The organism is Phaeocystidibacter luteus, from assembly GCF_008933115.1.
In the GTDB taxonomy this organism is placed as follows: Bacteria; Bacteroidota; Bacteroidia; order Flavobacteriales; family Schleiferiaceae; genus Phaeocystidibacter; species Phaeocystidibacter luteus.
The window spans coordinates 573622-631292 of the sequence record NZ_WBVO01000001.1 but is presented as its reverse complement, the minus strand read 5'-3'; the positions used below and the strand labels follow the sequence as shown (position 1 = coordinate 631292).

42 protein-coding genes (2 of these 42 only partly in view) are annotated in these 57671 nt (G+C 46.6%); 19 read left to right on the top strand and 23 right to left on the bottom strand.

Translation table 11 applies throughout. The annotated features are described in order from the left end of the window. Positions 1 to 524, bottom strand: partial view of an RluA family pseudouridine synthase gene (locus F8C67_RS02835; RefSeq protein WP_151666275.1) — the 5' portion only. It extends 154 nt beyond the left edge of the window; the window shows 524 of its 678 coding nt (coding positions 1-524); it begins with the start codon at positions 522 to 524; its stop codon lies off the left edge, out of view. Next, positions 524 to 1342 (bottom strand): 3-methyl-2-oxobutanoate hydroxymethyltransferase, encoded by an 819-nt coding sequence (panB, locus tag F8C67_RS02830; RefSeq protein WP_151666274.1) that lies wholly within the window; start codon positions 1340 to 1342, stop codon positions 524 to 526. Before panB ends, F8C67_RS02835 begins: the two co-directional genes overlap by 1 nt. A gap of 138 nt (positions 1343 to 1480) precedes the next feature. On the opposite strand from panB, the gene F8C67_RS02825 reads away from it, so the two are divergent. From F8C67_RS02825 to F8C67_RS02790, 8 genes are all read left to right on the top strand, one after another. Next, a complete protein-coding gene (locus F8C67_RS02825) occupies positions 1481 to 2509 on the top strand; it encodes a DUF4249 family protein (protein ID WP_151666273.1) in 1029 nt (342 codons plus the stop codon). 148 nt (positions 2510 to 2657) lie between these two features. Next, positions 2658 to 4562, top strand: coding sequence for a molecular chaperone DnaK (gene dnaK, locus F8C67_RS02820; protein WP_151666272.1), 1905 nt, complete (start codon positions 2658 to 2660; stop codon positions 4560 to 4562). A gap of 132 nt (positions 4563 to 4694) precedes the next feature. Then, positions 4695 to 5405, top strand: coding sequence for a GLPGLI family protein (locus F8C67_RS02815; RefSeq protein ID WP_170266334.1), 711 nt, complete (start codon positions 4695 to 4697; stop codon positions 5403 to 5405). Between the two features lie 23 nt (positions 5406 to 5428). Further along, entirely contained in the window at positions 5429 to 8212 is a 2784-nt protein-coding gene (locus F8C67_RS02810; RefSeq protein ID WP_170266333.1) for an outer membrane beta-barrel protein, read from the top strand. An 82-nt stretch (positions 8213 to 8294) separates the two neighbouring features. Further along, positions 8295 to 9392 (top strand): LysM peptidoglycan-binding domain-containing protein, encoded by a 1098-nt coding sequence (locus F8C67_RS02805; RefSeq protein WP_151666269.1) that lies wholly within the window; start codon positions 8295 to 8297, stop codon positions 9390 to 9392. Continuing rightward, complete coding sequence (locus F8C67_RS02800; protein ID WP_151666268.1) at positions 9389 to 10882, top strand: GDSL-type esterase/lipase family protein; 1494 nt, start codon at positions 9389 to 9391, stop codon at positions 10880 to 10882. Before F8C67_RS02805 ends, F8C67_RS02800 begins: the two co-directional genes overlap by 4 nt. After that, on the top strand, positions 10872 to 12095 hold the full coding sequence (locus F8C67_RS02795) for a GDSL-type esterase/lipase family protein (protein WP_151666267.1): 1224 nt from the start codon (positions 10872 to 10874) through the stop codon (positions 12093 to 12095). The genes F8C67_RS02800 and F8C67_RS02795 overlap by 11 nt, the downstream gene beginning before the upstream one ends. Further along, on the top strand, positions 12095 to 13756 hold the full coding sequence (locus tag F8C67_RS02790; protein WP_151666266.1) for an MBOAT family O-acyltransferase: 1662 nt from the start codon (positions 12095 to 12097) through the stop codon (positions 13754 to 13756). Before F8C67_RS02795 ends, F8C67_RS02790 begins: the two co-directional genes overlap by 1 nt. Here the strand turns inward: F8C67_RS02790 and F8C67_RS02785 are convergent. After that, on the bottom strand, positions 13727 to 15268 hold the full coding sequence (locus F8C67_RS02785) for an MltF family protein (protein WP_170266332.1): 1542 nt from the start codon (positions 15266 to 15268) through the stop codon (positions 13727 to 13729). The two genes, F8C67_RS02790 and F8C67_RS02785, sit on opposite strands and share 30 nt — an antisense overlap. A gap of 117 nt (positions 15269 to 15385) precedes the next feature. Between F8C67_RS02785 and F8C67_RS02780 the strand changes: the two genes are divergently transcribed. From F8C67_RS02780 to F8C67_RS02760, 5 genes are all read left to right on the top strand, one after another. Continuing rightward, positions 15386 to 16294 (top strand): universal stress protein, encoded by a 909-nt coding sequence (locus F8C67_RS02780; RefSeq protein WP_151666264.1) that lies wholly within the window; start codon positions 15386 to 15388, stop codon positions 16292 to 16294. Continuing rightward, positions 16291 to 18498 carry a SulP family inorganic anion transporter gene (locus F8C67_RS02775; RefSeq protein ID WP_151666263.1) on the top strand — a complete coding sequence of 736 codons (2208 nt, stop codon included), beginning with the start codon at positions 16291 to 16293 and terminating at the stop codon, positions 18496 to 18498. The genes F8C67_RS02780 and F8C67_RS02775 overlap by 4 nt, the downstream gene beginning before the upstream one ends. A 2-nt stretch (positions 18499 to 18500) precedes the next feature. After that, complete coding sequence (gene miaE / locus F8C67_RS02770) at positions 18501 to 19082, top strand: tRNA-(ms[2]io[6]A)-hydroxylase (protein ID WP_151666487.1); 582 nt, start codon at positions 18501 to 18503, stop codon at positions 19080 to 19082. Between the two features lie 27 nt (positions 19083 to 19109). Further along, entirely contained in the window at positions 19110 to 20192 is a 1083-nt protein-coding gene (gcvT, locus tag F8C67_RS02765) for a glycine cleavage system aminomethyltransferase GcvT (protein ID WP_151666262.1), read from the top strand. 61 nt (positions 20193 to 20253) lie between these two features. After that, positions 20254 to 20913 (top strand): hypothetical protein, encoded by a 660-nt coding sequence (locus F8C67_RS02760; RefSeq protein WP_151666261.1) that lies wholly within the window; start codon positions 20254 to 20256, stop codon positions 20911 to 20913. Between the two features lie 880 nt (positions 20914 to 21793). Here F8C67_RS02760 and F8C67_RS02755 read toward each other — a convergent pair. The 3 genes from F8C67_RS02755 to F8C67_RS02745 all read right to left on the bottom strand — a co-directional run bounded on the left by F8C67_RS02755 (position 21794) and on the right by F8C67_RS02745 (position 26245). Then, positions 21794 to 22813 (bottom strand): DUF481 domain-containing protein, encoded by a 1020-nt coding sequence (locus tag F8C67_RS02755; protein WP_151666260.1) that lies wholly within the window; start codon positions 22811 to 22813, stop codon positions 21794 to 21796. 411 nt (positions 22814 to 23224) lie between these two features. Beyond that, a complete protein-coding gene (locus F8C67_RS02750) occupies positions 23225 to 24676 on the bottom strand; it encodes a glyceraldehyde-3-phosphate dehydrogenase (protein WP_407675831.1) in 1452 nt (483 codons plus the stop codon). Positions 24677 to 24814: 138 nt separating this feature from the next. Continuing rightward, positions 24815 to 26245 (bottom strand): trypsin-like peptidase domain-containing protein, encoded by a 1431-nt coding sequence (locus F8C67_RS02745; protein WP_151666258.1) that lies wholly within the window; start codon positions 26243 to 26245, stop codon positions 24815 to 24817. Positions 26246 to 26376: 131 nt separating this feature from the next. On the opposite strand from F8C67_RS02745, the gene dapF reads away from it, so the two are divergent. From dapF to F8C67_RS02720, 5 genes are read left to right on the top strand one after another with little or no spacing between them, the layout of a single operon-like run. Beyond that, the gene (gene dapF / locus F8C67_RS02740; protein ID WP_151666257.1) at positions 26377 to 27153 is read left to right on the top strand and encodes a diaminopimelate epimerase; all 777 of its coding nucleotides are present in this window, start codon (positions 26377 to 26379) and stop codon (positions 27151 to 27153) included. Beyond that, the gene (locus tag F8C67_RS02735) at positions 27141 to 27674 is read left to right on the top strand and encodes a GNAT family N-acetyltransferase (RefSeq protein ID WP_151666256.1); all 534 of its coding nucleotides are present in this window, start codon (positions 27141 to 27143) and stop codon (positions 27672 to 27674) included. Before dapF ends, F8C67_RS02735 begins: the two co-directional genes overlap by 13 nt. Next, positions 27671 to 29638 carry a tetratricopeptide repeat protein gene (locus F8C67_RS02730; protein ID WP_151666255.1) on the top strand — a complete coding sequence of 656 codons (1968 nt, stop codon included), beginning with the start codon at positions 27671 to 27673 and terminating at the stop codon, positions 29636 to 29638. Before F8C67_RS02735 ends, F8C67_RS02730 begins: the two co-directional genes overlap by 4 nt. Before the next feature lie 27 nt (positions 29639 to 29665). Continuing rightward, positions 29666 to 30688, top strand: a complete 1023-nt coding sequence (gene mltG / locus F8C67_RS02725; protein ID WP_151666254.1) for an endolytic transglycosylase MltG — start codon at positions 29666 to 29668, stop codon at positions 30686 to 30688. Further along, complete coding sequence (locus F8C67_RS02720; protein WP_151666253.1) at positions 30685 to 31599, top strand: DUF2279 domain-containing protein; 915 nt, start codon at positions 30685 to 30687, stop codon at positions 31597 to 31599. The genes mltG and F8C67_RS02720 overlap by 4 nt, the downstream gene beginning before the upstream one ends. A gap of 14 nt (positions 31600 to 31613) precedes the next feature. On the opposite strand, the gene F8C67_RS02715 is transcribed toward F8C67_RS02720, so the two are convergent. From F8C67_RS02715 to F8C67_RS02650, 14 genes are all read right to left on the bottom strand, one after another. Further along, positions 31614 to 32423, bottom strand: a complete 810-nt coding sequence (locus F8C67_RS02715) for a T9SS type A sorting domain-containing protein (protein WP_151666252.1) — start codon at positions 32421 to 32423, stop codon at positions 31614 to 31616. Positions 32424 to 32537: 114 nt separating this feature from the next. Then, positions 32538 to 35132 carry an ATP-dependent chaperone ClpB gene (gene clpB, locus F8C67_RS02710; protein WP_151666251.1) on the bottom strand — a complete coding sequence of 865 codons (2595 nt, stop codon included), beginning with the start codon at positions 35130 to 35132 and terminating at the stop codon, positions 32538 to 32540. Between the two features lie 167 nt (positions 35133 to 35299). Further along, positions 35300 to 40057, bottom strand: a complete 4758-nt coding sequence (locus F8C67_RS02705) for a T9SS type A sorting domain-containing protein (RefSeq protein ID WP_151666250.1) — start codon at positions 40055 to 40057, stop codon at positions 35300 to 35302. A 94-nt stretch (positions 40058 to 40151) separates the two neighbouring features. Continuing rightward, positions 40152 to 40766 (bottom strand): fumarylacetoacetate hydrolase family protein, encoded by a 615-nt coding sequence (locus tag F8C67_RS02700; RefSeq protein WP_151666249.1) that lies wholly within the window; start codon positions 40764 to 40766, stop codon positions 40152 to 40154. A 42-nt stretch (positions 40767 to 40808) separates the two neighbouring features. Continuing rightward, the gene (locus F8C67_RS02695; protein ID WP_151666248.1) at positions 40809 to 41576 is read right to left on the bottom strand and encodes a 3'-5' exonuclease; all 768 of its coding nucleotides are present in this window, start codon (positions 41574 to 41576) and stop codon (positions 40809 to 40811) included. A 15-nt stretch (positions 41577 to 41591) separates the two neighbouring features. Next, positions 41592 to 42998 carry an efflux transporter outer membrane subunit gene (locus tag F8C67_RS02690; protein ID WP_170266331.1) on the bottom strand — a complete coding sequence of 469 codons (1407 nt, stop codon included), beginning with the start codon at positions 42996 to 42998 and terminating at the stop codon, positions 41592 to 41594. A gap of 5 nt (positions 42999 to 43003) precedes the next feature. After that, positions 43004 to 46162: an efflux RND transporter permease subunit gene (locus F8C67_RS02685; protein ID WP_151666246.1), complete on the bottom strand. Its 3159-nt coding sequence runs from the start codon at positions 46160 to 46162 to the stop codon at positions 43004 to 43006. After that, positions 46159 to 47310: an efflux RND transporter periplasmic adaptor subunit gene (locus F8C67_RS02680; protein ID WP_151666245.1), complete on the bottom strand. Its 1152-nt coding sequence runs from the start codon at positions 47308 to 47310 to the stop codon at positions 46159 to 46161. Before F8C67_RS02680 ends, F8C67_RS02685 begins: the two co-directional genes overlap by 4 nt. 60 nt (positions 47311 to 47370) lie before the next feature. Beyond that, positions 47371 to 48717, bottom strand: a complete 1347-nt coding sequence (locus tag F8C67_RS02675; protein WP_151666244.1) for a dihydrolipoamide acetyltransferase family protein — start codon at positions 48715 to 48717, stop codon at positions 47371 to 47373. A gap of 90 nt (positions 48718 to 48807) precedes the next feature. After that, positions 48808 to 50697: a glycosyltransferase family 2 protein gene (locus F8C67_RS02670; RefSeq protein ID WP_170266330.1), complete on the bottom strand. Its 1890-nt coding sequence runs from the start codon at positions 50695 to 50697 to the stop codon at positions 48808 to 48810. Continuing rightward, positions 50694 to 52067, bottom strand: coding sequence for a hypothetical protein (locus tag F8C67_RS02665; RefSeq protein ID WP_151666242.1), 1374 nt, complete (start codon positions 52065 to 52067; stop codon positions 50694 to 50696). Before F8C67_RS02665 ends, F8C67_RS02670 begins: the two co-directional genes overlap by 4 nt. Further along, positions 52064 to 52684, bottom strand: coding sequence for a recombination mediator RecR (recR, locus tag F8C67_RS02660; protein ID WP_151666241.1), 621 nt, complete (start codon positions 52682 to 52684; stop codon positions 52064 to 52066). The genes F8C67_RS02665 and recR overlap by 4 nt, the downstream gene beginning before the upstream one ends. 70 nt (positions 52685 to 52754) lie before the next feature. After that, positions 52755 to 52958 carry a hypothetical protein gene (locus F8C67_RS02655; protein ID WP_151666240.1) on the bottom strand — a complete coding sequence of 68 codons (204 nt, stop codon included), beginning with the start codon at positions 52956 to 52958 and terminating at the stop codon, positions 52755 to 52757. A 26-nt stretch (positions 52959 to 52984) separates the two neighbouring features. Continuing rightward, positions 52985 to 53590, bottom strand: a complete 606-nt coding sequence (locus F8C67_RS02650) for a hypothetical protein (protein WP_151666239.1) — start codon at positions 53588 to 53590, stop codon at positions 52985 to 52987. Positions 53591 to 54023: 433 nt separating this feature from the next. Here F8C67_RS02650 and F8C67_RS02645 point away from each other — a divergent pair, with 433 nt between their 5' ends. Continuing rightward, positions 54024 to 55538, top strand: coding sequence for a sodium:solute symporter (locus F8C67_RS02645; RefSeq protein ID WP_151666238.1), 1515 nt, complete (start codon positions 54024 to 54026; stop codon positions 55536 to 55538). 767 nt (positions 55539 to 56305) lie between these two features. Here the strand turns inward: F8C67_RS02645 and F8C67_RS02640 are convergent. The 3 genes from F8C67_RS02640 to F8C67_RS02630 form a co-directional block, all read right to left on the bottom strand. Continuing rightward, positions 56306 to 56692 (bottom strand): hypothetical protein, encoded by a 387-nt coding sequence (locus F8C67_RS02640; RefSeq protein WP_151666237.1) that lies wholly within the window; start codon positions 56690 to 56692, stop codon positions 56306 to 56308. A 1-nt stretch (position 56693) separates the two neighbouring features. After that, entirely contained in the window at positions 56694 to 57329 is a 636-nt protein-coding gene (locus F8C67_RS02635; protein WP_151666236.1) for a MarC family protein, read from the bottom strand. 98 nt (positions 57330 to 57427) lie between these two features. Beyond that, a protein-coding gene (locus tag F8C67_RS02630; protein ID WP_151666235.1) for a S8 family serine peptidase crosses the window boundary here: on the bottom strand, positions 57428 to 57671 show its final stretch. 4652 nt of this gene lie beyond the right edge of the window; the window shows 244 of its 4896 coding nt (coding positions 4653-4896); the start codon falls outside the window, past its right edge; it ends in the stop codon at positions 57428 to 57430.

Here is a 57671-nt window from a genome sequence, read left to right as displayed (position 1 = left end):
TTGATATGGCAACCCAGATTTGTGAGTTGCGTTCGTATTTGATGGTGCCGCCCCGTTTCAAGATCTATTTCTAGCAGGTGATAACGGTCGCTTGATCTCAGATACGAATAGTTGAGAATCGCTTGTTGTGAACCCTTTGTGCCTTCTGGTACAACGTAGCTCTTGTTCTGCTTTGGATTCTTGCGAACCCAATCTACGAGTCGACCTGATTCTTTTGTGGGTTTCTCCTGAGTTACGGCCCAGTAGGTTTTGGAGATTTCACGCTTCTTAAAGAGTTCTGTCATCCGGCTCAAGCCCTTGCTCGTCCTTGTGAAAATGACTATCCCCGAAGTTGGTCGATCGAGCCTGTGTGGAATGCCAATGAAGACTTTTCCAGGCTTATTGTATTTTTCTTTGATGTAGTCAGCCAGGTATTCACCCAAGGTCTTATCCTTGGTTGCATCGGCTTGTACAATCTGTCCAGCTCTTTTATTGATAATGACGAGGTGATTGTCCTCATAAAGAATATCGAGCTTCGCAGACATCAATACGATTCTTTGTCGTTCGGGAATTCGCGATTCTTAACATCGGTAACGTAATTCCCCACGGCTCCTGTGATTTGATCATACAAGTCGAGGTATCGGCGAAGGAATCTCGGATGGAATTCGTGGGTCATCCCCAGCATGTCGTGGAGCACGAGTACTTGGCCATCCACATCGGGACCAGCGCCAATTCCAATCACAGGGATGTCGAGTGATTCTGCAACTCTCTTGGCCAAGGCGCTTGGGATCTTTTCGAGAACCAAGGCGAAACATCCAGCTGCCTCGAGCGCCTTAGCGTCCTCCAGTAATTTTTCAGCTTCCGCTTCCTCTCTGGCGCGAACGGTGTACGTTCCAAACTTATAAATGGATTGAGGAGTCAAGCCTAGGTGTCCCATTACTGGAATACCTGCCTTCAAGATTCGTTCAATCGAGTCTACAATTTCAGTTCCCCCTTCGAGCTTTACGGCATGTCCGCCACTTTCCTTCATAATTCTAATCGCAGAAGTGAGCGCCTCTTTGGAGTTTCCTTGGTATGAACCAAAGGGGAGGTCGACCACAACAAGCGCGCGGTCGATCGCTCTTACCACAGAGCTTGCGTGGTAAATCATCTGATCAAGTGTGATTGGAAGCGTGGTTTCGTGTCCAGCCATCACATTCGAAGCCGAATCACCAACAAGAATCACATCAATCCCGGCACTGTCTACAATCTTGGCCATTGTGAAATCGTACGCCGTTAGCATAGAGATTTTCTCTCCATTGCGTTTCATTTCCTGAACAGAGTTCGTGGTGATCTTCTTGTAATCAGATTTTGCCGTTGACATACACTAGGGGATTAAAGGAATAGCGAAGGTACGCAGTACAATTGGAACAGTTTTACATTGAGGCACCAAACGATTGGTGAGATGCGTGCGTTATCCATACCAAACCTTACCTTTGGCAATTGACAAAGCACGCACGAAATGAAGAGTACACTCTACTCACTCCTTAGTTTGACCGTTCTATCCATATTCGCAGTAAGCTGCGACAATGAGTTGGACGTCAACGCCCCATTCGAAGAGACCACCGTTGTTTACGCCACTTTAGATGCAAGCACATCGGTAAATTATATCCGAGTTACCCGAGCATATTTGGGTGATGAAGGAATCTTTGGAGGCAATGATTTAGCAGATAGCCTTTACTACGATTCCCTGGACGTCCAGCTCATTGGACGCAACCAATCCGGCAATATCGTCCAGCAGGTAACTGCGGTGAAAGACCCGAGTATCACTCTAGATACTGGCTTCTTTACAACACAAGGGTACACTGCCTATCGCATTAACGGCAACCTCAATGAAGACTTGGTGTACGAGGTAGTGGTTACACGTCCGGATGACAACGCTCAAATTCGTGCTGAAACGCAAATGGTGCAAGACTTTGCCATTACTCAACCTAGGTTCCCTACGGTGAATCCGGCGGGTATACGCGGACAAGAAGTGGCTTGGGATCAAGCGGTGAACGGCCGAGTGTACAATGCAAACATGCACTTGAGGTATGTAGAATTCCCTCGTAATAATAAGGCCGATAGCTCCAGACACACTGTGACGTATTCATTTCCGTATGTAACGGGAGATAATGAAGATGGCATTGGTGAAATCTCGTCCTTCATAACTCTAGATCAATTCTATGGGAACATTGCTGCCAAGCTGGTTCCGCCTACGGGAAATCGCATCAGAATTGCGCGTAGGGTAGATGTAGAGGTTGTAGCGGGTGCCGATGATTTGGCAACATACATAAACGTTAGTCAGCCTCAGAGTGGAGTGTTGCAAGACCCACCGCTCTTTACAAATGTTCAAAATGGCGTGGGTATCGTTAGTTCGGTTCGCAGAAGCTTCGAGCTCAACAAGCGCCTGGCAAATGCCTCTCTTGAGGAGTTGGTGTTTGGAGATTATACATGTGATCTGCGATTTGGCAAGGTGACAACATCCGACACATTGTTCTGTCAGCCTTAGTGGCATTCTGACAACTTGTCGTCACAACTACACAAAATCCTGACATATACGTCGGGATTTTTTGTTTTTAGCCCGCTGGCATATCGTTTGACAATAGAGGAGTGTCTCACGACGAAGAAGATTAAAGATAAAATCAAAATAAGCACTGATGAGTAAGATTATTGGAATCGACCTCGGTACGACAAACTCCTGTGTCGCAGTAATGGAGGGTAACGAACCAGTAGTTATCCCTAACAGCGAAGGGAAGCGCACAACCCCATCGATGGTTGCATTTGTCGACGGCGGCGAACGAAAAGTTGGTGACCCTGCAAAACGTCAGGCCATCACAAACCCACATAAAACCATATTCTCTATCAAACGCTTCATGGGTGAGTCATACTCAAGCATCGCAAGCGAGGTTAAGAGAGTGCCCTATAATGTTGTGAAAGGCGATAACGACACACCACGTGTCCAAATCGACGATCGCATGTACACTCCTCAAGAGCTTTCAGCAATGATTCTTCAAAAGATGAAGAAAACGGCTGAAGACTACTTGGGTACTACCGTTTCAGAAGCAGTTATTACTGTTCCAGCATACTTCAACGACGCGCAGCGTCAAGCGACTAAAGAAGCCGGCGAAATTGCAGGCCTAAAGGTTCGTCGTATTATCAACGAGCCAACTGCTGCTGCTTTGGCTTACGGTATCGACAAGAAAGGTCAAGACTTGAAAGTGGCCGTATTCGACTGCGGTGGTGGTACGCACGACGTATCTATCCTCGAGTTGGGTGACGGCGTATTCGAAGTGAAGTCTACCGATGGTGACACACACCTTGGTGGTGATGACTTCGATCAGCGCGTAATCGACTGGTTGGCTGACGAATTCAAGAAAGAAGAAAGCATCGATCTTCGCGACGACGCCATGGCGCTTCAGCGTTTGAAAGAAGCAGCCGAGAAAGCAAAGATTGAATTGTCCAGCTCGTCTAGCACCGAAATCAACCTCCCATACATTACTGCTACAGCTAGCGGACCGAAGCACTTGGTGCGTACGCTTAGCCGTTCTGAATTCGAGCGTTTGGTGAGTGACCTTGTAGAGCGCACAATTGAGCCTTGCCGCACTGCACTTAAGAATGCAGGGATGAGCACAAGCGATATCGACGAAATCATCCTAGTAGGTGGTTCAACACGTATCCCAGCTATCCAAGATGCGGTTAAGAAGTTCTTCGGTAAAGATGCTTCGAAAGGAGTTAACCCTGATGAGGTAGTTGCCATTGGAGCATCTATCCAAGGTGGTGTACTTGCAGGTGACGTAAAAGATGTACTTCTTCTCGACGTTACTCCACTTTCACTAGGTATCGAAACAATGGGTGGTGTATTCACCAAGTTGATCGAATCGAACACGACTATTCCAACTAAGAAGTCTGAAACCTTCTCTACAGCGGCTGACAATCAACCACAGGTAGACATTCACGTACTTCAAGGTGAGCGCCCAATGGCGAAGGATAACAAGACAATTGGTCGTTTCCACCTAGATGACATCCCGCCAGCACCGCGCGGTGTTCCTCAAATTGAGGTGACATTCGACATTGATGCGAACGGTATCTTGAATGTTTCTGCGAAAGATAAGGCGACTGGCAAAGAGCAGTCTATCCGAATCGAAGCTTCAAGTGGCTTGTCACAAGATGAAATCGAGCGCATGAAGCAAGAAGCAGAAGCAAACGCTGATGCGGATAAAGAAGCAAAGGAGAAAGTTGATAAGCTCAATGCAGCTGATCAGATGATTTTCCAGACCGAGAAGCAGTTGAGCGAATTCGGAGATAAGCTTTCAGAGGGCAACAAAGCACCAATTGAAACTGCTCTTACAGAGTTGAAAGCAGCTCATGAGTCTCAAGATGTTGCGGCAATTGACGCTGCGATGGAAAAGATCAACGAGGCTTGGAAGAACGCTTCAGAAGAGATGTACAAAGCTCAGCAAGAGGCTGGTGGCGACGCCGCTGATGCAGGAGCTGAAGGCGCATCTGCTTCGGGAAATGACGGTGACGACGTGACCGACGTAGAATTTGAAGAAGTGAAGTAAACCTTCCGCTTTTTTAAACATCATAAGGGCCATTCGCCAATGCGGCGAGTGGCCTTTTTTGTTAACGGAATGATAAATGTGTTTGATTTCCGTTCACATGAAGATAACTTCGTTGCAAACGAAACACGCCTTATGAAAACTGCAAGCCTCTGGCTAATCGCCCTGATTGGCCCGATATCCGCTTTTGCACAAGATTCTCTCACGACAGGACACATTGTCTATGAAGAGATTACCGACATCTCCGATAGCCGGTGGGTGCAAAACCGTCCAGATATGCCGACGGAAATCAAATCGAAGTGGGACGTCTACTTCAACCCCCAAAACGCACATTGCTCTTTCCATCCAGAAGAGGAGGAAGACGACTTTAGCACAGGCGGAGTCCAATTCCGCAGAATGCGTTGGGAACCGAAAGATGTTTATTTCCTCGATTTTCTCAACCGAAGATATCAGCACTACACCGACTTCATGTCTAAGGAATTCCAAGTCCTAGATACCCTTTCTATGGAAGGCTGGAAATTTACCGGTAAGCAAGGGATCGTACTTGGCTTTCCATGTATGGAAGTCAAAAAAACGGAACACGATACGGTAGACATTATCGCTTGGTTCACGCCTCGGCTTCCTGTTTCAGCAGGTCCCAAAGAATACGTAGGCTTCCCAGGCGCGGTTCTTTATGTGAATATTGATGATGGTAAAACCACCATTTCAGCTGTAAACGTTCAAATGGGAAAGGTTCCCGAAGAGGAACTCGAAGTACCAGACGATGGAGAGGAAGTCACGCGTGATGAATACAAAGCCATCGTAGAAGAAAAGACCCGTGAAATGCGACGCAGATGGGGAAGATAATCAACCTGACCAGACACAAAATCATGAAAAAACTATTCCTCACCCTCTTCGCAACGAGCCTCGGACTTATATCCTCCGGGCAAACTTTTACGGGAACTGTAACAGACACAACGGGTGACCCGCTCATCATGGCCGGTATTGCCCTTCTCAATCCGGATGACAGCACAATGGCTAGCTTCGGAATAACCAATGACGTTGGTTATTTTGAGACCACTCCAGTGGGAGACGGCGAATACATTTTCCAAGTTTCATTCTTGGGATTCCAAACGTACAACCGAGATGTAACCGTGGGAGAAGGTGGCACCGCTTCCAATCTGGGAAATATTCAGATGGCTCCAGAAATGAATAGCCTATCCGAAGTTGTTATCAACGGACAACGAATTCCTGTTCTCATCAATAAGGATACAGTAGAATACGACGCTTCCTCATTTCGCGTGAGGGCAGATGATAATGTAGAAGACCTATTGAAACGACTTCCCGGAATCGAAGTGGATAGAGACGGTTCAATCACCGCACAAGGTCAAGATGTGGAGCAAGTTCTCGTTGACGGAAAAGAGTTCTTTGGAGGTGATCCTACTATCGCGACTAGAAATATTCCTGCCGACGCGGTAAAGTCGGTACAAGTATACGATCGACAAACTGACGATGCCATGTATACGGGAGTGGACGATGGTGAACGGTCGAAAACAATCAACCTCGAATTAAAAGAGGACAGAAAAAAGGGCTACTTCGGATATGCAGAAGGTGGAGCTGGCTACGCGGACGACCGAATTCCATTCACGGGAAAGACAGGTGTGCACAGCTTTACAAATACCACTCGTGTATCCGTTCTCGGCAACTTCAACAACGTAAACGACTACGGATTCAGCTTTGGCGATTACCGTGATATGAGTGGAGGCGGAGGTATGGGCCGAGGGGGTTACATGATCACTGTGGATGGCTCAGAATCTATTCCGCTGAACTTTGCTGGTCCAGATGATGGACTCTTCCTCTCTGGGGCTACGGGTGTGAACTTGAACTGGGATCCGAACAGAAATCACCGGTTTAACGCCTCGTATTTCTTCACTCACCTCGATAACTTCACAACCACGACAGAGAATTCCAGAGAGTTTGCCGGCGATACTGAGATTACTGGTTTCCGTGAAAGCGAGGACAATTCGATTTCTAACAGCCATTCATTCAGCATAAATCACCGATCTGATTTAGACTCCATGAATAGGGTAGAAGTTAAGGCCAGCGGTCGTTACCAAGTGGGCTTCTCTGGCTCAACCATCTACGAGCAACGCACAATTGACGGTATCGGAACCCTTCAAGAATCTAATCGTCAGACCAATTCTGAGGACGTGAATACCGCCGCTAATTTGGGCGTGAACTACATCCATAAATTCAACAATGAAGGTAGAATTCTCGCTTTGAGAACTTCTGCGGTGTTTGAGAATGTGGAGAGCGACGGTACTTGGGAGAACTACAATCAGTTTCCTTTAGACAATGAAGTCGATAGCTTGTTTCAACAAAGAAATGACCTTACGAGTAACACGCGTTACAACGGTTCGGTAGAGTACACTGAGCCTTTGGCCAAGAAGCATTTCCTCACTGTGAGTGGTAATTTCTCCGTTGCAGACGAACAACTTGATCGAACTACATTCGACGTATACTCTGGTGGTTTTCAGGATATTTACTCGCCTAATTTCTTTCTCAGTGAAGGCTACCAAGGTGGTGAGGTCGCCTACAAGTACACCGGCGATGTTCACAATGTGAGCGTGAGCTTGAGAGGAACAAACTATTATCAGTCAGCAATAGAAGAACGCTTTGAAACGACCATTCCTCAACGTTCGTTCTTCTACCTACTTCCGGGAATTGATTACAATTGGTCCATCTCAAACTTCAGTAGAGCATCTTTCAATTATAACTCGAGTGTGCAAATGCCAGAGTTGACACAATTGTTGACGCTTGAGGACATTACCAATCCACTCGTAACGTTCATTGGAAATCCAGATTTGGAGCCACAGTTTCGTCAGAGTGTATGGATGAACTACGGCTTCTGGAACAGTTTCGATGGAAGTGGCTTCTTCGCATACTTAAGCGGGGGTAGAACAGATAATGTGATCTCCACAGATCAAACCATCGATTCGCAGTACGTTCGAATTTTCCGTCCGGAGAACTTTTCTGAACCCGCATATAACTTCAATTCAGCAGTCAATTACCGCTTCTCAATAAGCAAGATTGGTATCGACATCAGAACCCAAGCGAACGGTAGCTATCGTACCACTCCGAGTAAGATTAATGGAGAGGTGAATATGCAAGACAACTCCTCCGTAGGTGGAGAACTGAGTTTCAGAAACTCGAATAGAGAGGTAATTGAGGTGAACATTGGTGGTAGGCTGAACTACAATTGGAGTACGTATTCCCTTCAAACACAGTTGAACCAGGAGTATTTGAGTCATTCTTACTTCGCCAACTTTGAATACTCGGTAAATGAACAGCTTGAGTTTGAAACTGGCGTGGACATCCAAACTTACACCAACGCTCAGTTTGCGGAAGACCAAGTTGTACCGGTTTGGAACGCGAACATCAGCTACAACCTCGTTAAAGATGGAACGGCTCAGCTTCAGCTAACGGTGTTTGACATCCTAAACCAAAACAGAGGGGTAAGCCGATTCGGCAATCTCAATTCAATTGTTGAGCGAAATACAAACTCTCTTGGGCGATATGCCATGGTCACCTTCCTCTATAAATTCAACAGCGGCTCAGCTGGTGGAGGCGGCGGAGGTGAACGTCTTGGCGAGCGCGTGACTATAACTAGATAACTTCTAGCACAATATTTGGGACTGTTCAGACTTTGACTCATACAAATGGTTGAAGTCTGAACAGTTCTCTTATTTTTGGGCCATGCGTCGCTTATACGTTGTCATCCTACTTTTACTCACCCTTGCATCTAGTGCTCAAGACCCCGAAGTCTTTCTGCGCGAGAAAGGTTATTTAGTGCGTGGCATGAGCTCACTGAACCTTCCTGCCAACCGTAAGGGATGGTGGGGATTATCGCCGGCCATTGCTGTCAAGTATGGATTGGATGTGAGCGAAGGATTCGATGCGCGCATGGACCCATACTTTAGCACAGAAGCTGCTCAGGAATGGTATGAAGATTTACTCGAGCGATTCGAAGACTCTCTTCTAGCCGATTATGCCTTTGTGTATGGACCCGCTCCGGCAACGCGATTGTCCTTCGATGCGGTAGAATTCATCAAATGGAAGAAGACCATTGAGGATTGGAAATCCATGGAAATGGATGAGCTACCAGACTTTTCAGACCAAAAGGAGATGGCGGTTTCTGGCTCCTTCTATTGGTCGGATGTACCAGCTGTGATGGGGTGGAACGCGGCGGATAAGCGGTTTTTTGAAGTCGCAAATCCCGGGATTCAAAACGACCATTTGGAGATTGATAGAACGGCAGTTGTGCGAATGAACCCTCTGCCGACAAAAGATCAGTTGGTTCAGTTGTTCGAATTGGCAAGAGTTAAGGATAGTACGGCGTTACAAGGCTTGATGGCTACGCGTAACCGCATTGAGAACGATATTCCCGATCCATCAACTCATACAAGAATTACCTATCGCGTTCGCTCAGGAGACTACCTTGGGGTGATTGCCAATCGCTATAAAGTCGGACTGAGTGATGTGAAGAAGTGGAACAATCTCCGATCGGACATGATTAGAGTTGGTCAAGAGCTCGTGATCTACGTTCCGCGAGGAGTAGATACACGAGTGGTTACCGCACAGGCGGCAGAGCGTCGGGAAGGGCAAGTTCGCTCGGATGAGGAAGACCGAGAAGAAGTTCAGTACAAAGTAAAAACTGGAGATACACTCTGGTCGATTGCGCGGAATTATCCCGGAATTAGCGCTGATGATATCATGAGATGGAATGGCATTGATGAAGGAATTCGCGAAGGTCAAGTGTTGTTGATTCTCGTAAAAAGCAGTACCGCCCAATGATTCGTCCTCACATCACACTTCTTTTTTTGATAGCTGTAGGGATGCTCTGCTTTGGGTTGATGTTTATTGTGCCCGAAGGAGGTGTGAAAGTGGCAGGCGTAACTGTCCGATATCCGACGTGGGACGAGTTTGTTCAACAAGACACCACGCAAAGAGTGGATGTGGAAGCGATTATTCGGGCGAGCCACATGACTAGAATCGATACCGCGGGTCAGGCTAAATCTGAAGAAGAGAAAAAAGCGCGCGAACATCTAATGAAGACACTCGAACTGAGAAAAATTCAGTTCGCGAGTACAGATACGATTCGTCTTTCAAAGCTTCGTGCCGCTCTAGAAGAAATACGTGATAATGGAGGAAAACTGCGTGTCTTACACTTCGGGGATTCTCAAATAGAAGGGGATCGAATTACAAGCTTGATCCGAAACGAATGGACAAAAGCTTATGGCGGTGAAGGGCCAGGCATGTTGGATGCAATGCCTTTAGCGCCAACTTTCTCAGTGAATCAAACTCATTCTGATAATTGGGCCAGGTACGCAGCGTTCGGAAAGCGCGATACGAACATCACCCATACTAGTTTTGGATTACGAGCGGTATTGTGTCGGTACACGCCACCTCAAGGCGACAGTACAGCCACTGATACCACCATGGGATGGTTGGAATTCAAGCCGTCAAACATGGCGTATTCACGAGCGAGAACCTATCACCAGATGCGCTTGCATTACCGCAATCCAGATGCTGCTTTCCGTTTGACGGTCTATGCCAATGACACGCTGCTCACAGAACAAATTATTCAGCCTGGAGCGGAGGCGAGGGTGCGAAGTTGGACATTCTCTAAAACTCCCGAAAAGCTGAGAGTAGAGTTTAAAGGCAAGGTTTCGCCTGACGTTTACGGCGTTTCACTTGAAGGTAATTCGGGTATTGTAGTCGACAACATTCCAATGCGCGGAGCTTCCGGCGTCATCTTCACGCGGATGAGTAGAAGTCACCTCAATAAAGTTCTGAGTCTTGAGCCCGTAGAGTTGATTATCTATCAATACGGAGGGAATACGGTTCCGTATATCAAGTCAAAAGAACAAGCGGCGACATACGCGCGCAGAGTACGAAGACAGATTCAACGATTGAAGCAATTAGCTCCTGACGCAACGATCTTGATGATTGGGCCGAGCGACATGAGCACGAAATCGGGAACTTCTTTTGTGACCTACGAAGCGGTTCCATGGGTTAGAGACGAGTTAAAAGCTGTAGCCATGGCCGAGAACGTTCCATTCTGGGACATCTTTGGGGCAATGGGAGGTTTAAACTCTATGCCAGCTTGGGTTGGAACCAATCCACCATTAGCAGGACCTGACCACGTTCACTTTACGCCAAAAGGTGCGAGACAGGTGGGAGAGTGGCTGACCACAGCTTTGAGTCGCGAACTCTTTCCAAACCATGTCGAGAATCCAGCCGATTCAGTATTAATTCCAGGAACACAAGTAGATGAGAATTAGACTGATAGCGCTTTCTTGTTTGCTAAGCCTCGCTTGCCTAGCTCAGTCGGTTACCCAAGCCAAATATCCGTTCATGCACTTGGAGAACAATGTGATTCTCACACCGGGTGATGACGATAAGCTTGAGGCCTTTTTTGAGAAATTAGATCAGCTTGCTTTCGAAGGTGAAGGGCAGATTGACGTACTACACATGGGCGGTTCTCACGTGCAAGCCGGTATGCTTTCAGATGCAATGCGGACAGGTTTGCATGCCATGAGTCCGGGTTTAAAGGGGAGTAGAGGTTTTTTCTTTCCATTCCGTCTGGCAAAAACGAATGAGCCTAGAAACTTCAGCATTCAATCGAATGTGGAGTGGGAAGGTTTCAGATGTTCCGTGAATAATCACGAGGCGAGATGGGGCATGAGCGGTATTGTTGCGTCTACCACCCGAAGAAATGCAAGGGTTGATATTCTTGCTTTTGATGGTGATACTGGTCGATACAGATTCTCTAAGGTTCGAATTTATCATCCGTCTGGCGATTCGCTTTTCTACCCGGTTGTTGATTCTCAGAAATTTAAGGTGGATACCATCTTCTATGATGAGCGCGGATTCACCGAGTTCAGTTTGATCGGTGATTATCGTTCATTCACATTTACCCTGGCCGGAAAGGAAGAGGCTACAGAGTTCATCTGGCAGGGAGTTCAGTTCGTCGATGATTGGCCAGGAATCAGTTATCACGCACTTGGTGTAAATGGAGCAAGCACGAAGAGTTATTTGCGATGCGTTGATTTCAACAAGCAGATGAAGGCAATCGCGCCCGATTTAGTTGTCTTTGGAATAGGAATCAATGATGCCTACATGAGTGAGGAAAGGTTCGAACCGGAGGTCTTCAAAGCTCGGTACGATTCTATAATGGATGCCATCGAGGCTTCAAATCCCGAAGTATTGTTCCTCTTCCTCACGAACAATGACAGTTATTACCGCCGCCGCTATCCGAATCCAAATGCATTGGCTGTGCGTGATGTCATGCTCGAGTTGGCTGAAGAAAGAGATGCCATTTATTGGGATCTCTTCGAAGTAATGGGCGGATTGGGAAGTATTGACCTATGGGTAGATCAAGGATTGGCACGAGGTGACAGAATTCACTTATCTAGAGAAGGATACGAGCTTCAAGCGGAGCTCTTAGTATATGCCATTGAACAGAAATGGCTTGAACACTTACGCGAGGATTGATGGCTTGGGATAGCATTTTAGAATACTTGACCTACAACGATGGTCGTCCACTACTCTTCACGGATATCGTGTTTTGGGTATTCTTTGCAGTGGTGCTTACGATATATTCTTTCGTACACAAGGAGCGGGCCCTGCGCAATGCGTTTCTCTTCCTGGCGAGTTTATACTTCTACTATAAAACCAGCGGATTCTTCTTCACCATCCTCTTGTTCTCCACCGCTGTAGACTTCTTTATAGGCCACGCTATATACGGTGCCAATAAGAAGTTGCACAAGCAGTTATGGGTAGCCTTGAGTGTTACTGTGAATCTTTTGGTGTTGGGCTATTTCAAGTATTCCTACTTCGTGGTAGACTTCATCAATTCCAGTTTTGGGACAAGCCTTGAGGTTTCGAATTTCTTCGCAAGTACAGCGAATTCGTGGTTTGGAACTGATTTCGTCGAGAAGAAGATCCTTCTTCCTGTGGGGATTAGTTTCTTCACATTTCAGACCATCAGCTACAGTGTAGATATCTATCGCGGACTCATAAAACCAGTCAAGAACCCCCTTGATTTTGGGTTCTACGTTTCATTCTTCCCGCAACTTGTAGCGGGACCAATCGTGAGAGCTAGTGAATTTATTCCTCAGCTATATCAGGAATATAAATTGACTAGAGCCCAGTTTGGGACGGGCGTATTCTGGATTCTGAATGGCCTATTGAAGAAGGTCTTGCTGGCGGATTACATCGCCGTAAACTTTGTGGACCGAATTTTCGAGAATCCAACTATGTACACAGGATTCGAGAATATGATGGCGCTCTTTGGGTATTCACTTCAGGTATACGCCGATTTCTCTGGTTACACTGACATTGCCATAGGCATAGCCTTGCTGCTTGGATTCCAGCTCCCAGTTAACTTCAATTCACCCTACAAAGCTTCGAGTGTAGCTGAATTCTGGAAGCGCTGGCATATTTCATTGAGTACTTGGTTGAGAGACTACTTGTACATACCGATTGGCGGTAATCGAAAGGGAAGTATTTTCTCGTATTCGAGCATGTTTACCATATTATTTACGGTTAGTCTTTTGGCGTCTTCGTGGGTAGTGCCTGTTGTTTGTGCGGCTGTTGTTGCTACGGCAGCGGTTCTGTCTCAGGTTAGTCAGAAGTTCCGCCATTGGATGGAGAACAACATCAATATCATGCTAACTATGCTCTTGGGAGGGTTGTGGCATGGGTCGAGTTGGAACTTTGTGATTTGGGGCGGTCTAAACGGACTAGGCCTCGTGGTTTATAAACTTTGGAAGAAGATTAGCCCTTGGGGAGACAAGTCGAAATGGTACTTCCGTGCTTGGGGAATTGTACTCACTTTTGTCTTCATCACATTCACGCGTACGTGGTTTAGAAATGAGAGTTTCGACAATGCCTTGATTATGCTGAATCAGATTGGCGGATCGTTCAATTTGGCGCTTGTTCCAGAAATCTTAAGCGGATTTTGGAACGTGTTCTTGGTGATGGGCATTGGGATGATTATTCACTGGTTCCCTTCTAGTTTCAAGCTTTATTACAGAGAACTGTTTGTGAAGAGCCATTGGGCAATTCAAATCTTTGTGAGCTTCTTCGCTTGTATTGCCGCTTATCAGGTGCTGTCGGCCGACTTACAACCCTTTATTTACTTCGCCTTCTAGAATCGCCTCGTGGGGAGGTAGGATTTGAGGTGGGCGCAGGGAGATGCCTGCAATTTCCTCGATGGCTTGGTTGTTATCCGTGAACTCTACGTAGTAGTTGTAGGTCCTAAGAATTCCTCGAACGTAATTTACTGGCTCCTTTCCTCGACAATATCCATGTTCAACTACAGGGTCATTGTAGTACTTAGGAAGCATCTTGTTTTCGAGCATCACCTCAACGTTATCGTACCACACATCAGTTTCCAGCTCATACTTTTCAGCTAGATTTCGAGCGTCGATAACATGACCAAGGCCAACGTTGTATGATGCGAGGATGAACTTCTTGATATCGGTTGTATCCGTCATCTTTCTCCTCCAATACTTCTCAAGCCACAAAAGGAATCCTGTGCCAGCCTCAAGATTGCGAGAAGGCGTTTTCAATTCATGGGGTTCAACACCAAATCGTTTTCCTGTATTTGGCATCACCTGCATGAGGCCAGTGGCTCCAAAAGGTGACTGAGCATCAGGATTAAATCTTGATTCTTGATGAATCAATGCAGCGAGCATTCTCCAATCCCATCCCATTTTCTCGGCTTCAGACTGAATCATTTTATCGAATGCCGATATTCTACCATTTCGAATTTCTCGGATGCTTTCGTTTCGACGTGGATTGTTGGAGAAGTAGCGGTTATAGATGATGTTGTACTTCGAACTGTTCACCTTAGACTCCAACCATGTGTTGAGTGAGGTGAGAAGTGTGTCATTGCCTGGTGGTACTGCCCAAGCAATGGCTTGAGTCAATGAGATTGGCGTGTTGATATCTAGATTTGGATAGAATGCTTTGTGCATGCGAGCGATGTTCTCATCGGCCACGGTGAGGTCGATTTCCTCTTCGGCAACCATTTCAATAAGCCTGCTGTAACCTACATCTGAAGCTACTTCCACAACTTCTACCTGAATGCCGTTTTCTCGAATGATGTTGTAAAGTCTTTCAGCGAAACTCGTCGTGCGATTCACATGTACTTGTCGACCTTCGAGTTCGAGTATGTGGTCCACTAGCCATTCTTTGCGCGCCGCTCTTGAGCGTCGAGCTTCGGGAGTAAGACGTTGAACGAGTACTTGTCGCGTGTAATGCAGGGGAGAGGAGAACTGAACTCTTCTCAACCTTTCTCCTGTAATGGTCAGGTTTCCTGCAGCGAGATCACCGTTTCCAGCCAACAGGCTGTCCAAAATATAGTCGAAGTCGGGTATGATTTTCACGTCTAGCGACAAGCCGTGGTCCTTGCAATACCAGGTGAGGATGTCGTAATCGAAACCGCGAGGCTGACCTTTCATGATGTAGTAGCTCGCCATGTTGTTATCCATTAGAACGGTCAACGTTCCAGGCACCTGGGTCAGCGGCTGTTGAATCGAATCTCCTGAATTATCGGCTAAAACGACGGCATCGTCCGAGGGCTTCTCGGTACATCCCCAAAAGGAAATCGTCGCAATTGCGCTTATTACGATTAGGTATGGTAGTGATGTTTTTTGCATCATACCCAATATAACAAAGACCGTTTCACATTGAACGTCAGAATGTTCCGTCTTTTAAACAATGCATAGTGAATAACCTCGCTATCTCAGGTCAAATCAAAACTTTATCTTCACGGAATGACCGAGCCAGAAACGACCAACAAGACCGGTTTCCCTCTTCACTTTAAGAAGGTGGCACTTGCCATTGCTCTTTCTCCTAGGGCAGAAGCACTGCTGTTTGAAGCAGTTCGAATTGTAAAGATGCTGGAGGCTCAGCTCGTTCTAATCCACGTAGGTGAATTGAGTTCGGATACCAAGCAGAAGTTAGATGATTTGGTTACCAGAGCTGGCGGTCAGGAAGTTGCTCCGAAGTTTGTAGCGAAGAGCGGAAAGCCTGTAGAGGTAATCCTTCAAGCCTGTAAAGATGAAAAGGTTGAGCTGCTTCTAGCGGGCGCGCTACTCAAGGAGAATTTGATGCGTTACTTCCGCGGATCTATTGCACGACGACTTGTGCGAGAGACTTCGTGTTCCATTCTATTAATTACCAATCCTAAAAAGGAGAGTGAACCATGCTCTAAGATATTGGTAAATGGCATCGCACATCCGAAAACTCCGGATTCAGTAAAGACGGCGATTTATGTTGCGGGTAAACTTCAGGCGAATGAAATCATCATTGCGGATGAGGTGCCTACACATGAAGTTCGTGTGAGGGTGAATGATGATAGGGGCTTGATCAGAGCTGAACGTCAGCGTCGCCTTATTGTAAGGGAGGAGAGAAAGAGATTGGCAAAAGCGCTTCGTGAAGTTGAAATTCCAAAAGGCTTAGAAATAGAACAGCGCGTGTTATACGGAAAGCCCGGCTACAGCATCGGTCACTTTGCGGCAGATCAAGGCGTGGATATGCTTGTGATGAATTCTCCAGACTCTACATTGGGCCTTCTCGATAGAATCCTAACACATGATATTGAGTATGTTTTGAGCGATTTGCCATGCGATTTGCTCATCGTTCATACCACAAAAAGCATGACCGAAAAGCATAATTCATGAGCGCAGGAACAAGCATTTGGAAATACTTCAAGAAAGATGCATTTGCGTCGATTCTCGTTGTGCCTGTTTCATTAATGATTGCGCTCGGACTCTCAACCGTGGCCCATGCACCTACCGAGTCTGCCATCATAGCGCTGGTAGTCGGTGGAATTATCACTTCAATTTTTGGTGGCTCATTTGTAAATATCTCCGGAGCGGGAATCCATTCGGCAGCCGTTTGGATGATGGGTGCCATCGTGTTAGGCAACGGAGAGTTTGGACATGGTTACAAATTGATGCTCGCCTCAGGTGTGATAGTCGGTCTATTGATGATAGTCATCGGCCTTTTGCGACAGACACAACGTTTGGACATTATCCCTATTAGCGTAAGACGCGGAATTATTTCTATGCTTGGGGTTTGGATTCTGATTAGCCAGATTCCGCCGCTACTGGGAGAAAATGCCTATTTATCCTATGATTCGTTAGGCGCCATTTTAGCTACATATCCAGAGTTGCTCGACAAGGCAGTGAATGGAAACATGGATTACTGGATATCGGGTGTCGGGTTGATAGCCTTGATGTTCATGATCTTTTACAGCTCCTATCAAAATAGACTCATTCGCATGCTACCTGCTCCCTTGTGGTTGTTGATTGGTGGTGTGATATTCTCTTTCTACCTACAAATCATTGAAGGAAATGCCTTCTTGGACCATTTGAATCAGCAAGTTCATCTGAATCAAATTGGCTTAGATTGGATTCATTCACCCGATTGGGCCATGATTGGACAGTTTAAGTTTTGGGCAGTTACATTGGGCTTATTGATGGTTACGTTGAATGAATCGGTAACAAATCTTCGAAGTACTGACCGACTGGATTTACTACACAGACGTAGCGATATTAACTCGGAAATAACAGCGCTCGGATTGGCTAGTGTTTTGAGTTGCGCCATTGGCGGATTGAATGTAACAGCTACCATCGTTCAAAGCTCAACGAATATTCAACTGAAGGCCATGTCGAGATGGAGCAATGTGCTCAATGCCATTGGGCTTCTCGTTTTGGTAGTTGCTATTGGCGGTTATCTTGAAAACCTGTTACTTCCATTTGTTTCAGCCATGATGCTCTATGTGGGATATCGTATGGCTGCGCCGTCTCACCTTCGCGCTATCGCGGATATTGGATGGGAAGACCTGCTCGGATTAACCGTAGCCTTTGTTGTAGGATGGATTTATGGAATCTTCTATGGCCTGTTAGCAGGTATTATCTTGATTTTCATCCTACAACTCATCACTTCGGGCAAAGCGGGTCTGATACTCCGTTTTGCCTTCAGGCCTAACACGCTGTTGTATCAGGAATCTGATGCCGGATACCTTTTGAGTATCAAGCATTATGGCAACTTCTTGAATCTAGGGCGCATACGTGAGAAGATTGATAGTGTTCCATCTTCATCTGAAATGATTGTCGACTTTTCTCTCGCTGAATTTGTCGATGAGAATGTACTTCGACAGCTTGAGTATTATGAGGAGATTTTCTTGAGAAGGGGAGGACGCTTCGAAATTGTGGGAGTAGATGACTTGCGAACTACCGTGCATCATCCTTTCGCCTCATGGATGCCGTTTGGAGCCGCTCCAACAGATGAAGGGCCACTTTCAAACCGCCAAGAAGCCCTTGCAGAGCTCGCGCAAGAAGCTGGCTTCAAGTACCGACCACAAGTATTGTACAGTGGTCAGCCGTTCTATGCCTTCCAGTATTTCAGGTCGGTTCAGATTGAAGGGCAACGCAATAGAGTTGAAGGAGAGTTGGACGGAACACCGTTTGTGTTGGCCGATGTAGATTATCACGAAGGTGAGTTTATTGCTCGGGGGACATCCCATTCCACGATGATGTCGATGGAAGTAAAGTGCAAGGTTCCTCAATTCGTTTTGGATAGAGAGAGACTCTTGGATAGAGTGGCATCACTTGCTGGATTCAGTGACATCAACTTTGAAAATCATCCGAAGTTTAGTGCGAAGTTCCACTTGCAAGGCGCAAATGAGCCTGCAATCCGGAAATTCTTCTCTGACGATTTAATTGATATGCTCAATGAAACCCCTTATTATCACATAGAGGCAAGGGGGCAACAAATCTTGATTTTTGAGAAAGAGCGTTTGGCTGGGGCTAATGAGATAAAAGGATTAATTAGCTTTGCGTCCGAATTAGCAGCATTCCTCAAAAAGTCGGAAGAATGAGCATGTTAGGACTTAAGCTACCAACGGATCCGCGTTGGGCCAACATTGCAGAAAAGAACGTAGAAGAAATCCTCACCGACCACGCTTATTGCGAGCAAAAGGCGGCATCTACGGCCATCTCACTCATTATTGGATATCCTGATTACCCCGAGCTTGTAAGCGCTATGGCGGCTCTTGCTAGGGAGGAAATGAGCCACTTTGAAATGGTTCACAAAAAGATTGTGGAGCGTGGATTGGATTTAGGTCGCGAGCGTAAGGATGAGTATGTCCATCAAATAATGGAGTTCTTTCCAAAAACAGGAGATAGAAGACAGCGCCTCGTCAATCGTCTGCTAATTGCTGCCTTAATTGAGGCGCGTTCATGCGAAAGATTTAAGGTGTTATCCGAAAACATAGAAGACACGGATTTGGCGGAGTTCTATCGCAAATTGATGATTAGCGAAGCCAACCATTATACGATGTTTCTGAAATTTGCACGCGATATCGGTGGAAGAGAGAGTGTAGACCCGAAGTGGAACAGCCTCTTGGAGTATGAAGCCGAGGTGATGTCAAAGCTTGGAAAGAAAGAAACGATTCACGGCTAACACGCCACAACCCATAATTGCATAACCATGAAGAATACAGCACTAACCGCTGTTCACGAAAAATTGGGCGCCAAGATGGTCCCATTCGCTGGATACAACATGCCGGTTCAATACGAAGGTGTAATTGCCGAGCACAACAATGTTAGAGAGCACGTAGGAGTTTTCGATGTGAGTCATATGGGCGAATTCTGGGTTCGTGGCCCTCAAGCCCTCGATCTTATCCAGAAAGTAACCTCAAACGACGCGGCCAAGCTCGTTCCTGGGAAGATTCAATACAGCTGTTTGCCAAACGACAAGGGAGGTATCGTAGACGACCTGCTTGTATACTGCGAAGATGAGCAGAACTTCATGCTTGTTGTCAATGCTTCAAACATCGAGAAAGATTGGAATTGGATCTCCAAACACAACGATTTCGATTGTGTAATGGAGAATACGTCAGATGATATCTCGCTACTAGCCGTTCAAGGTCCAAAGGCGGTGGCAGCACTCCAGTCGCTTACCGACATCAACTTGGCTGATATGAAATACTACACTTTTGAAAAGGGTGTATTTGCTGGGGTTGACAACGTTATCGTATCAGCAACCGGATATACTGGAGCTGGAGGTTTTGAAATCTACTTCTCGAATGCTGATGCTGAGAAAATCTGGAATGCTGTGTTTGAGGCTGGTGCTTCGCAAAACATCAAGCCTATTGGATTGGCTGCGCGCGATACGCTCAGACTTGAAATGGGATTTTGCCTTTACGGGAATGATATCGACGAAACCACTTCTCCAATCGAAGCGGGACTAGGTTGGATTACGAAGTTCACGAAAGACTTTATCAATTCAGATGCCTTGAAAGCGCAGAAAGAGGAAGGTGTTACGCGCAAGCTTGTCGGATTTGAGCTTGTTGACCGTGGCGTTCCACGTCAGGGTTATGCAATTGTTGACGGCAATGGAAACGAAATGGGCATTGTAACCTCTGGGACGATGTCGCCAAGCACAGGTAAAGCCATTGGTATGGGGTACGTCCCGACCACGGCGGCTGCTCCAGATACAGAGATTGGTATTGCGGTTCGCAACAAGGTCCTTAAAGCAAAGGTGGTTAAACTGCCGTTCTACAAGGGCTAAACGAATCAACTTAACATTTGAGAAACCTGTCTTCGGACGGGTTTCTTTATTTTAGATCATTATGACCTATCGCTTCTCTCTCTTAGCCCTTCTGTTTACAGTACTTTGTACGTCATGCCAATGCACTCGCGATATCGATATCGAGGGGCAAATTCTAGAATCGTGTGAGAACCCGGTTGGTGTTGAGGGTATCCACTTAGAATTCGAGCATGGGGATGGCAGGGAAGAGGCAACGACTGATGCCAATGGTCGATTTCACTTTCAATTCACGGTTGATCGGAGCGATTTCAATATTTGGGGTGGGAGCTTACCACAAATTAAGTACACCACGGATTCGACTTATGGCAGATTTCAAGTTCCAGAATCAGATACGTACGACTATGGCAAGATCTACTTGAATCACTACGAGGAGGTTGCTCTAGAGTTTACAGGAATTCCAGATTCGGTCGATTTACAGCAATTTGACAGCGTTTATATAGCAGTAAATAGCGTTCATTCTAATGCGAACGTCTTCCCGGTTGATGTGAATAGTATATCAAATGGGTACATAACGCCTCCATACCTCGTGAGGCTGCAACCCGGGGTGCTGACGCTCACAATCTACTGTCTGGATGCGAGCACGTCACAGGTTGTTTTTCTTGGAGACCTAGATTTCGAAGAGATAGGATTGAGATGTTTCGATGAGCCGATCTTGATGAGGATGGAGTATTTGGAGCCTTGAGGCTTTACCCCGAATTTCATAGGGGTAGAGGTCTCTCGCAGAGATGCAGAGGAGTACGAGGTGGAGAGAGTTCGCGGAGGATGAGCTTAGCGGATGAACGCGTTGGAGTTCACCGGCCGGTGGTCGGGCAGGCTGTATAATCGCGAAAAGTAAAACCGCAATACTAAAATCAGCGGAGTGCGTAAAAAGCACATAAACAGGTGCTGGAATTCCCTAGGTGTGCCATTAAGTGGAGTACTGCTCGAAACATCATGATGACATGCAAGTTATGGGGCGCATGCAGGGGTAAGGAACGAGATTGGGAGTCAATCCTGACGCTGGCCTTCTGCCGTCTGCCGCCTGCCGCCTGCCGCCTGCCGTTGGACGCTTGCCGTCTTAGCTGGGGCCCCTAACCCCACCCCTGTGGCGAAGTTTCAAACTTTTATCGAATGGAGAATGATTCTCAGTTGGACAAATAGGGGACACACGGTGGACAAATCGTAGACACCGCAATAAGGAGGATAATTAGCCGAATGTAAACGTTTACAACACGACTATATCTGGAAAGGTGCTGTAGCTTGAGAACGGGGAGGGGCTAAACAGCCCCCTGAATAAAGTCACCCAGCGACATGCTTCCTTGACCCAACGTCTCAAGCCCAATACCTCAAGTTATTCCCATGACGTGTACCGCCTGGCGCCTGAAGCCCGATGCTGCCTTAGTAACGGCAAAAGGTGAATGCTGGCCCAATTGTTTCAAGAGGCTTTAATGAAAAGAACTTGGTGATAACCATTCAGAAATTGACTCACTCTGCCTTAAGCCTGAAACCATCTCCTGTCCAACCCTCTAACCCTCCGAACATCTAAAAATCTAACCCTCAAAAAGTCCAATAGATCCGCCGCTTCACCACTTCCAACCAATCCCCGTCGTAAAGACATAATCCGTTTCATTACCTGCTACCGCCGGCTGATTGTCATAGTTGACCGTAATGCCCGCTCGAATGTACAAGTCATCCAAGAAGAGGTCGTCGTATTTGGCATCGAAACGAAAGTCTGTACGTAAGCGACCGCTTTCCGTGATGCTAGGGTAGACTATCACGTTTGTAAATAAGTTGAGGTCGCCTATGTCGTACAGGTTTAACTCCGTACCAATGAATGCTTCCCAAGAATTTCGATCTGCCGCACCGCTGCTCTCCGCGAAGCGCTCACGTATAGATGCCGCACCAACGCTTGCTCCCCAATACGCGTGATTTGATCGGATAAAGTAATTACCCACACCAATCTTACTATTCGTTCGCAAGTCAATCGCCTGTTCCGTATTCGCTAGAAAGGTGATGTCGGCGGATAGGAACCAATCCGAAGGTAAATAGTATCTAAACCCAGCACCTGCATCGTTTCGTCGGATGTCAGGCGTAGAGTCCTGTCGGGAGAGAAGGGCATTGTAGTAGAAGTCTACCGACCAGTAATCTTGGATGTATCCAACGCGACTGTTCAGTGTTGTTTGATTCTGGTTGTTTGCTTTCGTTAGACTATATCCAAAGTCAATATTGGCATACAGCCTACTCAAGAAGCCATCGTCTAGGTTGTTGATATAGACAATCTCTTCAGGCTTTACGACATAGGTCCCACCTTCGATATCACGTATAGAAATAGAGCCGTCAGGAGCCGACATGAAGTATCCACTCACTCGTCGACCATCGCTCAACATGATGAGGTAGCGCTCTGAGGTCTTGATTCGCTTGATCTTCTCCCATTCAATCTTAAAATCACTGTCAGAATAGTCGGTTTCAATCACAACAACTCCACGATCCATACTTTTTACTTCACCGACAATCACATCGTTGTTGTTGAGAACAAGTGAATCGGTTTGAGCTACGGAAATAATAGAGTAGAAAATGCATCCAAGTGCGGCTAGGTACTTCATAATTGGGTGGTTTGGAGGAGAAGTTAGGGAAAATGGTTGGGTGGATTGATAGGTGGGAGGACTAATAGAGTGACAGACTAACAGACTTATGGATTAATAGACTTATGGACAAATGGACTCTTGGACTGATGGACGTGGTTTGGTTTACCCGCTGCTAGGCTGTTTGCCCATGCTCTAAGAATAATAGTGCGGCTTGTGAGGAATAAAGCGCCAAGCGACATAGTCGTGATTTCAATTGGCGTTTTGCAGCTTGCCCGACTACCGGCGCGAGAACTACAGCATGCCGATAATAACTCTTGCGTTTTAGCGGCTTACCCGCCTGCCGGTGCGGGAGAAACACATCGCATAAAAAAGTCCCCACCTCGCGGCAGGGACTTCTGAGCCTGGGCTATAAAAGCCTTTCTTCTATGCTTAATAGTAACGCTTGCGACGAACCTGCGCAATGTACTTGCTGAGGCGAATCACCTGACGAGTGTATCCGTACTCGTTATCGTACCATACGTACAACACCATTGAGCGGTTATCGCTATGAACGATGGTCGCTTTACTGTCGTAAATAGACGGACAAGAGTTTCCGATGATATCGCTAGATACGAGTTCGTTTGAAATGCTGTAGTTGATTTGCTCAACCAAGTCACCTTTCAAAGCCGCATCACGCATGATTTCGTTTACGTCTTCTACTGATGTATCCTTCGAAACGGTGAGGTTCAAAATTGCCAATGAACCGTCTGGAACTGGAACGCGAATAGCGTTTGAAGTAAGCTTCGAACCAAGACCAGGGATGGCCTTGTCAACCGCCTTACCAGCGCCTGTTTCAGTAATAACCATATTCACGCCAGCAGCGCGACCTCTACGATACTTGCTGTGCATGTTGTCCACCAAGTTTTGGTCGTTGGTGTAAGCGTGAATGGTTTCAATGTGACCTTTTTCAATTCCCAACTTGTCGTTGATCACCTTCAATACTGGCGCAATTGCATTGGTAGTACAGGATGCTGCCGAGAAAATGTCTACGTTATTCGGATCGTGATCCTTCTGGTTAATTCCGTGTACAATGTTCGGAACACCTTTACCTGGTGCAGTAAGGAGAACTTTTGATGCTCCCTTCGCCTTAAGGTGACGACCAAGAGCAACTTCGTCGCGGAATGCGCCGGTGTTGTCCACAATCAATGCATCGTTAATGCCATAGGCTGTATAATCGATGTCCTCAGGAGCATTGGCAGAAATCATATTCACCATGCGACCGTTGATGATCAAAGCCATATTCTCAACGTCAGCCTCAACTGTACCTGGGAAAGTACCGTGAACAGAGTCTACACGGAGCAATGAAGCACGCTTTTCAAGTGATTCAGGAGTTTCGCCACGAGTAACGATGGCGCGTAGACGAAGCTGCTGACCGCGTCCCTCTTGAGCGATGAGCTCACGAGCGGCAAGACGACCAATACGGCCAAATCCGTAAAGAACCACATCCTTCGGTTGAACTTCAGAGGCATCTTCGCCGATGAAGTCTCCCATTTTGTTGGCAACAAATGCGTCTTTTGAATCAAAAGATGAACCTTCCTCAACCCATTCTGCAGCAAGGCGACCAATGTCGAAACGTGCTGGGCAAATGTTTGCATTGAGAACCGCTGTTGCAAGCTCCAATGTGTCGGTAAGTGTGATGTTTTTGCCAACAACCTTCTTTGCGTAGTCGTGGAGATTCAAGATCTCACTCGGACGCTTATCGATAAGCTGGTTGCGGAAGAGTACAGTCTCAACACCTTTGTCGTAGAAAAGGTCACTGATAACCTTAATAAATTCAGTTGCGGATTTCTCCATGCCGATTCTTTCTTGAACGGCGGTTTCGTATGCGCGTGACATGCTAATGGGTTTAAATGGCACGAAAAACTGGCGCAAAAATACTTCGCTAATTCGGTTCGGGCAATTTTGTGTAAATAAATAAACCCCTCAAAATGAGGGGTTTAAAATCAATTATAAGGTGTAAAATTTACACTTAGTCCGGTTTTACATTCCAAACGCAAAGAAGTCTGGTTTGCCGTTCGGATGATATCCCTGAATCAAGAGTCCATCTCCAGGTTTAATTTCTGCCACTACTGCGAGTATATCTTCTTCTGAATCAACTCTCTGGTTGTTTACTTTGGTAATGACAAATCCCCTTGGCACTCCTGCCTTGGCGAGTTCACCAGTACCTGGATCCGTTACAACAACTCCATTTCTAAGCTTAAGCTGACGCTTATCCGCTTCACTCAAACCTCTGAATGTGCCACCAAGTTCATTGCCTGTCTCAGGCTCGGCACGAACTAAATCGGTGTTTCCACTGCTGTTTGTCAGCGTAAGGTTCAATGATCTGGAATTTCCACCGCGATCAACGGTAACTTGTACCGCATCACCGGGACGTTTACTTCCAATCACTTCTAGGAGCTCACTCGTACGAGTTACTGGTCTGTTGTTAATCTGGGTAATCACATCTCCGCGCTCCAACCCAGCGTCTTCCGCTGCAGATCCTTCGACTACATCAGCAATATAAACGCCTGTATTGAGGTCTAGATCGAATTGTTCGGAAAGCTCAGGGGTCACGTTTGTGATATTCACCCCTAAATATGCGCGTTGCACCTGGCCATATTCAATGATGTCATCTACAACTTTTCGTGCCAGATTACTCGGCACAGCGAATGAGTATCCCTCAAAGGAGCCGGTATGCGTGCTAATGGCGGTATTAATTCCAACCAAATCTCCATTGAGGTTTACGAGTGCTCCACCTGAATTTCCCGGGTTCACCGCTGCGTCGGTTTGAATGAAAGATTCAATCGCACTCTGTTCATCGATAATATTAATGCTTCGGCCTTTTGCTGAAACAATTCCCGCGGTGACTGTACTGTTTAGATTAAATGGGTTGCCCACTGCGAGCACCCATTGCCCAAGTCGTAGGTCGTCCGAATTCGCAATGGTCAATGGTTGAAGTCCTTCGGCCGCGATTTTTAGTACGGCAATATCTGTTGTAGGATCCGTACCAATTACCTCTGCCTCATATTCACGGTTATCGTTAAGCATCACTTCAACCGATTGAGCATTGGCAATAACGTGGTTGTTGGTAACGATGTATCCGTTTTCCGATATGATTACGCCAGATCCTGTACCTTCTACAATGCGCGGGGTCATGTTGCCCTGACCAAAACCAAATCCTCTAAATGGACTCACATAGTAGCCTTGTTCTACGGCAGTTTTGACGTGTACTACACTGTTTACTGCCATTTCTGCCGCTTCTGAAAAACTGTCCCATTGGATGGGTGCTCCATTGGCAGTTCTTATAACAGATGGCGTTTGATTTTGCTGGATAACTACTTGTTGTGGAGAATCGACAAGCTGAGTATATCCTACTACCGCTGCAGCTCCGCCCGCAATGGCTACGGCAAGAGTGCTGAGTGTTTGCTTCATCTTCATATTCTATCTCTATTGTTGATGTTGTCTATTTTCTCAAATCTCACACCAAGTTAACAACTCTTAGCCCCCATGGATTGTGGATTAACAAGATTTTAACCTCGGATTCTATTCCGTAACTTCGCATTATGAAATTTCAGTTCGAAAAATATCAAGGTACGGGAAATGATTTTGTGATGATCGATCATCGAAAGCCCTTTCTCGTTGACCTGACTACTGAGCAAATCGCACATATTTGCCATCGCCGCTTTGGCATCGGCGCAGATGGTTTCATTCTAATTGAAGAGGACGATGAAGTAGACTTCAAGATGGTCTATTTCAACAGTGACGGACGAGAGTCGACGATGTGTGGTAACGGCGGACGATGTTCCGTAATGTTCGCGCATACGCTGGGCATTGTTGGAACTGAGGATATTGTTTTCCGCGCTATAGATGGATTGCATCACGCTAGTATCGAAGGCGATATTGTCCACCTAGGTATGAACGATGTTTCATCCATTTCAGAAAAGATTCGTGGAATTTGGATGGACACAGGTTCGCCACATCACGTGGAGGTCGTTGATGATGTCGACGATTACCCCGTGCACAAGAAGGGCCGAATCATCCGAAATGAGATTTATGGAGTAGAAGGCTCAAACGTGAATTTCATCGAATGGAATGATCAAAAGCTCAAAGTTCGAACCTATGAAAGGGGGGTAGAAGCGGAGACTTACAGTTGTGGTACAGGGGTGACGGCTTCGGCGATAGCATTACATCACCTTGGAATTGCCCAGAAAGATTCAATTGAGGTTTCCACACCAGGTGGCGAATTACGTGTATCTTTTGAGTTCAACAACGGGGTCTATTCAAAGGTGATTCTAGCAGGACCCGCTCAAAAAGTATTCGAAGGATCTTGGACAAGCTGAATCTCACTAGTACATCGGAACGATTGGCATTCAGAGCATTAGAGCCAGAAGATCTTTCATGGCTCATGTTGTTGGAGAATGATCCAGCACATTGGCTCGTCGGTGAGCGCCAGCTTCCACTTTCTAGATCCACCTTTAAAGCCTACATCGAAAATGCCTCCGAAACACTCCAAGAGGCTGGTCAGTTTCGCTGGGTTATAGAACTTCGCGAAAGCAATACTCCAATTGGATTGCTAGATCTGTACAATTACTCTGAGCGTAATCAACGTTCCGCAGTTGGTGTTTTAGTGCATCTCGATCACCGAAACAAAGGATACGCAAAGGAAGCCCTGAATTGGTTATCAGACTATGCTAGGGAAGTAGCCTTTCTGCATCAATTGTATGCCGAAATTCAGTCAGATAACGAACACTCTATAGACCTCTTTACGAATGCAGGCTATGCTAAGACCGGAGTTCTAAAAGATTGGCTGAGAAGGCGCAATGCATTCGTGGATGTCGTTCAAATGCAACTTATCCTATGAGGCGAACCGGTCTTGTTCTTGGGTTAATCCTAGTTCTAACCCTCACCTTATATCAGTGTAACTCTCCGGAAGAAAAGCCGGAAGTGAGTGATTTGATCTGGCTAAACCATCACGATACCGTATCCTATGTCGGCATGGATGCCTGCTCCGGTTGCCACGGTGATGTACGACACACTTTTGTGCATACCGGAATGGGAAAGTCATTCGACCATGCTACTCCCGGAAAGGCCTTTTTTGATTGGGACGGCTCTGAAGTGATTGTCGACCCTCATTCTGGCTATTCATATCAACCCTATTTCGTCGATAGTACACTGTTTGTGCTGGAGTTTAGAACAGAAGGTGGAGACACCGTCCACAAAAGAAGACAGCGGGTCGACTATATCATCGGAAGTGGTCAGCACACCAATAGCCACATTTGGAATTCAAATGGTTTCCTTTATCAGGCTCCTTTTACCTACTACACACAAGAGGGAAGAGCCGATTTGCCGCCAGGATTTGAAAACGGCAATAACACGCGATTTACTCGAATCATCGGACTTGAATGCATGAGCTGCCACAATGCGATGCCAACGGAGTTTGTCCTCGGTTCTAATAATCGGTTTAATGCAGTCCCAACAGGAATCAACTGCGAAAGATGTCATGGTCCGGGTGAGTTGCACGTAGCCGAAAAGCTCGCAGGAAACATCGTAGACACTTCACAAGGTCCTGATTATACCATCGTAAATCCCAGAAGACTTTCTGCCGATCTTCAAATGGAGCTTTGCCAGCGTTGCCACCTGCAAGGAAATGCAGTTCTGGCCGAAGGGAAGTCATTTTTTGATTTCCGCCCAGGAATGCGCTTGTCGGAGGTCATGGATGTCTATCTACCTCGGTATGACAACAGTGAGCACTCCTTCATCATGGCAAGTCACGCCGATCGATTGAAGTTGTCTGATTGCTACAAAGCAGGCGACGGCTCCTTCAATTGCATTTCTTGTCATAATCCCCACGTTTCAATTGCTGAAACGAATACGCTTCAGTTCAACAAGACGTGTAATTCTTGCCATACATCTGAGAAGTCGAATTTGTGTACGGAATCAGAGCTAGAGCGTTTGAAGGTTGACGACAATTGCGTTCAATGTCACATGCCTTCGAGTAGTTCGGAGGACATTCCGCATGTAAGCGTGCATGATCATTGGATTAAGGTTCCAGATGCCGGCGTAGAAATTCAAATAGAAGATCAGATGGAGCGTACGTTGCTCGCCTTGGTTGCCATCAACAATTCGCAACCATCAAACCGAAGTAAAGCAAGGGCCTTCTTACAGCAATACGAGCAATTTGGTGGTGAGGTGTCATTGCTCGATTCAGCCTGGACCTATATTCGGGAGTTGGAAGATTCAGCGGCTATTACTGAGCTTGTTCACTTATACCATCTTCGGGGTACTTCGGGATTGTTAGTTCAAGAAGTTGAGAGAAGGGGCCCTCAAATCGTACTTGGACAGTTAAATCAACAGACGTACGACAACCGCCATGCTTGGACGGCTTATAGAATAGGCGAAGCATACAACTCCGTAAATCAGGCGGATTTCGCCCGGATGTTCTACCGAAAAGCAGTGGCACTAGCTCCAGATGTGCTTGAGATTCGAAATAAACTTGGTGCAGTTTCCCTCAAGCTGGGAGACGTAGAGGAGGCAGAAAAGCAATTCAAGTACATCATTGATCTGAACCCGTACTTATCTGATGCAAACAGCAACTACGGCTATGTTCAGTTAATTTATGGTGATACCACCATAGCACTTGAGTACTTCGAGTACGCGTTAAATCTGGATCCAGACTATGAACCGGCACGCCTTAATGCCGTTTCTGCATATTATGCTCTCGGTAGGTATGATGAGGCAAAGCGGGCCTTGAAACCATTAATCGAGGCCTATCCAAATAATCAGCAATATCTAGCCGTTTGGGAGGACATCAACCGCAAAGAATGAGTTAATTTGCGGGCTACAATTAGCCGTATGCGAAAAAGAATATTCCTCTTTCTATTCATATTCCTCCTCCTAGGAGGTAGCGTTGTTGCTTGGTTCGGATACCGTCTCACTATGAAGTCGAACTTCGTAGGCCATCCCATTGAGTTTATTGTGGATGAGAACACGGAACTCATAGACATCGTACACGCTATAGATAGTGGATTAGTTGACCCTGAGACTTTCAAAGAATGGGCGACTTTCAAAGAACTCGGCACTCACCTCAAATATGGTCGTTACGTTTTCGAAGAGGGGATGTCAAACCGTGAAATGGTAAACCGACTTATCGGCGGGCTTCAGACTCCTTCTCGACTGCAGTTTCACAATGTGAAGAATATGAATCAGTTGGCCTCGGCTTTAGACAGAGATCTGCAACCGAGCAAAGCCGATTTTCTCGAAGCACTCACCAACGATTCACTTTGGATTGCCAACGGAGTAGAAGATAAGGCGCATAGGATGGCGTATATTCTACCCAACACATATGAGGTGTATTGGACTGCATCCGCGGAAGAGGTCGTTTCTAGACTGTTGGTGGAGCATGGAAAGTATTGGACCGATGAAAGAGAGGAATTAGCTCAAAGCAAAGGACTTACACCAATTGAAGTGTCCATCCTAGCATCCATAGTTCAAGGAGAAACGTATATGGAGGACGAGATGCCAATTGTGGCCGGCTTGTACCTCAATAGATTGAGAAAGGGAATTCGACTGCAGTGTGACGCGACCTCCAAGTTTGCTTGGGAGCAAGACCACCCAGAGGATTATCCGGTTAGACGTGTACTCAACAAGATGACTGAATACGACCATCCATATAACACATACCTGATTGATGGACTTCCTCCAGGGCCAATTTCAATCCCAGAGATTGTAGCAATTGAGGCTGTCCTCAATGCCGACAAAAATGAATTTATCTTCATGATGGCCGACTTAGATCGACCAGGCTACCATCGATTTGCCAAAACGCTCGCTCAGCACGAAAGAAACATTCGCGATTATCGCAAGGCGCGCGGCCGATGAGGAAAATCATAGCCATATCATTGATTTTATGCAGCTTAGGAGGTCAAGCTCAAAGTTTTTGGACACCTTCCGACACGCTTAACAAGCCTCGCTTATACACGCTCGTTGGAGTAGGAGGTGGGCTGGCAATCGGTTCACTTGCAGCACTTTATTCTACCTGGTATGCAGATTATCCGCAATCTGGTTTTCACGGTGTGAATGACTTTGGAAACTGGAGAGGGATGGACAAGCTAGGTCACGCTATGACCACCTATGCCATTGGACATAACAGTTATGCCGCCTTGCGTTGGTCTGGCGTAAGTGAAAAGGAAGCGATTTGGTATGGAGGTTTAACAGGCTGGACATACCTGGCGGCTGTTGAGGTGATGGATGGGTTCTCTGATGAATGGGGATTCTCAACAGGTGATTTCGCCTTCAATACGCTTGGCGCCGGCTTGTTTATCGGACAGCAATTGGGATGGGGTGAACAAAGAATGATGTTGAAATTCAGCTATCACCCAACCGAATTTTCGCAGTATAGACCAGAATTGCTGGGTAATGGTTGGACAGAAGAATGGTTGAAGGACTACAACGGTCAAACCTATTGGTTGTCCGTTAACCCACGAAGCTTCTCAGATAGCGAAGATGGCTGGTGGCCTACTTGGTTGAATGTCGCCGGGGGGTACGGTGCAACAGGAATGACGGGAGGTTCTACAAATGCAATGTTTGATCCTAATGGCAATCCCATTCCTCAGTATACGCGCGGATCGCAATACTATTTGAGCTTAGACGTGGACCTCACGAAAATTAAGGTCAAAAGTGATTTCTGGAAAGGCGTGTTCCGAGTGGTAAGCATCATCAAGATTCCCGCTCCAACTCTGGAGTACAGAACGTCAGATGGAAACTTCTATTTCCACCCGATTTACTTCTAAACTAGGATTGAGTGCTACTCGACAATAACTCTTTCGGTGGCAATCGAAGCACCGTTGGAAAGGATTTGTAGCATGTAAACTCCTGCTGGAAGGTCTGACACATTCAAACGTGTCTGGGTATTCTCAGCTACTTCCAAATCGGCCACGGTCTGACCGGCGATATTCATCAAACGAACTTCATACTCTTCCGTAAGCTCTGGAAGTGTAATGAAGGATGTAGCAGGGTTAGGCGATGGAGACCAGTTTTCGAGTAGTTCTTCATCGATACTCACGCCATATTCCATGTTTACTGTGAAATACGGGAAGATGAGGTCAGGATCAACTGGATTGTCAATCATGCCAGTCAACTCTGTGCTGTTGATTTCAATAGGGCCGTTGCCATTTGGGTTCCAAGGGAACGAGCTATTCGAATAAAGGCTAACATCCACCTGTGAAAGGTCGAAAGACAAACGATAAGAGTGCCCAGTTTCGAGTATCACACCAACCGCTTCAAAGGCATGTGTGCTAGCGGTTAACTCGTTCGGATATCCGCTCCAAAGCATTGTTCCTTCTGCATCGTAGATTTTGAGATATGCACTTCCGTTCGCACTGTTGGAAGCTGAGTTATCCCAATTGATGTTGTGTATTTTGCTCGGAGAACCGGTCCAGGTAAAGTTCATTTCGAAAGTGCCGGTAACTTCGGCATCAATGGTAGATGATGATTCTGGATACAGGTTATAATCAACGCGTGTACCAGCGTCTTGAGCTTTTATCAGAAAAGGCGTAATTGCCAAAGCAAGGGCAGTTACTACGCCTCGTATTGTGAAGGTGTGCGACTTCTTCATACGAATGTGGTATTAGGCTTTGGAACAGAAAGTTACAAATAAAATCTTTTTCCACTAGCCTCGTATGTAGAAGTCACACACACTTACATTGTTAATAACGTCTGTAACCGACTGTTAGTCAATGTTTCGGAAAACGATATTTCCTTCAAATTCATCCACTAAGATTACGCTATCATTTGTGATTTCTTGTGAAATGATGCTTTTTGACAATGGATTGAGCACTTCTCGTTGAATCACTCGTTTAACCGGACGCGCACCAAACTGCGGATCGAACCCAATTCTGGCAATATGTTGAATGGCCTCCGCTGAAAAGTCAAGTGTAACATCCTTCTTTGCAAGCATTCGCTTTAGTCCGTCCAATTGAATTTTGACAATACCCTCGATTTCGTTTTCATTAAGTGGAGTAAACGTCACGATTTCATCCACTCTGTTCAGGAACTCTGGACGCATATGTCCTTTTAGGAGGTCCAGAATCTCGGCTTTTAAACTCAGCATCACTTCTTCCGAATTCTCAGATTGGTAGTTCGCAATCCGCTCTTGTATCAACTGTGAGCCAAGGTTGGATGTCATGATGATGATCGTATTCTTAAAATTGACCGTGCGGCCCTTGTTGTCGGTAAGACGGCCATCATCTAGCACTTGCAATAGAATGTTGAAAACGTCAGGATGCGCCTTTTCTATTTCATCCAGCAAAATCACGCTGTACGGCCTCCTGCGAACGGCTTCGGTAAGCTGACCACCTTCGTCGTAGCCCACGTATCCTGGAGGCGCGCCGATGAGTCGACTTACGGCATGGCGTTCTTGATATTCGCTCATGTCAATCCTTTCGAGAGAATTTTCATCATCGAATAGGAAGGAGGCGAGCGTTTTTGCAAGCTCTGTTTTGCCAATTCCAGTCGGACCTGTAAAAATGAAAGAACCGATTGGACGCTTGTCATCACCCAAGCCCGCTCTGCTTCTCCGAATGGCGTCTGATACGGCTTGAATTGCCTCATCTTGCCCCACAACGCTCTTGTGAAGTTCATCCTCGAGACGAAGAAGTTTGGAGCGTTCGCTTTCTAGCATTTTGCTCACGGGAATGCCGGTCCATTTGGAGACTACTTCGGCAATATCTTCGGAAGTCACCTCTTCTTTAATCAGAGTATCCTGAGTGGAACGAGCCTCGAGTTCGGTTTCACTTTCTTTCAGCGTTTTCTCCGCTTCTTGAATCCTTCCGTATCGGATTTCGGCCACTTTGCCGTAGTCGCCAGCACGTTCGGCCTGCTCAGCCGCAAGCTTGAACTTCTCGATATCCTCCTTTGCTTTCTGTATTCGCTCTACGATTTCAACTTCGCCTTCCCATTTGGCAGCAAGTGCGTTGCGCTCTTCACGCAGGTTGGCCAGCTCTTCTTTGATGACGGCAAGTTTCTTCTTGTCATCCTCGCGTTTTATGGCCTCTTGCTCAATTTCAAGTTGCATTATTTTTCGATCGAGAACATCGATTTCCTCTGGCTTGGAGTTGATTTCCATGCGAAGTTTCGAAGCCGATTCATCGATAAGGTCAATGGCTTTATCGGGCAAGAACCGATCTGTAATATATCGCTGAGATAGCTCGACAGCAGAAATAATGGCTTCGTCCTTTATTCTCACCTTGTGGTGAGTTTCGTATTTGTCTTTAATTCCACGAAGAATGGAGATAGAGCTTTCTGTATCTGGCTCTTCAACCATAACCTTCTGGAATCGTCTTTCTAAAGCCTTGTCTTTTTCGAAGTATTTCTGATACTCATTGAGCGTGGTTGCACCTATGGCTCGCAGCTCTCCTCTCGCCAAGGCTGGCTTTAGTATGTTGGCCGCGTCCATGGCACCTTCGCCGCCTCCGGCACCAACTAGGGTGTGGATTTCATCTATGAAGAGGACGATTTCGCCATCGCTTTGTGAAACTTCTTTCACTACGGCTTTAAGTCTCTCCTCAAATTCACCTTTATACTTTGCTCCAGCAATGAGCGAAGCCATGTCAAGCGAGTGTAGAACTTTCGATTTTAGATTCTCAGGGACATCCCCACTTACGATTCTGTGAGCGAGACCCTCCGCGATGGCAGTTTTACCTACGCCTGGTTCACCAACAAGAATTGGATTGTTTTTGGTTCGGCGCGAGAGAATCTGAAGAACTCTTCTGATTTCCTCATCTCGCCCAATAACCGGATCTAGTTTGCCTGAATCCGCGAGTTCGTTAAGATTCAGTGCATACTTGCCCATTGCGTTGTAACTGTTCTCTGCGGAAGCAGTTGTAGCTTTATCGCCCTTGCGCAATTCCTCAATGGATTTATCGAGGTTCTTTTCGGTGATACCCGCATCCTTTAGCATTCGAGAAACCTGGCTGGAAGTGGCGACAATTCCAGAGAATAGGTGCTCAATTGATACGAAGTCATCTCCGTTCTTCTGAGCGTGCTTTTGTGCCTTTTGAATGATTTCATTGGCTTCGCGGGAAAGGTAGAGTTGACCTCCTTCTACGCGGGGAATTCCTTCCAATTGAGCGCGCACGGCCTGAACAATGGGATCAATAGATACGCCCATCTTCTTGAATAGGAAGGGGAGTACTTGTTCGTCAACCTCGTGAATACCTTCAAAGAGGTGTAGATCTGTGATACTCTGATGACCTTTATCCGTCGCTAGAGCTTGTGCAGCTTGGATGGCCTCCTGAGACTTAATTGTGAATTTATCTAGTTTCATTTGTGTACTGAATTGTACGGAGTGCACATCAATTCAAGTTCCAATTGAAGAATTGGTTCAATAATCCGACTTTTTGTCTTAGCCCACTGTTGTTGAGTGTCTTATAGGCATATGAAAATAAAAAAGGGCGCCAATTTGGCGCCCTTTAGTGTTGAAAATGGAAACTCTTATTCGTGAGTTACGATAAACTTGACATTCGATTGAACACCGTTCATATCGATGGTCAAGATGTATACACCACTGGTGTATTGTTCTGTATCAATGTCCAATGTGTTCTTACCCATGCTGAACTGCTCCGTGCTTTCATAGAGCGTTTGTCCAACGAGGTTGTTCACACTGATTTTAGCTTCACCGCCAATTGAGGTAATTACATCAACGAAGGTGTAATTGTCAGCTGGGTTAGGGTAGAGGCTAACATCCGTAAATACTGGAGCATCGTTTTCATCAATACTGATTGGACCTGTTGAAGGAGCGTCAGTAGTTGTATTGAAACAGAAGTCATCGATTGTCCAACCAGCACCCTGAATGGTGTAGTCAGCAGCGAATCTCCAACGGAATACTACTGTTCCAGGAGTGTCAACCTGGAATGTTGCTTCTGAGCGAATCCATGAGAACTGTCCAGACCAACCGCCGTTCAATCTGTCTAGCGATGTAACGTGGTTCGTATTGTACCAGGTTCCGTTAGGATTCACACTACCTAGGGCATACCATGTAATACCTCCATTGAAACTGAATTCAATGCCACCACCATCGTGGTACTGTTCGCCGTTCATTTGGTGCCAGAAGCTAAACTTGTACGTCGTGTCTGGTGTAAGAACGAAGAATGGCGTATGCAACGAGCTTTCTGTCAGGAAGTTGTAGTTCGAATCTAGATCGGTTGACCAAGCGTTTGAACCAGAGTATGCGCCAGGCAAGTTCGGATTCGTAGGGTTTCCTTCTTCCCACTCTTGATCTAGCTGTTTGTTGAAGGAGTGTAGCGCAACAAGTGGTGTCTTGCTAGGGTCTTCAAAATCGTTACAGTAAGAAGAAGAGTCAGCTGTAGGTACAACCTCGTCTAGAACAGTTACTTGGAAAGAGTACAAGTCATCTGCAGGACGGTTATCTGCTTTAGGTAGGCTATCGTAGTCGGACACTGGACGTGAAGTTTCTACTTCGATGGTATACACGCCAGGAGCCATTGCCGGAGTTTGGAAACTGAACTCGTGGTTCACCACGCGACCTTTGAACCAGTTCGCTTGAGGTACAGTATCCCACTGCGACCATCCTAAATTATTGATGTTGAAGCGCACAAGACATCCTTGTAGAACTTTCTCACCCGTGTTCTTGATACGTGTTACAATCGTTGCAGGCTGATTAGGAACTACCAGATACTCTTTCGTATCTGCCCAAATCGGACTTACCGAGTTCTGAGGAGGAACGATTACATCAAAGTCATCGATACTCCAACCCGTACCACCGTTCGTGTTCGCATCATTCTTCATGATGTAACGCAAGTAGAGTGGGTTGCTGCGGAAGTTCCAGATGCTCAATGGGAATTCAGCAAGTGTCCAAGGCTGAGAGCCAGTCCATGCCTCTCCACCACCAAATGATGGAACTGAACCGTCACCGTACCAGTTCAAACCTACTTGAGTAGATGAGAATCCGAATACGTTCCACTGACCGAGGAAGAAGTACTCCATTCGACCAGCATCTCCACTTGAGAAGTTGTAACGGTGACGCATACGAAGGATGGCTCCTACAACCGTATCGAACTCAACCAATGGCGGTACACGAAGTACTTCCGTTTGGTTCTGGTAGTCGAATTCATTGGCTAGGTTCCAAGAGTTAGCACCAGAGTAAGCGCTGTTCCAGCTACCTTTCTGTGGCGTTCCGTGTTCCCAAGCGAATAGACCGCCTTGAGAGAACCAACCTTTAGTGTTGTATGTACAGCTATCGAAATTGTCGCTGTATGGAATCGGAATAGGGCGGAATCCTACACCGTGACGATATGAAGTATCGTTGAATGAGTTGGCATCACCCGTCATTGAAGTGTACGCCAACATATCAAACCCACCGAAATAGTAGGTCGGTTGAGGCATAGTTACTTCGGTTACTGAGTGTGCTGCAAGTGGACCAGGAACCGTGAGGTTCACAGTGTTCGTCTTGCTCGGGTCACAAAGGTCAGTTACAATTACTGTAACTGGTACGTTACTCACTGGAGACTCTCCAAAGTTTGTAACCTTCACTTTGAGATCAGGCTTAGTCGCAGCGGCTAAGTTTACAGCCTGGTATCCTGGAGATGAAATGATTGAGGCACCTACATCGGTTTGGCCATCTTCATCCCAAAGGAGTACGTTGTCAATTGCAACGTCGGTCTGACTGCCTGTACCGGTAGATTGTACAATGAATCTCAAGCGCACGAGACCACCTGCAAATGTGGTAAGGTCAACTTGATGGAATCTCCAATCATCATTCTCATCCGTTTGCTGTGTACCGTTCACCACACCACCCGGTGCGTCGAACCACTGCGTGCTTCCATCGAGCTGATATTGAACCTTGAGGAAGTTCACGTTAGCACCATACATATGGTACCAGAATGAGAAGCTTGGGTTCGTCATGTTCGTCATATCGATACAACGATCAAGCTCGTAGCGCGCAAAGTGCGTACCTGGAGTTCTAACATCGGTGTAGAGGTAATTCCCGTCACCCGACATGTCGTATCTAGGACCTGTGTTGAAGTCTTCAGTCACCTGATTTCCAACAACAAAGGCAAGGTTCGCGCTTGTAGTAGGAGGGAGAACTAACCAATCTGGGTTACCATAGGTACCAGGGTTGGAAATTGTACCTCCACCGTACTGCCATCCACCACCATCGAAGTCGATCGTATAAGGGAAAGTGTTGATTGGTTGAACGTGCTCGATGAAGAGTGGTCCAATAGTATCGTTGGTTCCGTCAACGTCACCTGGAACGTTAACCCAAGCGTAGATTTCAAAGTTGCCGTACCCACTAAGGTCAGCCTTTGGTGTATAGATATGAGTAAGGATGTCACCCAATGCCATGGTATCCGTAATCACATCATTGTGAATAACCGGAGTACCACCGTTAAGGCTTACGCTAAATCCGATAGGAATGCTGTCCTCTTCTAGACAACCTCTAGAGCGTAGCGTAATCTCTACATCTTCAGCATTTGAGTATGAACAGAGGCCATTAGTAGGCTCTCCGAACGTCATCATTTCGAAATCAATCGGATCTGGTTCGTAAACGCTGATGTCATCAATTGCGATATCCTGCTTGTCGCCAGAAGAACGGTTTACACCGAGGAAACGGAAGTTGATTGTCTGACCAGCGAACTGTTCAAGTGGAATGATGGCTGTTTGCCAAGGGCTAGTAGAGCTAGCGTTTTGCTGACCTACTAGGATGCCTACAGCATTTACGTATTGTTGAGTGTTCATTCCGGTTGATGTATCCACGTCAACACGAAGTACACCACGCAGACCTACATTGAGGTCAGATCCGTACATGTGGTACTTGAACTCAAGTACAGAGCATGAGTTAGGTGGAAGGTCGAAACAAGGGGTAACTACGGAAGTAATACCCACTGCTGCACCACCTGCTTTTGGAGAAGAGGCCTCTGTGTATAGGTAGTTACCAGACCCCGTTGTACCATCGCCATCAGGACCTGTGTTGGCAGTACCAGTTGAACCTGAACGTACACTCCAAGCGTATTGCGCTAGGTTTGGAGTAGGAGAAACCTGCCAGTTACGTCCACCTGGAGGTGGTCCGGTTGGCCAAGTACCTCTGTGTGCAGATCCGGTTGAACCTGTACCAGAACCCGGAGCCCAAAGCGCTGGGTTTTCAAAGCTTTCTGTGAAAGGAAAGTTAGCAACGATATATGGGAAGCTGTTAGAAGTCGTAGTACCACACTTCAACGGTGGAGCTGGATCAATCCAAAACTTAGCATATGGGTTAGCAGCGGCTTGATCAGGGAAAATCGCCGTGTTCGGACAAGCGCAATCCTCCGCGTACAATTTCCATTCAACCGTATCGCCTACGGTCAGACCCATGATTGTGTAGGTGTACTGAGAAGCAGCAGGGCAGTTAGATGCACCTGTCATAAGTACTGTGGTGTCAGCTGAACCATTGATTCTGTATGTAAGCAATACGCTGTCAACACCAGCACCGGCGTCGCTAACGTTCACTTCAATCTCTTGGTTAGCTTGGTATCTTGGACCAATAGGCTGGCGAGAGCCAGTGGTCGTCCAGTCTAGAACCGGTGGCTGCAATTCGCAGGTAGAACCGATAATTTCAATGTTGTCAACATACCAACCGTTGTAGCTTGTGGCATTCGGGTTCACATCTACGAGTGACCAACGGATCTGACACTGGGTGTAAGGTGTACCCGTGCTCACCATGATGTTGGTAAGGTCGAAGATTTCGTGCGCCCACCAGTTGTTGGTAGGTGTGGTGTTGTTGAACGGATCCCAATATGGCTGAGCGCCAGGGTTTGCGTAAGAAGCTCCGTTAAAATACAACGTTGAAGGATAACCCGGACTGTTCCCAAGGTAGGCAGAGCCTGGAAGGAGCGTCCAAGTAGTACCTCCATCAACCGTGTATTCTACACGACCTTGTTGAAGGAAGTTCAACTTACATATTTGATCGAATTCAAGACGAGCGTTCGTCAAGTTTGCAGTAGAGAACACAGCCGTATACAAGTACTTTGTCTTGTTTACAGTTCTCTGTCCCTTCATGCTGTTCGGCGACGAAACCTGAAGAGTTGAATTCAAACTCCAGCCACCTGTAGTCACTGCTCCCGAAAGGTTGTCTTCCGTCTCGGTCGTAGTTGTTACAGTGGTAGAGTCAAAGTTTTCCTGAAAGAGTGTTACGAACTGAGCGTGCGAAGTTGTTCCTAACAGCAGCAGCCCCAGGAGGGGTAACCATTTTTTCATACTAAGCGATTTAATGCGAGTGTACACCACAGCTAACAAATATAGTCATCTCATTTAGTCTGACACATTGCTTTTATCGACAGTTAATAACAGATTATTTAACGGCGACCTCAAAGGCCTTTTTGTCGTTGATATATCCCGAAAGGATATCACCTGTTTCAACCTTACCGACTCCAGCAGGAGTGCCAGTAAATAGGAGATCTCCATGTCTCCACGTGTAGTACGTCGAAAGATGAGAAATGAGGACATCAACCGGGAAAATCATTTGACTGGTATTTCCTTCTTGACGTGTAACCCCATTGACTTCCAGTCGAATATTCAGATTCTGTATATCTCCACCGAGCTCTTCTAATTCAAAGAATTCCCCTATTACCGCGCTTCCATCAAAGCCTTTGGCCTTCTCCCAAGGCAGTCCTTTGGATTTCAATTCGGATTGTAAATCTCTAGCCGTAAAGTCTATTCCAACCGTAACTTGAGTAAAGTACTTATGTGCAAACTTGGGAGCGACATGCTTACCCATTTTGCTCATTTTAATAACAACTTCGAGTTCGTGGTGGACGTCTTGACTGAAGTCGGGGAGGTAGAAGTCACGACCTTTCTGTAGTATGGCAGAGTCGGGTTTGCCAAATACTACCGGTTCTTTAGGGACTTCATTCTTAAGCTCAGCGGCATGATCGGCGTAATTCCGGCCAATACACAGTATCTTCATAAAGCAACGTCAGTTTTGCGGCGGGAATATAGCGATTCACGCTCACTTACTCATTCTGCGAAGCTTTATGTTCGTGAGGATTTTCTTGGTGTATAGCGGGAAGTCAGAGTTCAATATCCATCCAAAGTATCCCGGATCTCTATCGAGTACATCGTCAACAAGCTGACCTTTATATTTTCCAAAAGTGAATTTTTCCTTGTTGTTTTCATCAAATGCAATGAATCCAGCAAAGTCTGCAACCTTCTGTCGGTTAGAGAATTCGCTCAACCAATTCATGTCGTTCTCTAACTCTTCATATTTGTCGAGTTGCGACTTTAGTACTTCGTAAGTAGCCGTCACGTCGGCCTCCGCACTGTGCGCGTTCTCTAAGCTTTTCCCACAATAGAATTTGTATGCCGCACTCAATGTGCGCTGCTCCATCCGGTGAAAAATGTTCTGCACGTCCACCGCAACACGCTTCTGCATCTCGAAGTCAATGTCGCTTCTCAAGAATTCTTCAGCCAGCAACGGAATATCAAACTTGTTGGAGTTGTATCCTGCCAAGTCACTGTCCTTGATCATATCGTGAACACGATGGGCCAGCTCTTTGAAGGTCGGGGAGTCATTCACCTTTTCATCCGTAATGCCATGTATTTCTGCACTTTCTGCAGGAATCTTCATTTCCGGATTAACAAGCCAAGTCCTGCTCTCCCTTTCACCATTCGGATAAATCTTCAGAATGGAAATCTCTACAATCCTATCCTTTACAACGTTAGTTCCCGTTGTTTCTAAATCAAAAAAGCAGATGGGTCTGTTGAGTTTTAACTCCATAAATGTGTGTGGTAATTATTCTTCTTGATTTGCAGCTTCGTTCTTCTCATCTTCATCTATCCAGCCCCCTCCAGCGGCGCGATACAGGTCGAGATACGCACTGAGTAATTGAGCTTGAGTGGTTGCCAAGAAGTTTTGAGCCTCAAAGAGTTGTCTCTGGGTTTCAAGGTATTCCAAGTAACTTGTCACTCCTTGGTCGTATCGCATGTAGGATAGATCTTGAGCGGCCTGCGCGGCGTCTACGTGAAGCTGTCGGGCAACGACTTCTTCCCTTAATGTTTGAATGTCTACTAACGATTTTTCGACCTCTCGGATGGCGTCTAGTACAGTTTGTTCGTAATTAAGGAGCGCGATTTTGGTGTCATTTTCTGCAACATCCACACGACGCAAATTCTGTTGCCAGTAGAATAATGGCCCTGCCAATCCGGCACCAAGGTTCCATGCTGCACCCGAGCCAAAGGTTGTAGGGTCTCCAGCTGCTGCCAGCGTACCTGTGAGGGAAATGCTCGGAAACAATTCTGCCACGCGAACACCAATAATCGCATTGGCCGAGATGAGGTCTTGTTCCGCCTGCAACACATCAGGTCTGTAGCGGAGCATTTCACTAGGGATTGCAATGTGTACCTCTTGTTCGAAGTTCTGGTCTTTTAGCGGTAAGCCCGATGGAATCTCCTGCGGTGGAACACCCACCAAAACGGATAGTACCTGTTCAGTTTGCTGACTCAAACGCTTGTATAGAGGAATGGAGCTCGCACTAATTGCATATTGAATTTGAGCCTGATTCACATCAATTTCGGGAATGATGCCACCCTCAAATCTATCCGTAATCAAATCTAAAGTGCTATCGCGCAATTGCGTTGTACTCTTTGCAATTTCAAGCCTCTTGCGGTACTCTAACAATTGGAAGTAGGTTGCGGATACCTCGTAAATCAATGAGATTTGAAGTGCGCGCTGGGCGAATATGTCGGACATCATTTGGGCACGAGCCGACTCGTTCAAGCGACGGTATTTTCCCCAAAAGTCGAGTTCCCAACTCATACTTGCTCCTGTAGACAACACCGTTATTTCATTGCCGAGAACTTGTCCGTTTGCGAAATTGCCACGTGTAGCCTGACCGAAATAATTAAATTTTGGCAGTAGTTCTGCCTTCTGAATTCCCAGTACATTTCGTGCCCGTTCTACGCGTTCAGCTGCGATGAGAGCACTTCTATTGTTCACGAGTGAAAGGCGAATCAGGCTGTCCAGAACTGGATCGTTGAAGTAGGTCCACCATTCGCGAGGAACGGCCGTGGAGTCTATTGTAAAGCTTTGGTCAACGACTTGCCAGTCTACCGGAACATCCATTTCGGGTTGCTCATAATCCGGACCAACCTTGCATTGGACAATCACCAGCGTCAAAAGCAGAAGGAGTATGTTTTTCATGTTTCTCATGCTTCCTTGGCTTTTTGTTGATCACGCTTTTGCTCGTATTTGAACGCTTTGCCGATGAGCACAAAGAACGCAGGATAGAAGAGGACTCCCAAAGCCGTGGCCAAAACCATACCTCCCAAGAGCGCTAGCCCCATCACTTTTCTCGCTTCGGCGCCTGCCCCGCTTGCAATAACCAACGGCAGAATACCGAGAATAAAGGAAGCCGCTGTCATCAAGATTGGTCTAAATCTAAGTCGAGCCGCTTCGATAGCCGCTTCAATAAGTGACAGACCTTCGTCAAATTTGATTTTGGCAAACTCAATAATCAGGATGGCATTTTTCGCTGCCATGGCGATGAGCATCACCAGACTGATTTGGGCGAAGACATTAAAGTCATACGCGCCAGTGATTAGTCTTCCAAGATAAAGGAATAGCATGGCGCCCATAATCGCGAATGGTGTTCCCATCAAAATACTCAAGGGCATGCTCCACGATTCGTATTGAGCACTCAAAATGAGGAATACGAAGAAGAGTGAGAAGGCGAAGATTACGGCAGTAGATCCCGCGGCCTTTGCCTCTTGATAACTCATCCCGTTCCAAGAAGTGGACATGTCAGGTGGAAGCACTTCGTCCGCAACCTCCATCAGCGCATCCATAGCTTGTGCTGAAGAATATCCCTCAGCCGGCTGCCCTGTAACTTCTGCAGACCGGAAGAGGTTGAAACGATTGGTGTAATCTGGGCCGTACACTTCACCCACCTTGACGAGCGCCGATAGTGGCACATCCTCACCGGTGGCATTCTTCACGAAGAAGAGGTTGAGCCCATCTGCGTTTTGTCGGTACTCGGCTTCCGCCTGCACGTAGGTTCGGTAGAGGCGACCAAACCTGTTGAAGTCGTTCACATAAGCACCACCTAAGAAGGCTGCAAAGGTGTTCTGAACATCTTCAAGCCGCACACCCGCTTGTAGTACCTTGTCTCTATCAATGGTGATTTTCTTCTGCGGAACGGAGGCCTGATACATCGAAACGGCCGATTCAATCTCCGGTCGAGCGATAGCGGCCTTGATGAAGTTGTTCACATTCGCCCCTAGATACTCTGGCGTATTGCCTGATCGGTCTTGTAGCATGATGGAATAACCACTGCCATTACCAAGGCCAGGAATGGGAGGTGGGCCGAAGGCGTATCCCTGTCCGTCATCAATAGCGAAGAATAATTTTCCGTTAAGTCCGCGCGACAAGCGCAGCGCGGTAACCGGTCGGTCTCCCCAATCTTTCAGCTTTACAAATACAAAGCCTGAGTTTGGTGCCATGGTACCGGACAACATACTAAAACCACTCACAGCGGTAACGTGTTCAACGGCAGGGATTTCGGCGAGAACATCTTCAATTTCCGCCATCGTGGCATCCGTTCTTTGAAGCGATGAAGCCATTGGAAGTTGAAGGTTGACGAAGATGTATCCTTGATCTTCCTCTGGAATAAATCCACCGGGAATTTGTCCTCCTAGAATCACCGCAGCAACTAGCACAACGCCCGTGTAGAGCAAGCTGCGCTTGAACTTTTTGGTAAATGCACTCGCGATGCTCGTGTATCCGTCTGTGCTCTTATCAAACCAATTATTGAATCCTCTAAAGAACGGAGCTAACAGTCCTTTCGGTTCTTCTGGCTTTTTGAGAATGATGGAACATAGGGCCGGGGAGAGTGAAAGTGCATTGATACTAGAGAAGACCGTGGATACAGCCACGGTTATGGCAAACTGTTGATACAATTGACCCGTGATTCCAGCAATAAATGAAACAGGTAAGAATACCGCGACTAGCACGAGTGTGGTTGCAATGACCGGAACGGTAACTTCCTTCATCGCTTGAGAGGTGGCCTCTTTCGGGTCCATTCCTTTGCCCATATTCACCTGAACGGCTTCTACTACTACAATTGCGTCATCTACCACGATACCAATCGCCAGTACAAGTCCGAGCAAAGACAGTGTGTTTATGGAGAATCCAAGCAGCGGGAAGAAAGCGAAGGCGGCCATAAGTGAAACCGGAATCGCCAGGGTTGGAATTAACGTGGCGCGTGCATCCTGAATAAACAGGTATACAACGAGTACTACGAGAATGAGTGCTACGATTAGCGTGATGATAATCTCTTGAATACCCGCGGTAATTGGAGCAGTTGAATCGAGTGCGATGGTATGAGACACGCCTGGAGGGAAGCTGGCCGACATGCGGTTCATAGCTTCGGTCACCTTTTCAGCAAGTTCAACTGCATTCGTTCCAGGAGCCTGATAAACCGCAATGGCTGCACAGGCATCGCCATTTAGTCTTGAAACTGCATTGTAGCTTTCTACTTCGAGTGCAATTCTCGAGATGTGTTTCAGTTTAACCTGTGATCCATCTGCATTTGTACGAACAACGATTTCTCCGAATTCTTCTTCGGTTTGAAGACGGTCAGGTAAGCGCACAGTATACGTGAACTCCGTTCCGGGAGGTGCTGGCTCAGCGCCGAACTTACCACCTGGTACAATCACGTTCTGCGCTCTGATAGCAGATTGAATTTCCTGTATAGTAATGCCGAGTGCGGCGAGCTTATCGGGACGAACCCAGATGCGCATGGAATAGTTACTCGCACCCAGTACGTCAACTCGACCAATACCTCGGATACGCGAAAGCTCATCTTTGATGTTGATGAGCGCATAGTTGCCCAAGAAGTTTTGGTCCATAGATGCATCCGAAGACGTGAGACCAATAAGCATGAGGATGTTGGGCATCGACTTTTGAGTCGTAACGCCAAGGCGCTTCACCTCCTCTGGGAGTTTGGCGGTTGCTGAGGACACACGGTTCTGAACGAACACCGTGTTCATATCTGGGTCTGTACCGATGTCAAAGCTTACATCAAGCGCCATGGTTCCATCATTGGAGTTCACGGACTTCATGTAAATCATGTTGTCAACGCCATTCACTTGTTCTTCTACGGGAGCGGCCACACTTTGCTCGATGCTTACGGCGTTGGCGCCAGTGTAATTGGCACGTACCTGTACAATAGGTGGGGTGATGTTTGGATATTGCTCAATCGGCAAGCCAAGAATACTCACGGCGCCGACCACCGTCATCACGATGGCAATGACCATCGCCATAATGGGGCGTTGGACAAAAAAGTGGTGCTTTTTCTTCTCGCTCATAACTCCACGCCGTTAACGGATGTGAAAGTGGTATCCTTTGGAACAAGCGCAGCACCGCGCTGTGCGGCTTGGATTCCCTCGAGAATAATGCGTTCGCCTTTCTCAAGTCCGCTTCGAATAGTTACGAGATCGTCCCATTCTGAACCCAACTCGACAATCCTTCGTTCGCTATGTCCCTCATCATTAATTACATATACGAACTTTTGACCTTGAAGATCGGCAACTGCGCGAGAAGGAATTGCTACAACTTTGTTGATTCGCTGCTCGGTCACACGTAGACGTACAAACTGACCTGGACGAACAATTTCGTCTTTGTTAGGGAAGATGACTTGAGCACGGATGGCGCCGGTGGTTCTCTCCACGGCGCGATCAAGGAAATCAAATCGCCCTTGAACGTCGAGGGCTTCACCGTCCGAAAGAATGATGCTATAGGTAACTCGGTCTTCATATCCCGAGTTTTGAATTTCTTGGCGGCGACGTGCTAGAATCAAATATTGAGATTCGGGCACAAAAAATTCAACACGGAAAGAATCGATTTCGCTTACAGTGTTGAGAATAACTGGATTTGGAGAGCGTCCTACGTATTCGCCAACGCGAGCTTGAGTTTTTCCTATGATGCCGGTGATTGGAGCAGAGATTTGTGCATATCCCAATTCGATTTCAGCTAGGTCAACCTCTGCTTTAGCAGCTTGAATCTGAGCTTGTGAGGCATCGTAACCCGCAACGGCGGCATCGAGGTCGCTCTTACTCACGGCACTGCGCTCTGCAAGTGGGCGAATTCTATCGAGATCGTTTTTGGCCCTTACGCCTTCAACTTCTGCTTGTGCGAGCCTACTTTTCGCAGAGTTGAGTCGGGCTTGATAAGGAAGTGGGTCAATAGAGTAGAGTGGCTGCCCTTTTTGAACTACTGTACCTTCTGAAAACGAAATCTCTTCAAGAAAGCCTTCCACACGGGCTCGAATAGGAATATCGTTGATGCCGTAGACCTGACCTGGAAACTCGGTAACGAATGGAATGTCAACTTCCGAGACGGTGATTACAGGAACGGGTTTTGGTGGCGGACCTTGCTGTTCATCGGACTTGCAGGCTGTGAGTAACAAGATGGCCGTGGCGGCAATAGTGCCACTCAAGTAGGAAAGTTTGGTCATGATAAGGGCATAAAAAAAGGTGCGCTGGAAGGCGCACCTCTAATATATTAAAACCACTACTTACAATTCGCGATTTGGATCCCATTGTTCGAGATAGTCGGCTACTCTGCGAACAAACATTCCGCCTAGGGCTCCATCAACCACGCGGTGGTCGTAAGAGTGGGATAGGAACATCTTGTGACGAATAGCGATCATATCTCCTTCTGGAGTTTCGATAACTGAAGGCTTCTTCTGGATTGCACCCACGGCCATAATGGCAACTTGTGGTTGGTTGATGATAGGCGTACCCATCACGTTTCCAAATGAACCTACGTTTGTCAAGGTGTACGTACCATCCTTTATTTCGTCTGGTGACAACTTGCCGGCACGAGCTCTGGCGGCCAAGTCATTTACTTGCTTTGTAAGACCAACAAGATTGAGCTGATCTGCATTCTTGATTACAGGAACGATCAAGTTTCCTGTAGGTAGAGCAGCCGCCATACCGATGTTGATAGGCTTGTGCTTCACGAGTTTATCTCCGTCTACAGAAACGTTGATGTTCGGGAAGTCTTTGATAGCCTTCACAAGCGCTTCGATGAAGATTGGAGTGAAGGTAATTTTCTCACCTTCTCTTTGCTCAAACTCTTTCTTCACCTTATTTCTCCAATTCACAATGTTCGTCACGTCGGCTTCAACAAAGCTTGTAACGTGTGGAGAAACGTGCTTACTCATCACCATGTGTTCGGAGATAAGTTTGCGCATGCGATCCATTTCAACAATCTCGTCGCCAGGGAATACTGGAATAGTTCCCTCGTACTTCGGCATTTGGCCACCACCCTTAGCAGGAGCTGCTGCAGGAGCAGATTTAGCTGGAGCCGGAGCAGCTGCAGGAGCAGGAGCTGAACCGCGATTGTCGATATACGTGAGAATATCGTGCTTGGTTACACGACCTTCTGAACCTGAACCTTCGATAGAATCGAGTTCAGATTGTGGAATACCTTCTTTTTCGGCAATGCTGCGAACAAGTGGGGAGTAGAAACGACCATTGCTTTCGCGAGCAATAGAACCGGTCACTTCTTGAGCCTCGCTTACGCGGGCTTCAGCTTGTGCTGCGGCTTCCTTTACTTCGTTAGATGCGTCGGTCTTGGTTTCGGTTTTCGGAGCTTCTGATGCAGGTGCATCGGCGCCGTCAGTTTCAATAATGGCAATAACCTCACCAACTTGAACGACGTCGTTCTCCTCAAATTTCTTCTCAACGAGTTTTCCCTCTACTGGAGAAGGGACTTCGCTGTCCACTTTATCCGTGGCAATTTCAAGTACAGATTCCTCGATATCAATCGATTCACCTACTTCTTTTAGCCAATTGATGATGGTAGCTTCTGCTACACTTTCGCCCATTTTGGGCATGATCAATTCATACTGAGCCATAGGATGCGTTATTTTTCGCGACTGCGAAGGTAAGAAAAAGGAAGGGGAGAAAGAGGGATTTTCCTTCAAGCATAGACGGAATGTTCCGTATCAAGCACCCGTTCGAATGAACCGAACAAGCGTTCTAGCATCTGTATTGATATCAGCCGTGGAAGCATATGCTTCATCCACCTCTTTTTCTAAGCCGTTGTTGTTGAGTTGTTTGATGGGGATAACGCCCATCTTCAACGTAGGAAGTCCCTCGCCATTTCCGGCATATCCAACCCACGTTTTTGCATGTATCAACACCGCAAAACTATTCCACCAAAGCTTGCTCAATCTAGGCATCCAGATGGCTACGGGTGTCAATATCCACAGAAATACAACAATGGATAAGTCAAACGTACGCTTGCTTCTGCGTGAATCCGCCGATGCAAGGGCATACTTTTTCAAGCCCACCGTTTCGCCTTGAGTATGAATACTGTTACTTCCAATAATCCAGCCCTCACTCGGATAGGCGATTTGAAAATGATACCCCCGACTCGAATACTTCCGAATCAATTCGATGATCCGAGAATAGGAGAGGTGTTCAGCATCAAATATCACCTCGTTCAAATCAAAGGCTTCTAGCATCTGATCTAGCTCATTTTCATCAATGCTTTTCAGCAAATCAACTCGTCTTCCTGAATGGCTGAGAATCGACTTAATCACTCCAAAGGATTCGGACTTTCCAACGAAACCTGCTCTGGTTTGTCCAGTTTTCCAAAAGCCAAGTCCGAGTGAAGGGAAAAGGCTCAATCCGAATCTCAAGAAAAGCACTCCAAATGCCATCCATGCTGCGCCCAAGAGAATGAGCGCTCTTGAAAATCGCACGTCGTCAGGGCTTAGGGCATACATACCGAATATGAGTCCAGTTCCGAGCACAAGGCCCATCAAGATTCGGTTTAATTGAATGGGTTTTCGGTACCCGCCCAAAAAGAGCAGACCGATTATCCAGAGCGCTCCATACAGCGGAGTAATGCCCCATTTATAGTAATCTGGATAACTTCCTCCTTCGATAAATCTGTGGTTGGATTCCCAATATTTAATGATGACCTGCATTCCTCCCGTGAAGACGAGCAGGTCGATGATGGGAAGACTAATCCTTTGGACAATTCGTTTTGCAACGCTCACGCCTGCACGGAGGTAAATCGCCAATCGAATAAGCAGGCTAAACATGCGCGCATAGCCCTTTGACAGATGCTTTCGGGCGAAAATGAGCATGGCATTGTAGAAGAGGAATACGTAGTTCAGACTTCCCTTTTTAGTGCTCTCTCCTTTGTAGTGGATAATCGAAGGTTCGGCCATATAGTGAACCTCAAATCCTGACTTTTCAATGGAATAGCTGAGGTCGATATCTTCTCCGTACATGAAGTACGTTTCGTCGAGCCCTCCCGCCTTGTTCCAAGCTTCGCGTGACATCAACATGTAAGCGCCGGCTAGAATTTCAACGCGGTGGTTTTCATCATTGGACAGATGGCCCAGGTGATAACGCGCGAATTTCTTCGACTTTGGGAAGATGGAACTCAACCCAAAGATCTTGTAAAAAGCCACCCATGGTGTGGGGAGTCCGCGTTTTGATTCAGGTAAGAAGATGCCAGCTCCATCGAACATCCGTATGCCCAATGCGCCGCATTTTGGGTGATCCGACATGTATTCGAGCGCTTGGCGCAAATTGTCCTCGGGAAGGATGGTGTCTGGATTCAAAAGCAAGATATAATCGCCCTTGCTTTGATTTGCAGCTTGATTGTTGGCGACCGCAAAACCTACATTCTCTTTATTCTCAATCCGATGAACCCAAGGGAACTTGTCGGAAACCATCTTCATAGAATCATCACGCGAGTCGTTGTCAACCACCCAAACATCAACGTCTAATCCTTCCATGGCGCGTTCTACGGAACGTAGACATTGCTCTAGAAAGTGACGAACGTTGTAGTTTACAATGACGATCGAAAGCTTCAAGGATAGGCTTTTAGTAGTGGGTTTCCATAACGGGAGACTAGGTCGTGACCGTATCTCTGTTCGTTATAAACTTCTGCTTCGGGGGTGAAAAGTATGGACTTTCCCTCACTTATCGCCTTTTGAATCGTTTCCGCGTCGGCATAGTAGACGAATTCTACGCCTTCTGGAAGCTTTGGATTCTCATTCTCTAGATAGTGCATTTGGAGAAATGGGAACCACCATCCGGTAATGACGAGGGTGGGTTCTTGAATCTGTCCGATTTCACTCGCTAAGAAGAGCGTTGTTTCCACTTTATTCTCAGCCTTAAGTTGCGGGTTTGGTAAGAACAACTGTATTCCCATTTGTTGACTTCCTGCGCTTACAACCACATCGGCTCTTGACTCAGGAATGCCGCGTAGGTCATCCACCAAATCGGTTCCAAGAAAGAGTGGGTTTATCAACATCAATCCAAAACCAATGTACGCGAAGGCCTTTTTGCTGAAACGCAAGACGGTTGCCCCCAAGAGAATCGTAAACGGAAGGAGAAATACACTTTTTTCAGGAAGAAAGAGGAAGAGTCCGAGACTAAAGGCCAAGGCAATGGCATAAGGGAACTGAGATGGTTCGCGTAGCCATTTGATTGCATTTTTGATGTTCAAGCCAGCGATGGCGATTAACAAACCGAAGCTTCCTAAGATGCCCCATGTTCCTACAGTTCCTTTGTATAGGACTTTAAGCAGTGGTGGATACAGCAAGTCGTACGTGTCAAAGAAAGCCAATCCGTATTCATTCCAAACAGGGTAGTAGAACAATCCCGTAAGTAGGAAGGATGATATGGCGAATGCAACCGCTTGTTTCCAATCCCTGCCGAGCCAAATCATGAAGAAAAGGGGCAGACCAAAAACGAGGTTTGGAAGTCGGAGTCCGGCCGAAATCGCCAATAGTAAGGCGGCCAGGAACCACCGCTTGGAATCGCCATAGTACCAGCTCATGGTCAAAGTGCCCAGTGCTAGAGTGTATTCCATGGTTTCTCCAAGTGCAATTGCCGTAGCCGGAGTTAAAAACAATCCAGCGAGCAGAATACCCTTGAACTTATCGTCGCAATACTTTTCAAAGACTCGTTTGGTGAATATGGCAGAAACAAACAGCCCAATACCGATGAGGAAGGGCCAAAATATATCGCGCACACTCCAAGTATACCTCAGCGCATATTCAAATATTGGATGTCCGGGTAGACGTGAGAGTTGGTAGGTGTCCGACTCATACGCGAGGTATGCCGTATGAGCAGCGGTGTAGCTGTCTTCCTCCACACCATACCAAGGTTTGAGCGCTAGAATGAGTGCAATCCAAACGGCTACGATATAGATGTAGATGCGGGCGTAGGCTTTCACTTTGAGCGCAGACTTTGTTCGTAGGGAACCCTGTGTTGAAGAGATCTTCCAAGGGTGATTTCATCTGCATATTCTAGGGCATCGCCAACGGCTAGGCCACGAGCAATGGTCGATACGGAAATCTCTTTTTCGCTCAACCTCTTGTAAATGTAGAAGGTGGTGGTATCGCCTTCCATGTTCGAGCTTAAGGCAAAGATAACCTCTTCAATATTCTCATTATCAATCCTTTCCACAAGTGAGGTGATGTTCAGTTCGGCTGGTCCAATTCCTTCCATGGGCGAGATTAACCCACCTAGAACGTGGTAAAGGCCTCGATACTGGCTTGTCTGTTCGATAGCCATCACATCACGGATATCTTCAACGACGCAGATGAGGTTTTCTTGTCGTTTGGTATCAGCGCAAATGTTACAGATTTCGGTATCGCTGATGTTGTGGCACTTTTTGCAATAAACCACATCGTCAACTAAGTGTCTTAATGATTCCGAAAGCTGATGCATTTCTTCTGGGTCCTGCCGAAGCATGTGAAGAGCCAGGCGAAGGGCGGTACGTTGCCCGATGCCGGGGAGCTTGGCGATTTCGCGAATAGCGGATTCTAGAACTTTAGAGGAATACTGCATTGAAGCAAAGATAGGCGAGTGGGGGATTTAACCTCCAATGAGCGGGAGAAATTCGAACAGGCATGGATTGTCAAGCTGTTTGGGAAGTACAGTGTTCGGGATAGTCTCTATCCCATAAGAACTGGGTTGTGAGAAGAGAACTTGTGTCGAGTTCATCGAACGCATTTTCTCGGAGTACACTGTCCGGAACTTGATCCAGAACATGTGAGATCTGGGCATAAGAAGTCTGAGTCAGTGCAAAGAGCACCAACCACAGAAAAGTAATCCTTTTCATAGGTAAATTAAGGTTTGATTAAAAAATTAGAAAGCGATATTCACCTCTACGGTGTCATGTATCCCTGTCTGAACAGGAATGAGTTCATGCTTGATTTGGGTTCCACTGACATTGTAAAATACATCTATGTCTTCTGTCCCACTACCATATATTCTTGAAATCGCAAAGGTATCACTAGCAAGGCTCATGCTGTAAAGTCGTTCAGATCCTGATGGTTTTGCAACGACTATCCCATGATTCGGGTCCAATTGATCATAGTTAATCTTCACCCACGCGTGTGGAACTGGATATAGATTTATTGAGTTTGCCTCATCGTCATTTAAATTGCTATTCGGACTTCCTAAAAGCATGCTGAAGTATCCTTCTTTTTCGGCATATACAATGAGGCTTTTGGATACATCCTGAGTAACCGTCAAGTCGAATCTTCCTTGTGAATCGGCCGTTGTAGAGTCCAAATCGATATACCTAACATTGAATGTTGAGCTAATTCGTTTGGCTATTTTAACCTTGGCACCTGGAACTGGAATATTCGTGTTGATGTTGTACACGCGTCCTGTTGCTGAGGTGACGTGGTCACTGTTACACGATGCAAGCAGACCTAGGGTGAAGAGAAAGAGAAGAACTTGTTTCATGGTTATTGGTGTGTTTGATTCGAGAGTGAGAAAGCGTTATTTCAGAGTTGATTCCATTCGATTCGAAAATATGGAAGGGATTTGATAAGTAAATTACATCGAATAATCAGATTTAATAATAGGTTATAATCAAAATACGTATTAGCACGTATGATTTCAGGTAGTTTGTGAACCGTGAAATGTTTCTTTTCAATGCTCCCAATCTTCTCCTTCGCATCAACCTCCATATTCTCGAACCCGATCACATGCATCTTTCTAGTGGATCGTCGCTAACAGATTGAATTTTCATGATATGAGCTCGGCTTTAGATAAAATAGGGAGCAGAGTGATGATTAAGAGAGTGAATGAGAGTTTCATGTAGAAAGGTTGGATCTCAATGTTAACTGAATTACACTCATCTGCTTTCCTATATTTGACCTCATAAGCGCACTATATGTCACCACTGAGTATTTTGTTTCTCGTTCTGGGCTACTTTGCTATCCTACTGTTGATTGCAAGGATCACTGGGAAGAACGACAGCAACGAGACTTTCTTTACCGGAAATAGAAACTCACCATGGTTCGTGGTGGCTTTCGGAATGATCGGAGCATCCTTGAGCGGTGTTACATTCATTTCCGTACCGGGATGGGTGGCTGATTCCAAGTTCGCATACATGCAGATGGTTCTTGGCTATTTCGCTGGCTATGTGGTTATTGCGCATGTTCTACTGCCACTGTATTACCGATTGAATCTAACTTCGATTTACACGTATCTGAGAGATCGGTTCGGAAATTCGACCTATAAAACGGGTGCTGTTTTCTTCTTGATTTCCAGAATAGTCGGCGCAAGTTTCAGACTATTCTTGGTCGCGAACGTTCTGCAATTGGCGGTATTCGATGCTCTTGGAGTTCCTTTTGCGGCAACGGTGTTTGGTACCATATTGCTGATTTGGGTTTATACCTTTAGAGGCGGCATCAAAACGATTGTCTATACCGATACGCTTCAGACACTTTTCATGCTTTTGGCAGTCGGACTTACTGTTTACTATTTGTCGGATGCCTTAATTCCTGAGGGCACCTCTCTGGTGGATTATATCTCTGCTCATCCTGATTCACAGGTTTGGTTCTTTGGAGAAGAAAAGGGTGGCTTTTGGAACTCTCTCTTTAACGGTGCTTCTGGACAGCATTTCCTCAAGCAGTTTCTCGGTGGTATGTTCATTACCATTTGTATGACGGGTTTGGATCAAGACATGATGCAGAAGAACCTTACTTGTCGCTCTCTGAAAGATGCACAGAAGAACATGTATGGCTTTAGCATTTCGTTGATTTTTGTCAATCTTCTATTTCTGTCGCTCGGTATTCTGCTGTATGACTACGCCGCAAAAATAGGAATCGATGCTGCGAACGACGACCTGTATCCTGCCATTGCTTTGACAGAAGGCCTACCAGCTGTGGTGACGGTGTTCTTCATTATCGGATTGATCGCCTCGGCTTATTCTAGTGCGGATAGTGCGCTTACCTCATTGACAACCTCATTCTCTGTGGACATCCTCGAAGTGGATACGAGTTCGAATGACCGTGAAGTGAAGGCACTGAGAAGAAAGGTGCACATCGGTATGTCACTCGTCATCTTCGTGGTCATCATTCTGTTTAAGTACACCGCACCTAAGAATGTAATTAGTGATCTGTTCCGCGTAGCCACATACACCTATGGACCTTTGCTCGGCCTTTATGCTTTCGGACTCATGAATAAGCGGCCCGTTCGCGATCAACTCGTCCCAATCGCCGCAATAGCCAGTCCGACACTCGCCTATGTGATGTACGAGAACTCCGAACGTTGGTTCAATTACACTTTTGGCTTCGAATTGCTGCTGCTCAATGGCGCATTTATGATGTTCTTGCTTTGGCTGTTGAGCCTTGGGAAGATTGGGGAGCTTGGGCGAAATGAGGAAGTGTTGGACTTGGAATGAAAGGGTCACCCTCCTTCGTCGGGTAAAAGGGTAGCCTTCCTGTCGTCAGGCTAAAGGATCCGCCTGCCGGCGGAAAGATGAGGCTAAAAGAAGATGTATTGGTTTGGAATGAAAGGGTTACCCTCCTTCGTCGGGTAAAAGGATAGCCTTCCTGTCGTCAGGCTAAAGGGTCCGCCTGTCGGCGGAAAGGCGAGGCTAATCGAAGATGTATTGGTTTGGAATGAAAGGGTCACCCTCCTTCGTCGGGTAAAAGGATAACCTTCCTATCGTCAGGCTAAAGGATCCGCCTATCGGCGGAAAGGCGACGCTAAGAGAAGATGTATTGGGTTGGTATTGAAAGGGTTACCCTCCTTCGTCGGGTAAAAGGGTAGCCTTCCTGTCGTCAGGCTAAAGGGTCCGCCTGCCGGCGGAAAGGGGAGGCTAAGAGAAGATGTATTGGACTGCTAGTAAAAGGGTTACCCTCCTTCGTCGGGTAAAAGGATAGCCTTCCTGTTGTCAGGCTAAAGGATCCGCCTGCCGGCGGAAAGAAGCCACCCGTTGGCGGAAAGGGTCAGGCTATCGACGGAAAGGACCCATCTGCTGGTGGAAAGGATTCGGCTATCGGCGGAAGGACCTTGCTACCTATATGGTAGTATTCCAAACTCTTCAGATAGATATACTCTTCCTAAACCTTCGACTTTACGTCTTTCCCCGCTGCAAGCGGGGATCCTTTCCGCCGATAGGCGGATCCTTTTACAGCCGATAGGCTGTAATCCTTTCATTTGACTTCAGTCAAATGATCCTTTCAATCCTTTCACTTTCCAGTACACCGTATCTCCTCCCTCCACAATTCCAGCCACATACCTGATGCTGCCCATCGGGTCAAGAAGCGAGAAGTGGTTGACCTCCCAGATGTCTACTTGCTCAGCCTTAGAAATAGCTAGAATTTCCATGCTATCAGCGTCGTGAACCAAATAGCGAACATTTGGTGCGGAATTGAAGTCGGTGAACAGCCACAGGTCACCTGTAGATTCAACGTGCCACGTAGAATCCAGATGGTGAGTATTCACAGTGCAGTCTGTAATACTTGGGTGATCACTGGGGCCCAGGCTATAGAAAATAGCAACGCCGAACAGTAGTCCTAAGGCGATGGTGACTATAGTTTTACCCGACATCCTATTGCGGGAAAATACCTTGAAGAATTGGACCTAAACCGGAGAAGAAGAATTCTACAGCAATAACCATCACGATGAGGCCCATCAGACGCATCATCACTGTGTTACCCGTTTCTCCAAGAAGCTTGATGATCTTACTTGAAGAGAATAAAATGATGTAGGTGAGGAGCATTACACCTGCTATAACTGCGATTAATGCGACCTTTTTGATCGTGGTATCCGCATCTTCCATCATCACAATGGCGTTGGTCATAGCACCTGGGCCGCAAATCATAGGGATGGCTAGGGGAGTGATGGAAATGTCGTTTACATAGCTCTTTACTTCTTCATCCTGAACCTTCACTCTGGCCAATCTAGCTTGAAGCATGTCCATGCCCATGAGGAAGAAGATAATACCGCCAACAACTCTGAAACTGTTCACCGAAATACCAAAAAAGCTAAAGAGCAATTGTCCGCTAAATGCAAAAGCTACAATGGTGAAGAAGGCTACAATAGTGGCCTTACGAGCCGTTTTCGTTCGGTTGGCCACATCCAAATCTTTGGTCATGGTCATGAAAATCGGCATCGTTCCCAACGGGTTAATCAGCGTGAAGAACGATGTGAAAACGAGCAATGCGTAGCTAAGTGTTCCATCCATACTGCGAAATTGCAAAAAAGGAGTGTGATTCAAATAAACCGAATAAAAAAAGCCGCCTCATTTCTGAAGCGGCTTCATTCTATTCTCAGTATGAGATACTATCGCTGCACGACAAATCTCATGCTATGCATTTGATTCTCTGTCTGAGCACGAAGGAGATAAACTCCAGCTGGCAATGTTGAGATATCAAATAGAATTTCTGATTCATTCACACGGATTGATTCACTGATCAACTCCTTTCCAGAAATGTCGTAAATGCTCGCATGATCTACACCAAGGTCGCCATTCGTTGCATACAAAGCAATCTGATTGTTTGCTGGGTTCGGAGCGAGTATCCAATCT

Coding starts and splice junctions, on each gene's coding strand:
- panB (WP_151666274.1), bottom strand. CDS start 1,342: ATGTCAACGGCAAAATCTGATTACAAGAAGATCACCACGAACTCTGTT.
- F8C67_RS02825 (WP_151666273.1), top strand. CDS start 1,481: ATGAAGAGTACACTCTACTCACTCCTTAGTTTGACCGTTCTATCCATA.
- dnaK (WP_151666272.1), top strand. CDS start 2,658: ATGAGTAAGATTATTGGAATCGACCTCGGTACGACAAACTCCTGTGTC.
- F8C67_RS02815 (WP_170266334.1), top strand. CDS start 4,695: ATGAAAACTGCAAGCCTCTGGCTAATCGCCCTGATTGGCCCGATATCC.
- F8C67_RS02810 (WP_170266333.1), top strand. CDS start 5,429: ATGAAAAAACTATTCCTCACCCTCTTCGCAACGAGCCTCGGACTTATA.
- F8C67_RS02805 (WP_151666269.1), top strand. CDS start 8,295: ATGCGTCGCTTATACGTTGTCATCCTACTTTTACTCACCCTTGCATCT.
- F8C67_RS02800 (WP_151666268.1), top strand. CDS start 9,389: ATGATTCGTCCTCACATCACACTTCTTTTTTTGATAGCTGTAGGGATG.
- F8C67_RS02795 (WP_151666267.1), top strand. CDS start 10,872: ATGAGAATTAGACTGATAGCGCTTTCTTGTTTGCTAAGCCTCGCTTGC.
- F8C67_RS02790 (WP_151666266.1), top strand. CDS start 12,095: ATGGCTTGGGATAGCATTTTAGAATACTTGACCTACAACGATGGTCGT.
- F8C67_RS02785 (WP_170266332.1), bottom strand. CDS start 15,268: ATGCAAAAAACATCACTACCATACCTAATCGTAATAAGCGCAATTGCG.
- F8C67_RS02780 (WP_151666264.1), top strand. CDS start 15,386: ATGACCGAGCCAGAAACGACCAACAAGACCGGTTTCCCTCTTCACTTT.
- F8C67_RS02775 (WP_151666263.1), top strand. CDS start 16,291: ATGAGCGCAGGAACAAGCATTTGGAAATACTTCAAGAAAGATGCATTT.
- miaE (WP_151666487.1), top strand. CDS start 18,501: ATGTTAGGACTTAAGCTACCAACGGATCCGCGTTGGGCCAACATTGCA.
- gcvT (WP_151666262.1), top strand. CDS start 19,110: ATGAAGAATACAGCACTAACCGCTGTTCACGAAAAATTGGGCGCCAAG.
- F8C67_RS02760 (WP_151666261.1), top strand. CDS start 20,254: ATGACCTATCGCTTCTCTCTCTTAGCCCTTCTGTTTACAGTACTTTGT.
- F8C67_RS02755 (WP_151666260.1), bottom strand. CDS start 22,813: ATGAAGTACCTAGCCGCACTTGGATGCATTTTCTACTCTATTATTTCC.
- F8C67_RS02745 (WP_151666258.1), bottom strand. CDS start 26,245: ATGAAGCAAACACTCAGCACTCTTGCCGTAGCCATTGCGGGCGGAGCT.
- dapF (WP_151666257.1), top strand. CDS start 26,377: ATGAAATTTCAGTTCGAAAAATATCAAGGTACGGGAAATGATTTTGTG.
- F8C67_RS02730 (WP_151666255.1), top strand. CDS start 27,671: ATGAGGCGAACCGGTCTTGTTCTTGGGTTAATCCTAGTTCTAACCCTC.
- mltG (WP_151666254.1), top strand. CDS start 29,666: ATGCGAAAAAGAATATTCCTCTTTCTATTCATATTCCTCCTCCTAGGA.
- F8C67_RS02720 (WP_151666253.1), top strand. CDS start 30,685: ATGAGGAAAATCATAGCCATATCATTGATTTTATGCAGCTTAGGAGGT.
- F8C67_RS02715 (WP_151666252.1), bottom strand. CDS start 32,423: ATGAAGAAGTCGCACACCTTCACAATACGAGGCGTAGTAACTGCCCTT.
- clpB (WP_151666251.1), bottom strand. CDS start 35,132: ATGAAACTAGATAAATTCACAATTAAGTCTCAGGAGGCCATCCAAGCT.
- F8C67_RS02705 (WP_151666250.1), bottom strand. CDS start 40,057: ATGAAAAAATGGTTACCCCTCCTGGGGCTGCTGCTGTTAGGAACAACT.
- F8C67_RS02700 (WP_151666249.1), bottom strand. CDS start 40,766: ATGAAGATACTGTGTATTGGCCGGAATTACGCCGATCATGCCGCTGAG.
- F8C67_RS02695 (WP_151666248.1), bottom strand. CDS start 41,576: ATGGAGTTAAAACTCAACAGACCCATCTGCTTTTTTGATTTAGAAACA.
- F8C67_RS02690 (WP_170266331.1), bottom strand. CDS start 42,998: ATGAAAAACATACTCCTTCTGCTTTTGACGCTGGTGATTGTCCAATGC.
- F8C67_RS02685 (WP_151666246.1), bottom strand. CDS start 46,162: ATGAGCGAGAAGAAAAAGCACCACTTTTTTGTCCAACGCCCCATTATG.
- F8C67_RS02680 (WP_151666245.1), bottom strand. CDS start 47,310: ATGACCAAACTTTCCTACTTGAGTGGCACTATTGCCGCCACGGCCATC.
- F8C67_RS02675 (WP_151666244.1), bottom strand. CDS start 48,717: ATGGCTCAGTATGAATTGATCATGCCCAAAATGGGCGAAAGTGTAGCA.
- recR (WP_151666241.1), bottom strand. CDS start 52,684: ATGCAGTATTCCTCTAAAGTTCTAGAATCCGCTATTCGCGAAATCGCC.
- F8C67_RS02655 (WP_151666240.1), bottom strand. CDS start 52,958: ATGAAAAGGATTACTTTTCTGTGGTTGGTGCTCTTTGCACTGACTCAG.
- F8C67_RS02650 (WP_151666239.1), bottom strand. CDS start 53,590: ATGAAACAAGTTCTTCTCTTTCTCTTCACCCTAGGTCTGCTTGCATCG.
- F8C67_RS02645 (WP_151666238.1), top strand. CDS start 54,024: ATGTCACCACTGAGTATTTTGTTTCTCGTTCTGGGCTACTTTGCTATC.
- F8C67_RS02640 (WP_151666237.1), bottom strand. CDS start 56,692: ATGTCGGGTAAAACTATAGTCACCATCGCCTTAGGACTACTGTTCGGC.
- F8C67_RS02635 (WP_151666236.1), bottom strand. CDS start 57,329: ATGGATGGAACACTTAGCTACGCATTGCTCGTTTTCACATCGTTCTTC.